The sequence below is a fragment of the Clostridium sp. genome, assembly GCF_022482905.1.
Lineage (GTDB): Bacteria > Bacillota > Clostridia > Clostridiales > Clostridiaceae > Clostridium_B.
Window position 1 is genome coordinate 2,191,518 of record NZ_JAKVOI010000001.1, and the last position, 57,671, is coordinate 2,249,188.

A 57,671-nucleotide genomic window follows, 5' to 3' on the forward strand; every position below is an offset into this window, starting at 1 on the left:
AAAGTAAGATGTTATGGTGCAGATGATGTTAGAGAGGGTGTTGCAATAATGCATCATGAGGGTGTGGATGTATCCATAACCGGCAACTCAACCAACCCGACAAGATTTCAGCATCCAGTTGCAGCAACATATAAAAAGGAATGTTTTGCCCTCGGCAAAAAATATTTTTCAGTTGCTTCAGGTGGTGGTACAGGCAGAACTCTTCATCCGGACAATATGGCTGCCGGCCCTGCTTCCTATGGAATGACAGATACTATGGGAAGAATGCATTCCGATGCCCAATTTGCGGGATCATCATCGGTTCCAGCCCATGTTGAAATGATGGGACTCATAGGAATGGGCAACAATCCTATGGTTGGAGCTTCCGTTGCAGTAGCTGTTGCTGTCGAAGAAGCCATGTCAAAATAATATTATATAAAAAAGTTCTGCATTATGTACCCTGCAGAACTTTTTCATGAAATTTAAACACCAAGCAATCCTTTAGAATTTACCAGCCTGTTCTTGTACAATCTATAAGAATGACTTTCATAGGATTTCTCCATAATTTCATCATCTATAATTCTTTTCTCATCCAAATAATCTTCAAAATCGTATGTACATATCACAGATGTCCTTGTATTCGAAATAAGTCTTGTAATATCAAAATCAATTTTCAGGAAATCTTCTTTAGATGTATGGGATATCAAATAAGCTACATCTATTATGAAACTCAACCCCTTAAATCCTCTCTTTACAATTTCATTTTCACATTTCAAAAGTTTTTCCTTGATTTCATTTTTACTTAAGGAATTGTAGATATTAATCATCCTACAAACATCTGAAATTTGCAAGCTGTTGTTTTTATTTATTTCAGTAAAGCCCTTAATATTACTATATAATTTATCATCAACAATTAGGTATATAAAATTTCCTTCTTCTATACATAATTTTATATATTGGCACATACTTACATATAGATGTTCCAATCCAAAATAGTAGAATGAAGAGTGACATCCAAAAACGTTTTTATTTCTCATAATCATTATCCTCACAATTAAATTTATTATTTATATTCTACATAATATTTAAATATTCCTCTTAATATTAATTAAATCCAATTAAAAATTTCTTTCATTTATCACTATATTATATTATTTTTATCCTCTTTTAGAGCATATACTGTATATTTAGACATTTCACTGTAACAACATAATACTATATACTAATCAATATATGCATCTAATATAATTATACTACATATTGCCATTAATTTCCATAAAAAATTTTTTTATAGGATATTTGGGATTATCACTTGACGGAAAATGTCATCTATGATATTATACTTTTGTTGCTTGTTAAGATGATTTAAACGATTATGCCGATGTGATGGAATTGGCAGACTTGCTTGACTCAAAATCAAGTGTCTTCGGGCGTGTCGGTTCGAATCCGACCATCGGCACCAAAAGTTAAAAACCCTTGAAGTCATTTATAAATGATTTCAAGGGTTTATTGTTGTTATATATAAAATTAAAACCGCAGGACGGGTTGTTTTCCCATCTTGCAGTTAATGTCTAATCTAATATATCTCCAGAATTGAGGATTCCATTTGGATCAAAGACTTTCTTTATCCCATCCATAATTTCAATTTCCTTATTGCTGAATTGAAGGTTCATATGTTTTTTTCTCGTCTTTCCTGTTCCGTGTTCGGCCGTAACAGTTCCTCCATATTTTATAGCAGTTTCATACATCTTCTCTTTGAGTTCTTCATAATAAGCAGGCAGCTGTCCATTATCACCCATGATAAAATTGTGAATATTTCCGTCTGCTATGTGTCCAAGAGATACTATGGAATTTTCATATTGCTCCGCAAACTCGGCCACATCATCAAGAAAATCAGGCACGGATGACGGCGGAACCGCTATATCAAGTGCATCTGCTATATTGTCCCTATATGGTCCATAGGCATTGCTCCTTATTTCCAATATATGCCTTTGTTCTTTAGGTGTCTCTGCTATAATACTGTCTACAGCACCATTTTTTTCACATATATCCACGATCTTCTCACTATTGGCATAGAGTTCATCTTCATTAGCTGCATCAATTATAAATATCAGATCCACGGAACCTTTTGAAGCGGGCCAGACAGTATCCAGCTGCTCTGCAGATTTATTGGCAATAATTCTGTCCATATACTCTACTGCCAGCGGTGTAATCCCTTCCTGTATTACATCAGGTACTGAATCACAAGCTTCTCTCCTCGTGTTGAATGAAACTATAAGTGTACCTGAATACTGGCTTCTAGCATAAAGCCTCAATGTAACTTCAGTTACAATTCCAAGAGTACCTTCACTTGAAATTATCATATTGAGCAGATCATATCCCATATTGTTCTTAAGAAGCTTTCCACCGGCCTTTATTATTTCTCCCGTAGGAAGAACTACCTCCAGTTCCTTGATATGATTCCTCATGACTCCGTGTTTTACAGCTCTTGTACCTCCGGCATTGGTTACTACCATTCCTCCAACCTGTGCACCTTCATCTCCAGGATGTATAGGAAAGAATAGTTTTCCCTGCTTGTTGAGAACTTCGAGAAGCTGTGCAAGAGTAACCCCTGCCTGGACAGTAATCATCAAATTCTTTTCATCCAGATCAACAACTTTGTTTAATCTCTCCAATGATAAAATTATGGAAGGCTTGGTAGGTATGGCTCCACCGACAACTCCCGTACCTCCACCTCTTACAGTTACAGGTACAAGTGCTTCATTAGCATACTTGAGTATATCCGATATCTGCCCTGCTGATTCAGGCTTGACCACTATACAGTTTTCCGATGCACTCGGTCGGAGAAGTGGTTCAGTCTCATCATAAAGATATCCTTGAATATGAGACAGATCACTTGTAACCCAATCATCTCCCACAATTTTCTTTAGATTATTTTCAACTACATTAATTTCCAACATTTACACTCCAATCTAACAGTTGCTTATTTGTAAACTGCCTTGCTTTATTTTATTTATTAAATCAGGAATAACCTTGTATATATCATCTACTATTCCATAATCAGCTACATTGAATATTGGAGCTGATGGATCCGTATTGATTGCCACTATGAAATCAGATTCTTTCATTCCTGCAATATGCTGCGGAGCTCCAGAAATTCCACAAGCTATATATACTTTTGGTTTAACCCTGTTTCCACTGTATCCGACCTGGAACTCCTTGGATATGAATCCATCATCCACGATTTCCCGGGTAGCACCAACCAACCCGCCCAGCAGATCTGCCAATTCCTTGATCATGCTCATATCTTCAGCCTTTTTCAATCCTTTTCCTGCCGCAACAACTACATTGGCATCGGATATATCCACATCCTGTGCCTTCAGTTCATCCAATACCTCCACAAGCCTGTTTCCCGATTTTATTGGCTCTATAGAAACAACCTCACCCTTGTTTTCATCATTTCTAGGGCTTTCATCGAACTCCTTATACCTCACCGTAGCCATCTGCGGATAGGTGTCTGTCTTTATATGGGCCAGTATATTTTCACTGAAAGCAGGTCTTATCTGAACAAGTTTTCCATCCTCATCTATTTCCAATCCTGTACAATCTGCCGTCAATCCGGTTTTCAGGGCTGCTGCCAGCCTGGGTGCTATAGATCTTCCAAGGGTTGTTGCACCAATAAGACATATTTCAGGTTTGATCTTTTTTATGAGATCTTCCAAATTTGCTTCATAAATCAGCTCTTCCGGCTGGTTAAATGCATCATCAGCTGAATAAAATACCTTGTCGGCACCTCTGTATATCAGCTCCTCGGGTTTCATGCCTTCAGGTCCCAAAAGCACACTGTAAACAGGAGAATTCAATTTATCTGCAAGCTGTCTTGCCTTGCCAATTAATTCATAGCTTACCTTATGGATTTTTCCCTTTTTCTGCTCAGCAAACACGAGTATACCTTTATATTCTTTATTCATGTTAAACCTCCACCTCCAAAATCTTCTTTTTCATAAACAAACTTATAAGTTCTTCCTCTGCCCTTTCAGAGTCCTGCTGCCTGTATATTTTACCCTGTCTCTTTTCTATCTGAGGCACTTCTATTTTCTTGACTTTTGTAGGTGAACCCTTGAATCCAACAGTATCATTATCCAGATATTCCTTTAAATCCTCAAACTTTATAACTTTTATTTCCGCTTTTCTTGCTTTCATTTTATCTTTGAATGAAGGCAGTCTTGGTTGATTTATGTCCTTTGTAACTGTAATCAGCCCGGGCAGTTTTATATTTTTCAAATAGGTTCCTTCCCATATTTCCGAGCAGACCTTTATACTGCCCTCACCTACATCTGTAATTTTGCTTATATAGCTTGCATGCGGTACGTCTAAAAATTCAGCAACTTCTGGTCCAATCTGTCCTGTGTCACCATCTACGGTTTTCTCTCCAGCAATTATCAAACTGCAGTTGCCAATTTTCTTAATGGCGCTTGCCAGTATAAATGACGTAGCTTTTGTATCCGATCCTCCAAATTTTGCATCGCTGACCAATATTCCCTCATCAGCTCCCCTTGCAATACATTCCTTCAAAGCCTGTTCTGCATTTGGTGGTCCCATACTTATGGCTGTAACTTTAGCATCAATTTTTTCACTTATTTGAACTGCAGCTTCAAGTGCATTCAAGTCAAATGGATTGATTTCTGTTCCGGCAGACTTTCTGTCCACCACTCCCTTTTCTCTATCAAATTTTACTCTTTCCATATCTGGAACTTGTTTAATCAAGACCACAATATTCATCAACTATTCACCTATCCCTTTTATGAATTTGAATTGGTATGCTATCATACCTCTCTTCTATATTATAAATACAAGTTCTCATCTTAATTTTATGAATTCATCTCCTAAAATTGGGTATAAAAAAAACAGATTCTTTTCGCTGGGGCGAAAAATCTGCCGCGGTACCACCCAATTTTTTACTTAATTAACATAACGGCTCTCTACAGCCGGCACAGTCTACTTACAATTCAACCTGCAGTTCCAGGATGAGTTTCAATACGCGTACCTACAGGGCTTGCACCATTTTCCTGCTCTCTTCAAAGTATGTCACATATCTACTTGATCCTGTCATAACCTCTATCTTTATTTATTAAAAACAAGTCTACTATAAATTTAAATCAATGTCAATAAATATTCACAAATTTTTCAAAAATTCATCTTTTTTACACTGCCCATCTGGAAATGGCTTCCTATTTTAGTTTCACCGAGACAATATGAGCATATTGAAGAAGGCATGGTAAATCTCAGACGTTTCCCATTAAAATTCTCAATTTCCGGATAATATTTTAAATTCATTCCCAATTCAAAAGAACCCTGGCCTGTTATTCCATTTACGAATATAATCTTAGCTCTCGGATTTGCCTGTTTTACGTGAAAGGAAAACACCTCCCTCTCAGCCTGTGAAACTATATCTCCCTTGGTTATAACTACAATGTCTGCAAATTTAAGCATGGGTCCTATTTTCTTCGGTGTATTTATTCCGGATAGGCAGTCTATGACACAAACCGAAGGAATCTCTTTGATATGTGGCGAACATCTATTGCACAGACCGGCACTTTCAGTTATGAGATAATCAAATTTTTTGTCAAATCCCCATTTTACACAGTCTTCTATATTACTTACATAAAAGTGATCCGGACATAATCCACCGGAAATTCCGACTTTAACGTCAACTTCGGCCTTTCTGTACAGGTCATCATCATAGGTAGAAAGGCAGTCGAATTTTACTACGCCTACATTGAATTTCATATGTTTCAAATTGTCTATAGTTTTTAAAATAACCGATGTTTTTCCAGAAGAAGGCGGTCCCGCAACTGTTATCAATTTCAACTGTATCTCTTCCCTTCTAATTTTTATATTTAAAATACTTTCCTATATCAAAGTCTATTATTTCTCCATCCCTCAGCCTATTCCTTATTTCCAGTAATTTATTGTCAATGTATTCAAGCGGCACTAAATTTTTTTTCTCATCTTTTCCTATTTTTATAACCTTGTATATACCTCCATTTTTTATTACGATTCTAGTATTTCCCATAAGTGCCAGAATAGGATCATGAGTGGACATGAAAATAATTTTATCCTTTTTTAGGAGCGTTTCAATTGCCTTTTTGCGATCAATTCCCGCATTTTCTATCTCATCAATCAATATTATTGGTGACCTGCTTAGCAGTGCCGTATCGGCAATCATAAGAGCTCTCGACTGACCACCGCTCAGCTGTGTTACCGCAGCATCCTTTGAAAACTTCTCTCCTGCAAGGTCATTTGCACACTCTATTATGGATTCTACAGTCTCACCGGCATTGTATATCATCCGGCTTTCTGCATGCATTTTAATAAATTCTTCCACAGTAACATCCATTATGAAATTCATATTCTGAGATAGCTGTGCAACTATTTTATTGTCCATGCAGAACCTGTCCTTCTCTTCAGGTACTTTCCCGTTTACAAGTATTTGTCTTCCTGTAGGTGTATCCCTTTGTGCAAGGCACTCTATGTCTTCCAACAATCTGCTCTTTCCAGATCCCGTACGTCCAACTATACAAACTACCTGCCCACATTCAAATGTCAACTCCAGTTCTTCTCTTTTCCCCGATTTGTCGTGTCCTCCTATTACGGTTAGAGATCTGATATTGAAGTTGTTCATGTATTTTATTTCATTCATTTTTTGGACAAAATCAGTAAAGTAGTATAAGATCTGACTTCTGCTGTAACCCATGTTTTCCAGATATATTTCATTCAAACCTTCCGATATCTCCCTGGCTGTCATTGAAATATCAATATTGTCAACCCCTATGGATGTAAAAAAATCTTTTATATTGGGATACTCACCCAGAAGATCTTCTATTTTGACATCGATTATATAATTTTTATCAATTAGATCCTTCATGAAATCTCCACCTTGGAATCAATAATTTATACATTATTATACTATTAAATTGTACTAATTGAAAGTATGTATGAGAAACATTCGTAAAATATCCTATATTTTTTTGATAAAGTTTCATTTTATACATAACATCAATACTGTACACATAAAAATATATGGTATAAAATTAATTTTCGAATTTGGAGATGATATTATTGGAATCAACTACAATTCTTGTCATAATATTGGCAATTTCAGTTCTGGGAAAGGCAAATTCCGTAGCCATTGCAAGCTGCATACTCCTGATTTTAAAACTTCTTAATATAGATAAGTATGTATTTCCCACCCTTCAACAGAATGGATTGACATTTGGATTGATACTATTGCTCATGTCTATCTTGATACCTATAGCAAACGGAGATATAAGGTATACGGCCATAAGAAGTGTATTCACTTCATGGCTTGGAATATTTGCCCTCTTGATTTCGCTCTTCACAACTTACCTGAGTGGATTGGGGATGCAGTATCTCACCCTTCAAGGGCACAGTGAAATCATGCCCTCCCTCATACTCGGCGCAGTAGCTGCTGCAGCTTTTCTCGGAGGTGTCCCTGTAGGCCCCATGATAACTTCCGGTATGATAGCTCTCGGTATAAAAATCTTTCATAAAATGGGACTTTAAATATAAGTTGCAAATTTATCTATTTGTAGTAGAATTAATAATAACATAATAAATAGTGTATTGCTTCTTCAGCAGTACACTTTTTATTTTAAATTTATTATGAAAGACCGAGGTGATTGAAATGAAAAAAGTATTGACTATTGCCGGCTCTGATAGTTCAGGGGGTGCCGGAATACAGGCTGATTTAAAAACAATGAGTGCCCTGGGTGTATTTGGCATGAGTGTTGTTACAGCCATAACGGCTCAGAATACAGTCGGTGTACAGAATGTAATGGAAGCATCTCCTGAAATCGTTGAATCCCAGATTAGATCAATATTCGATGACATAGAAGTTGATGCTGTAAAAATAGGCATGGTATCAAACAGCAAGAACATATCGGTAATAGACAGACTGTTAAAAGAATATAGAGTTAAAAATATAGTACTTGACCCAGTAATGATATCAAAAAGCGGTTATTTTCTATTAAAAGAAGAAGCACAGGAGCAATTAAAACACCTGATAGGTACAGCAGACCTGGTAACTCCAAATATACCTGAAGCGGAAGTCATATCCGGAATAAAAATATCTGACAAAGAGGACATGATAAAAGCTGCTTTCAAAATAAAAGAGCTTGGTTGTAAAAACGTGCTTGTAAAAGGAGGCCACAGAGAGAAGGATGCAAATGATGTATTATTATTCAACAACAATATATCTTATATGGAATGCAGCAGAATAAACACCAACAATACCCATGGAACCGGATGCACCTTATCTTCTGCCATAGCCTCATACATAGCCAGGGGACTTGATTTGGAACAGGCAGTCCTGAATTCAAAAAAATATATAACAAAAGCCATAGAAAATTCCTTTTCCATAGGGCATGGAGTAGGTCCTGTAGGCCACTTTGTAGAGCTATACAAACAGGCAGGAATTTCTTACAATTAAAATATAAAATTTTTGATCTATACAAACAGGAGGGAAATATAATGAATGGTTCAAATTTGGACAGAGTCTTAAACGTATTGCCCCGAGTAAGGGAGAAAGTTCCACTTGTTCACTGCATTACAAATCATGTTACAATCAATGACTGCGCAAACATACTTCTCTCGTATGGTGCCTCTCCTGCCATGTGCGAAGCATATGACGAAGTATTTGATTTTGTAAAAATATCTCAGGCTCTTTACATAAATCTTGGCACCTTGAACAAAGAGCAGGAAGCTTCTGTAGTTCTTGCAGCCCAATCTGCAAAGATAAACAACATTCCAGTAATTCTTGATCCCGTGGCATGTGCTGCGATTCCCAAAAAAGTTCAGGTAATAAACAGAATTTTTGAAGTCGGCAAAGTGGATATTATAAAGGGGAATATAGGAGAAATAAATTTTCTTGCAGGAAAATCTTCAAAGGTAAAAGGCGTGGATTCCCTGGATAGTTCAGAAGGAGCACTGGAAAGCTGTATAACATTGTCCAAAAAGTATAATTGCACTGTAGCTGCAACAGGCAAAGAGGACTTTATAACAAATGGCAGAGAAAGTGCAATAGTACAAAACGGCACGGATATGCTGACCAAAATAACAGGTGCAGGATGTATGCTCGGCGCACTCTGCGGCGCAGCAGCAGGGGCGTGTGATGACAATTTTATAGCTGCAACTGCCGCTATACTGTCAATGAATATAGCTGCCGAAGAAGCTTTTAAACAGGCAAAGGCTCCTGGAAGCTTCAGGGTGAAATTGATCGATTCAATATATGAGTTGAATTATGACAAATTAAAGGAAGGTGAAAAAATAATATGGAAGTAGATTATAGTTTGTATCTTGTAACAGACAGGAGATTTATTGGATCAAAACCTTTGAAAAAAGCAGTTGAAGAGGCAATATTAGGTGGGGTTACCCTAGTTCAGATAAGGGAAAAGAATGCATCTTCAAGAGAATTTTACAGCACGGCACTTGAAGTCAAGGAAATTACCCAATATTATAAAATTCCCATCATAATAGATGACAGGATAGATATAGCCCAGGCCGTTGAAGCTGATGGAGTACATTTAGGTCAAACCGATATTCCACTTGTCACAGCAAGAAAAATACTCGGAGACAACAAAATAATAGGCATATCCGTTGGAAACATTAAAGAAGCCATTGAAGCTGAAAAGGGCGGTGCAGATTATCTCGGCATAGGTACAATATTCAATACCGGAACGAAGAAAGACATAAATAAACTTATAGGAATAGATGGCCTTCGTAAGATTTATGACAGCATAAACATACCCGCAGTTGCCATAGGAGGAATAGGTCCGGATAATTTCAAGGAAGTACTTTCCACGGGTGTAGATGGCATAGCTGTTGTATCTGCAATACTTGGAAGTAAAGACATAACTTCCGCAGCAAAGCAGTTAACAGCTATACATTAAATATTCTAATAAATGGACATCTTTAACGGACTCTGTTATTTCCTACCAGCAGAGTCCGATTTTTCTTCCCTGTTTTCCTCACTGTCTTCCATACACTCTTTAAGACATTCTTCTATTACATCTTCTGTTATTATAAAATTACTTTTCAATTCATGTTCCCCCTTTTGTAGTGCTCATATGAATATTAAGTCTAACTTTAATATTATATGTAGTTCATACAAAAATTATTCCATGAATTTTTGTAAATTATAATTTTGCCGTCAATTTTATTATATTTACTATAACCTCAATGGCCTTTTCCATTGCAAATACAGGAATATACTCATATCTTCCATGAAAATTATGTCCTCCTGTAAATATATTTGGAGTTGGAAGTCCTTCAAAAGAAAGTCTTGCTCCATCGGTACCGCCTCTGATTGCAGATATTTTTGGTTCTACATCTGCCATATTCATAGCCTCAGCTGCAATATCTACTATATACTTAACAGGTTCTATCTTCTCTCTCATATTGCTGTACTGATCTTCTACATTAATTTTCACTATGTTCCTTCCATACTTTTTACAGATAATCTCCCCACAATTTTGAATAAATTTTTTCCTTTTTTCAAAATTATCTCTGTCAAAGTCCCTTATTATATAAGATAAACGCGTTTGCTCTACTCCACCTTTTATAGAAACAATATGGTAAAAGCCCTGATATCCTTCCGTAGTTTCCGGAGTTTCATCTGCAGGAAGCATATCCATGAATTCACTGGCAACAAGCATGGAATTTATCATCTTTCCCTTTGCAGATCCCGGATGCACATTTCTTCCCCCGATCTTTATTTCTGCGGAAGCCGCATTGAAGTTTTCAAATTCCAGTTCCCCAATTTCGCCTCCATCTACCGTGTAGGCAAATTGAGCATTGAATTTTTTAATATCAAAATGATCAGCTCCCTGCCCAACCTCTTCATCAGGAGTGAAAGCTATTTTGATATCTCCATGCTGTATTTCAGGATGCCTTATAATATATTCTGCGGCAGCCATTATTTCTGCTATACCAGCTTTGTCATCCGCCCCAAGTAATGTATTTCCATCTGTAGTTATCAGGGTTTTCCCTTTATATCTTTCAATTTCCGGAAAATCTTCAGTCTTCAATACTATATTGTCTTTTTCATTGAGGACTATATCCTTTCCATCATAATTCTCAATTATTTTGGGATTTACATTGCTCCCCGAGATTTCAGGACTTGTATCCATATGGGAAATAAGCCCTAGGCATGGCACTTTTCCATCTATATTGCCTTCTATTGAAGCCATTACATATCCGTTTTTATCCAGAGACACATCTGTGAGTCCTATATCATTCAATTCTTCTGAAAGTTGTTCTGCAAGCTTCAGCTGCTTTTCAGTAGTGGGAATTCTGTCAGATTCTTCACTTGATCTTGTATCAAATCCGACGTATCTTAAAAATTTATCAACAACTCTTTCCATTTGAACTTCCTCCCCAAAATTAAATCTCAAGCTGAGTATTTTTGTGGAACAAGTACAAGTACCTTTCTTTGACTTTCATACCTGTCATCTTTTCAATGGCTCTCGAATAATAGTCAATCTGTATTTTATACCTGTTTCTCACAGCTTCAAGGTCTTCTACATAATCAGTCTTGTAGTCCAAAAGTACAATTCCGTCTTTCTCTTTAAAATAACAGTCAATTATACCCTGTATAAGTACTTTTTCGTTTTTGCCTATATATTCAGGTAAATTCCCATATATATCCCCGCTGTCTATTTGCATATAAAATGGAATCTCCCTGTATACATTGCGGACTTTTCTCATTCTCATTCCCAGATCGGAACTAAAAAACCTGAATATTTTATGTGGAAAAATTACTCTGCTTTCCTTTTCCGTAATAAATTTTCTAGATACAAGCTCCTGTACCTGCTCCCTTATATCATTTTCCGAGTCGACCTTGCTGATATCCATATGCTGCATTACGAGATGAACAAGCGTCCCCCTTTGAGATGGTGATATTCTGCTTTTTTCATCGATGAAATGAGGCTTTTTGAGATTTACATTTTCCACGAACTCACTACTTTCTTCCCTGTCAATAATATCAAATTTCCTCTTCAATTCCGATACTGAAAATTTGGCTGGGATTTCAGAAGCCTCATAATATCTGTACTTCCAGTCAAGCCTTCTCGCTATTTCTTCATAATACCTGCTCTTCTCCTGATTTGAAGCTGTTTGCCTTATATAATCTATAATATCATATTCAGAGTTATCCTTCCGCTCCCTGAAAAGACTTTCTCTCTTCCATAAATTAATGGTCCATTTTGAACAATCATCAGATAAAATATTATCATCCGTCTCGTAAGATCCTGCTTTCCTGAGAGTTTCACCATCTCTATGCCTTACCAGTGCCTCTCCTATCCAGTCAAGATAATTTTTAGCACCGGCAAGTGCATATTCAGGTACCTTGTGTTCATCTACAATTGATTCTTCACACCATCTTCTGCAGTTTTTTTCAACGTTGCTTATCATTCCCGTTATGATGAGTTTTTCCTTTGCCCTTGTAAATGCTACGTAAAGTATCCTCATCTCCTCTGAAATAGTTTCAATTTTAATCCTTCTCTTCAATATCTGTTTTATTATAGTAGGATACCGTATTCTTCTCTCAGAATCCACATAATCAGGTCCAAGGCCCAGTTGTTCATTGAAAAGCACGGGCTTACCCATATCCATCATATTGAAATTCTTGCCTGCTCCCGCAAAAATAACTACGGGAAACTCCAGTCCTTTGCTCTTGTGTACACTCATTATTCTGACTACATTTTCATCTTCACCTAATATTCTGGCACTTCCCATGTCCCCACTGCTGCTTCTAAGTTTACCTATGAAATTTATAAAATTAAACAATCCTTTATAGCTGCTGTTTTCATACTGTTCGGCCTTTTGAAACAGCATTCTCAAGTTTGCCTGTCTCTGGACACCGCCAGGCATTGCCCCTACAAATCCATAGTATCCCGTATCCATGTATAAATACCACAGGAACTCGTCTATGGGCATATAGATAACTTTTTTTCTCCAGTTGTTCAATTGAATTATAAAATTATTCACTTTGCTTCTCAAATTGTCATCTATGTTATCTACAGAATAACCATCAGAAGACTTCAGCGTGCAATTCTTGAGTGCCTCATAAAATGGAACATCTTTATTTACCATTCTTATATCTATAAGTTCCTCCGGTGAAAATGACTCTATTGGTGAACGAAGTACCGATATGAGAGGTATGTCCTGGATAGGATTATCTATTATCTGAAGCAGACTCATAATTGTCCTTATCTCGATAGTTTCAAAATAGCCTGTTGATGCGTCTGCAAAAACTGGTATTCTCAGATTATTTAACTCTTCTACCACTGCAGGTGACCAATTTTTTGTAGCACGCATTAGAATAACTATGTCCTTATACATTATCGGCCTGTAGGCATTTATATTTCTGTCATATACCTTTTTTCTAAAACCATCCTGTGTATTTACAAGTGCATTTATTTTATTCGCTATGAGCCTTGCTTCAATTCGGATATCATCATCTAAATCCTCTTCACTTTCTTCTCCGGCAACCTTGTCTATAATATGGAGTTCTATGCTCTCACCTTCAAAAATGTCCCTGTCATCTGAAAACTGCGGGTATACTGCCCCACTTTTAAGCTCTTCCTCCGTGTCATATTCAAGCTCACCTACTTCCCTGCACATTATCTGCTTGAATATAAAATTTACTCCATCTATTATTTCAGGCCTGCTTCTAAAGTTTTTAAACAATTTTATTCTTCTATTCATTTCATCTTCATCGTCAGAGTAACTATTGTATTTTTCCATAAACAGCTCCGGTTTTGCCTGTCTGAACCTGTATATGCTCTGCTTTACATCCCCGACCATAAATAGATTTGAAGCTTCATCCTTCCTGCCTATCATGTTTATTATAGTCTCCTGAACCAAATTACTGTCCTGATATTCGTCTATAAATATTTCCTCGAAAAAGTTTCTATAATAAATTGCAGTATCGGAAGTCACAACTTTTCCACCACTATCTTTGTTATGTGTCAATATATCCAAGCATAAATGTTCTATGTCACTAAAGTCTACTATGTCTCTCTCTTTCTTTTTGGATGAATACTTATTATCAAAATCATTTACCAGATCAACCAGAGATCTCATAAGAGGATACATATCTTTGATGCTTTTCCCGATATCCTCTGTATATCCAAATATATTATCCTGTATTTGCTTTATCGACTTTTTTACATCATTTCGCATTTTGACTACTCTTTGTTTTATTTCATCATTGGAGTTTTTATTTTTGACTGGAGCAAGCTTGCCGAACTTGAAGCTGTTGATTTCCCTCATCAACTCTCTCCATTGCTCCAGGCCAAGCAGCTCTTCAAAATTGTGAATATCTTCATAAAAGGTATTTTCATATGCCTGAAGTCCTGTATCACTATGTATCAGTTCCACTGCACTTTTAAGCTTATATATCAATCCCCTGATCTCCTGTTTCAAGTTCGCAATAATTGTATATGCCCACTTTGAAACTTCAAAATTAAAATTACTGTCAAGATTAAAATTCTCAGCAGCCCAATCAAGCCATTTTTCAGGCCACGGAACACTCCGGGAAAATTCATATAGATCCAAAACCATCTTTTTTACTTTGGAATCATCTTTATCACCATAGGAATCCACAAGAAGAATAAAATTCTTATCATTGCAGTCGTACTTTTCTTCAAAAAGCTCCAGAACTGAATCCTGCTTCAAAAGTATAATCTCTTCATTATTTGCCACCCTGAAATTAGGATCGATATCCACAAGATGAAAATTATCCCTTATGACTTTAAGGCAGAAAGAATGCATAGTCATAATGTTCGACTGATTCAAAAGTGTAAGCTGTCTTTGAAGCTTTTTTGACTGGAAATTTTCTTCCAGGCTCTTTTGGATCTCTTCACCTATTCTCTCCTTCATCTCGGAAGCCGCTGCATTTGTATAAGTTACAACTAGTAATCTGTCTATATCAATATCTGAATTTTCACCTATTATCTTTTGTATTATCCTGTTTACAAGAACTGCAGTTTTACCAGCTCCCGCCCCTGCAGCTACCAGAATATTAGCCTTTTCAGAAAATATTGCCCTTTTCTGTTCATCTGTCCATTTTGTACTCACAACTATCACCTTTTTACATAATCACTCTGTTTTTACCAGAATTCTTTGCCCTATATAGATTTACATCCGCTTCCCTTATCATCTTTTCTACATCGTCACTGCTGTTATGTGATACACTGATACCTATTGAAACAGTTACATGAGAAGAAATCTCTCCATAATCTATAGATGTATTCATTATTTTCATCTTTATGCTGCACATTCTATGGTATACATCCTCTTCTCTCTTTACATCATACATATACACTATAATTTCTTCTCCACCATACCTGGCAACTATATCTTCATTTCTGAGATTGCTCTTGATTATACTGCTTACCTGTCTCAGCACCTTGTCTCCATACTGATGTCCAAAAGTATCATTGCATTTCTTGAAATCATCTATATCTATCATTATAATTGCAAAACCATTTTCACAATTTTTCACCTTGTCATTTATTACGGAGAAAAAATAATTTCTGTTGAAAAGTCCTGTTAAAAAATCCCTTTGCGAATTTTCCTTTATTTGATTATAAAGGCGGTTGTTTTCTATGCACATGGCAATTTGATTGCTGACAGCATTTAATAGTTTTATGTGCTCCATATTTAGGTAATTGTATATATTATGTTCAACTACAATGGCACCTAAAAGGTCATCCTGCAGATATATGGGAATAAATATGGCTGAATGAATTTCCACATCTTCCCTTCCAAGGTATATATTGCTTTTGGAATTTGTCAGACTTATTTTGGGTTTGGAAACATTTCCTAGATTGAATTTATATACGCTGGAATGATGCCGTGTATTTTCCAGATTTGATACTTTCAGCTTCAATTTTCTATTTTCAACCAGGTATATACTTGAATAAGTTACTCCCAAAATTCCAATCATTATATCATTTACAGTAGAAACTATCTCCTCATCTTCAAGATACTTGTTAACATATTGGCTTATTTCAACTATCAACGACATCATATCCAATTTCTTGTCCAGTTCCATAATTTTTCTGCTCTGTTTTTGCATAATATCTTCAGCCATTTTCTGATAGTCTTCATACTCTTTTTTCAATTGATTATACTTTTCCAATAATGACATAAACATAAAACTTCTTCTCCTCTATTATAAAAACACTATCCATATTTCATGAAAAATACATCCATAAAAGATATAACATAAACTTAAGAAGAGACAACCAGACCATTTATCAACAAGTTAAGAGGAACTTTATAATTTCATCCTTCATATTCTGTTTTTTACATATACTTTTGTGTACAATACTGCCTTTTTTTAAATCTTTTAAAACAGCAGGAACCTGCAGACCTGAAACTTTGCTCATAATATCAACAAGTTCCATATCATCAAAGCTGCTGTATTTATCATCCAGTGCAGTCATAACTGATCTTGTAAATTTATATGGACTTGCAGTTGAAACTATTATCGTCTTGGTCTCATCACCAGTATCATTAACATATTTCTCATATACCGAATGGGCCACAGCAGTATGTGTATCAATTAAGTATTTGTAATTTTCGAAATTATATTTTATAGAATCCATTGTATCCTTTTCGCTTGCAAATCCTCCATAAAATAATTTTAGTTGATCTTTCATATCATCGGTAATGGTATATTTCCCTTCACTATTTAAATCACCCATCAATTTCCTGATTAAATTGGTATTTTTGGAACTTATGTCATATATAAGTCTTTCAAGATTACTCGATACGAGTATATCCATGGATGGTGATATTGTAACAATAAAATCCCTCATCTTATCATATGTACCTGTAGATAAAAAGTCGAATAAAACCTTATTGTCATTTGATGCACATATTAATCTATTTACAGGCAATCCCATCTTTTTTGCATAGTAGGCAGCTAGTATATTACCAAAATTTCCCGTAGGAACATCGAAATTTATTTTGTCACCAAGTTCTATCTCGCCTCTCCTAACCAGTTCCAAGTATCCATAAAAGTAATAGACTACCTGTGGAATAAGCCTGCCTATATTTATGGAATTTGCAGAAGAAAACATATATCCGTTTTCATTCAGTTTGTTTCTCAACTCATCTTCATTAAAAATTTTCTTCACTTCACCCTGGGCATCATCAAAATTCCCATCTATACCAATTACCTTGGTATTTTCGCCTTTCTGGGTTATCATCTGCATTCTCTGTATTTCACTTACCCCGTCTTTAGGGAAGAATACAATTATCTTTGTACCTTCAACATCAGCAAATCCCTGAAGAGCAGCTTTACCTGTATCTCCGGAAGTGGCAGTAAGTATAACTATTTCTTTTTCCAGTTTCTGTATTTTTGCTGAAACCTTCATTAAATATGGGAGAAGGCAAAGTGCCATATCCTTGAATGCCAAAGTGGGGCCATGATATAATTCCATGTAAAAAGCTTCTTTGGTCTTTTTCAGTGGAACTATTTCATCAAATTCGAATTTATTGTCATATGCTTTATCTATACAACTGGAAAGTTCTTTTTCATCTATATCTGTAAAGAATTTACTTATAATGAACAAGGCCAGTTCTTTATAACCCATATGTATACATTTATCCAATTTATTTCCTACAAACGGTATCTGATCCGGTACGAAAAGGCCCCCGTCTTTCGAAATTCCATTTAATATGGCCTGCGATGCAGATAAATTTTGTTGCAGCCCCCTTGTACTATTATAACAAATTTTTGCCAATTATATCACTCCCTATATAATAATCGTAAAGTCTTATTTAAATATATAATAACATAGTAATATGCAACTTGAAAATAGAAGATGTTACATAAAAAGTTTTTCACCTTGAGATTTAATAGTATAATAAATAGCAAAGGAGTGAATGATTTGGGAATATATTTAGACAATGCAGCCACATCATATCCAAAACCAGATGCAGTTATAGATAGAATGTATGATTTTATGAAAAATATAGGTGCAACTGCGGGGAGAGGAGCATATAAATCCGAAATAGCGGCTGACAGATTAGTACATGACTGCAGGAACAACCTTTGCAGACTTTTTAACTTTGATAAACCATCCAATGTAATTTTTACATGCAATATCACCGAGGCATTGAATCTTGCCATAAATGGAATTCTGAAACATGGAGATCATGTGATCACAAGCAGTATTGAACACAACTCCGTTACAAGACCTTTAAAAATACTTGAAAAAAATAAACACATACATATATCCACAATTTCCTGCAGCAGTACTGGAATACCAAACATAAGCGAAATAGAATCATCAATAAGGCCAAATACAAAATTAATTATTTTCAGTCATGCATCCAATGTACTTGGTACAGTACAGCCAATATCACAGATTGGAGCACTGGCAAGAAGGCATGGAATACCGTTTCTAGTTGACAGTGCACAGACAGCCGGTGCCTATCCCATAGATATAAAAAATGACAATATAGATTTACTGGCCTTTACAGGACATAAAAGTCTTTTAGGCCCAACGGGCACCGGAGGACTTATCATAAATTGCGATAAAAATATTGCTCCATTAAAAGCCGGTGGTACGGGAATTGACTCTAAATATCCATACCAGCCTGATTATCTTCCAAATAAATTTGAAGCTGGTACCCTGAACGTAGTAGGCATAGCCGGTCTTTTGGAAGGAGTCAAGTACATAAACAAGATAGGTTTATCATCAATCAGAGAGAAGGAAACTGACCTCATAAAATATTCACTGGATAAATTGTCCGGCATACCCGATATAAAAATATATGGTCCAAAAGATCCTGAAAAGATAGTTGGTGTAATTTCCTTCAATATAAAAGATGTTCCATGTGATGAAATAGGCTTTGAGCTGGATAAAAAATATAATATCATGGTACGGGTTGGATTTCACTGTGCACCTACAGCACACAAAATCATGGGTACTTACAATACCGGGGCAGTTAGAATAGGCCTGGGGTTCTTCAATGAAAAAAAGGACATCGACATATTAACCGATGCTTTAAGATCATTCCATAAAAACTGAGGAGGAGATACACATGTGCACCTCCCCCTTGGCTTTTCAAGAATTATTGTTTTCTTTTCTCGATGAAGACAATAACTTAACCAATATGAGTATAATTGCCACCCCACCTACAGCCGATATAATGTATCCTGCAATATCATTTATTCCAGATATGGCATAATCTGATGCCAGTGCATTATAATTGAATCCATTTTTGAATGCTTCAGGAATATATCCTACAATTCCCTTTATTTCTTCTGACCCCCATTCACCCCATGCTGTTCCTTGCGCAAGCAGCCCAATTGGACATAACAATATAAGAAGGATTAAAAGCCCGTATAAAGGTTTTCTAGCTGAAGGCTTATTTTCATATACTGCTCCAGGTGATACTTTCCTGACATAAGCAAGTACCGCCGCTGTAATACCTCCTTCTATAAGTCCAATTAGAAGATGCGGCAGCACCATGGCCGGTATTGATACGTTCAATCCATAGGGACAGTAAAGCGCTGCACCGTTTACATCCCTGAAGAGCATTGGCTGTATGCCAAATTCTATGGATGCTATTAAAGCCGCTGTTACAATTCCCACATAAGCACCTATAAAAGCCGGTATGTAATCTCCTTTAGCACTTTTCATTCTTGACTTTATAAAGCTGTAAACTGTATATCCCACAAATGGCATTACAAATGCCATATTGAAGGTATTGGCACCAAATGCAAGTATACCTCCATCACCAAAGAAAAGAGCCTGAATTAACAATGCTATTGTTACACAGATCACCGCCGCATAAGGCCCAAGCAATATAGCCGCCAGTGTGGCTCCTACTGCATGACCGGTTGTACCTCCAGGCAGCGGTACATTAAACATCATTATCAAAAATGAAAAAGCCGAGCATACGCCGAGTACGGGCAGTTTTTTCTTGGTTATCTCCTTTTTTACTTTTTTTGAAGCCCTCATCCATACCGGAACCATAACTGCAAACATGACAGCACAGGTAGACGGGCTCAAATAATTATCTGGAATATGCATAATAATTCCCCCTCCATTAAATTATATTATAAAAAAGATTAAAGCAAAACTCATACCAAACATCGAGATCCCATTTTATCTGAACTTATAAAAAGAATATTATCAAAATGATATAATTCGGTATCATTTTGATAATATTCCAGATTTATAGTTTCACATTAAGACTACATGGTATTTCAATTGTCCTGTTGAATCTTCTGCACTATTCCTTTTGCTATACCACTTGCAACCTTGTTTTGAAAATCATCACTGTTTAAAAGCCTCTCCTCCTGGGGATTGCTTATAAAGCCTACTTCTACAAGCACCGCCGGTGCAGCAGTGTTTTTTATAACATAGTAGTTGGCTGTCTTTATCCCCCTGTCTACAGAAGCTATAGCTTGTACAAGAGAGGACTGTATATACTGTGCCAGTTCCCTTCCCTCTTTGCTGGAACTGTAGTAATAGGTCTCCGTTCCCCTCGCTTCGGCTCCAGCACTGTTCATGTGTATGGATACAAAATAATCCGAACCGGCAGCATCAGATATTTCGCATCTTTTCTGCAGATCTTCGCTTACATTTGATGGCCAGGATACTCTGTCACTTGTTCTGGTGTATACTACATTTATTCCACTTTGCTGAATAATTTTTCCGATTTTCAACGCTACAGGCAAGGTTATATTTTTTTCCATGGTTCCTCCATAACCTACAGCTCCAGGATCATATCCACCATGTCCCGGGTCCAGTGTTACCACTATATTAGTTCCATTTATGAGTCTTTGTACTGCGGCATCACTTACTGCACCTTTACCGCCAATTATTTTTATTGAAGTGACTGAGGATATATTCGATTTTACTATGTTCTGCTGATTTATGCTGTTATTGTTAACAATAACAATCGGGGAGCTCGTCTGGGCTGCCGCTGCAGAACCGGAAAGGGCATCCGGAAACCCGGAACCGCTTGCCACATAGACTGTATCCATATTTATATATCCCTTGTTCAAAAATGCTTTTATAACTGCTGTATTTGTCTCATATCTGTTGATTCCGGCAAATCTTTCACAGTCTCCTATATAACCTTCAATCGAGCTCGATACTGCTCCTTCCCCTCCAATGATATATAATCTCTTTCCTCTGTTTTGATCTATAAATTGCTTTGCAGAGTCCGACAGTGTTTTTGAACTTGTAAGAATTATAGGTATCTGTCTTGCCCCTGCAACAGGTGCCATTGAAAGTGCATCTGCGAAATTTTCACCGGAAGCTATTGCTATACCATTACTGATTCCTATACTTTTTGCTACCTGGACACTAGTATCATACCTGTCATGTCCTCCAATTCTTGTAACAAGTACATTGATTTTTTCCAGTTGGTTCCTTACTGCATTGGATATTGCTCCTTCACCACCTACTATTATCGCATTTTTGGCTCCCAGTCTCTCTATTTCTGAAATAACATCATCATCCAGTCGGTTCTTTTGCGACAAAAGTATGGGAGCCTTGTTTTTTCCTGCAAGTGCCGTTGAAGAAAGTGCATCTGCAAAATCTTCTCCTGAAACTACTATTACACAATCGGCATGGGTAAAATTTTCCCTGGATACATTTACAGCTGTATCATACCTGTCTTTCCCCTCATACCTTGCTGTATCAGCTTGTGCAGCATATGCCCTGAAGCTGAATATGAAAACCAGGCACACAATTCCAAGCAATGCAAATATAATCTTTTTCCCTGTATTCATTCCTTCCTCCTTATATAACTAAAATATAACGCTGAATAATATATATTCATATTATAATTTTCCTTACACAATAAAAGACGTTATAAAACTGAATATCGCTCTCAAAACAATATTTAATAATTTTACCAGTCAATTAAAATTGTATATATGCTATAATATGTTATAATGTAATGAGTTTCTATTTAACAAGGGGGAATTTTTATATGGACAGTGGTCCGAGTAGCATTCTAATTGATCTTTTTTTAATCTTTATACTCATAATGCTGAACGCTTTTTTTTCAGCTGCGGAGATTGCAATAGTTTCAGTAAACAAATCAAGAATAAGAATACTTGCAGATAAAGGTAACAAAAAGGCTCAATTGCTGCTTGATCTCATGAAAGAACCGAACAGATTTTTAGCAACTATACAGGATATAATAACCCTGGCAGGCTTCCTTGCCAGCGCACTTTCTGCTACATCGCTTTCTAAACCTTTAGCTGTAATATTAAACAAATTCAATGTACCTTCAAGCAATGAAATTGCAATAGTACTTGGTACTATAATTTTATCTTATTTCACTCTGGTTTTCGGAGAACTTTTTCCAAAGCAGCTGGCTCTCCAAAACTCTGAAAAAATGGCACTGTTCGTGGTAAAGCCACTTTTATGGACATCAAAGATAACTTTTCCTTTTGATAAGATATTGACTCTATCACTTAATATACTTTCAAAAGTGACAAAGATTAAAAGCACAAATATAAAAAATAATGTTTCCATAGAAGAAATACAGCTTATGATAGATGCAGGAGAGGAAACAGGCATAATAAATGAAACAGAAAAAGAAATGATAAATGGCGTATTCAAATTCGATGATACACTGGCAAAAAATATAATGACGCCAAAGGTAAATGTTTTTGCCCTAGATGTAAATACTCCTCTTAAGGAAATCTTAAGTGAGGTGGCCAGGCATCAGTATTCTCGAATTCCGGTATATGAAGATGCAATTGACAATATAATCGGTATTTTGTACATGAAAGATTTGTTTATAGAGTTTCACAGCGGAACATTGGATCATAAATCCATAAAGGATCTCATAAGAGATGCTTATTTTGTTCCTGAGACTAAAAATATAGATGAATTATTTGAAGAAATGCAGCTTACCAACAATCATATGTCAATTTTAATAGATGAATATGGTGACTTTACAGGTATTGTAACTATAGATGACTTAATAGAAGAAGTAATGGGTAACATTCCAGATGAACACGACAAATATGATACAAGTGATGAATCTATAAAAAAAATAAGTCCAAATACCTATATAGTAGATGGTCTTGTTCCAATAGATGATATAAATGAAGAATTAAATATAGATCTTCCCTGCGATATTTTTGATACCGTTGGTGGTTTTGTAATAGACCTTCTAGGCCATATTCCAAAACATAATGAACATATCCCTTTAAAATACAACAACTTGATCTTTAAAATAAAAAATGTGAAAGAGAAGAGAATAGATAAAGTTGAAATAATTATAGAAGACAACCTCCAGATAAATCAAGCTGAAAATGGCATTGAGTAGGGACAATTTCTATGATTTAATAAAAACTGGTATAGTTATAAAAAACTATATCAGTTTTTTATAACCAGTTTTCATTTTCATAATAAAAACTAATAGGTAGTTATATGAAGTGTATTTTTTCTTTTGATCTCTGCATGGGACAGCATTTCATGCACTATATCCAAATATTTCTGGGATACTTTTGGACATTTTCTTAATATACTGTCAATTATAAAATCAATATTGTCATCAGTAACCTCTTTTGCATTTATATTACTTTCTGTATTTTCATTTTCACTTACTGCAATTTCATTTGTGTCGAGAGAGTCATATATATAATCCACTATTTCACATTTCATATCATCCTTTGTATCCTGAAAGTCTTTGGAAAAATATAACTTTCCATCTACGACTGCAAATTTTCCATAAATATATTCTCTTTTTACACCGGAAAATTCACTTGTTTCAGATGAGTCGTATTTCAAATGTTCCACATGCTTTACATCTACTATATAATTGCTATCTCTCCTTGTTAAAACACATCTTATATCAATATCCATCATTCTCTTTTTTATGTGTTCTGAAAAATTTTCTCCCAATTCCGAAATAAACATTTTTACAGATATGGTTTTTTTCATTTTATAATTTTTCTTCACAATAAATCCACTCCTTAATTTTACTTGAAATCACCTTGTAATAAAAAACCACCTTCTTAAAAGGTGGTAAAACACTTGATTGATGCTTATATCAACGTTCAATTCAATAATGTAAAATTATTAAAGTTTTATAACATTAGCAGCTTGAAGTCCCTTTGGTCCTTCTTCTACATCAAATTGAACTTTTTGGCCTTCTTCAAGATTTCTTCTTGGTTCATCACTCTGTATTGCAGTGAAGTGTACGAAAACATCGTTTTCCCCTGGAACTTCAATGAACCCAAATCCTTTCTCTGAGTTAAACCATTTTACTGTACCTGTTTTCATTTATTATCCTCCTAAAGATAAAACACTTATAATTGATATATCTTGATTTTGTATATCGGTGTTTATTAAATTATAATAACACAAACATATAAAATTAACAAATAGAGTTTTGTCAATTAAATATTTGTTGTTTAATTCATTATACAATAATTTTTCAAGATAATCAAATTGTATTGACATTATATCAATATTTAATTAACATACGAATTATAAAGACCAAAGGAGGCTACCATATGTATAAAAATACCATTTCGCCCAATAAAATAAGTCATGGACTTCTAGTCATAATGTCCTTAATCTGCTGTATTACAGTTGCCAATTTATACTATAATCAACCACTCCTCGGAGATATTGCAAGAAGCTTTAATGCATCAAGCAGGGACATAGGACTTGTATCCACATTAACCCAGATCGGCTACGGAACAGGAATGCTATTTATAATTCCTCTCGGAGATATAAAAGAAAGGCGTAATCTGATTTTAAAATTACTGATAATCTTATCAGTGTTTCTCGCACTATTCTCACTATCCCCAAATATAACATGTCTTATCATCACAAGCTTTATGATAGGATTTACAACAGTAATACCACAGCTTATAATACCTTTTGCCGCTGAACTCTCCAATCCTGAAGAAAGGGGAAAAATACTGGGCAGTGTATTCAGCGGACTATTTGCAGGTATACTTCTGGCACGCACTATAAGTGGTTTTATAGGTTCTCTTTGGGGATGGAAAGCCATGTACTACATAGCCTCAATATGCACAATTATATTATTTTTGATAGTTGCCAGATTTCTTCCAAGAAGCTACCCAAAATCAGAAAAATCCTATACACAGACAATGTTTTCACTGATAAACTTAATAAAGAATCAACCTGTATTGAGAGAAGCTTCTCTAAACGGTGCCATGATGTTCGGCACCTTCAGCATATTCTGGACTACTCTTATATTTTTTTTGGAGTCACCCGCTTACCACTTAGGCAGCAAATCCGTAGGATTGTTTGCTCTTCTTGGAATATCAAGCATCATAGCCTCACCTATTGTCGGCCGTATAAGTGATAAAAAGGGGGCAAAATTTATCGTTGGAATTTCCACCATGTTATCAATTCTTGCATTTATAATATTACTGATATTGGGCTACAAACTCTGGGGAATTGCATTAGGATTGATACTTTTAGACCTTGGAACCCAATCAGCTCAGGTTGGAAATCAAACTCGTGTACAAAGTCTTTCACCAGAATTCCGGAACAGATTAAATACAATTTTTATGGTATCGTATTTTCTTGGAGGTGCTCTTGGTTCTTTTATAGGCACATACAGCTGGACTGTTTTTAAATGGAACGGTGTCTGTATATCAGGGCTTGTATTTTTGACGATAGCTATTTTACATCACATATTTACAATAAGGAAAATTTAATTTTCCTTATTGTAAATTCCATCCCATCAGTCCGAACATCCTGTGCAGGATGAACACGGATAATTAATATTAAGTGATAAAGTCTTTATATTAAAATCATATTCGTCAATTGTATATTCAGATAAAAACTTGTGCATGAATCCATTGCTGAATTTAACTTTATTTTTTTGAAATTCAATGTTAAGAGGTATTACTTCCATACTGTTCTCATTGATTATACTCTGTTTCAACATTGGTCTGTATACCTGTTTCTCACCAGTCTTTTTATTGGTGACTTCTATTCTGTCCGTAGAAGTTATAAGTGACTCCACTTCACCTTCTCTGGAAAATGACAATGAATTCAAATCACCATGAATTCCCAAAGCAGCTGTATTATAAGCTTTTATAGTACCTATTTTTGTCTTTACAGCTATATTCGTACCAGGCTCAGCGGATTTTATCTTCCCATCCTCATAAAATGCCACACCTATTCTGGATGGCACGTCGCCTACCGGTGTGTGTATCTTTATATTGTTTCCACGCCAAAAAGTTATACTCTTTACGGAACCCCCCTCATAAAAATATATTCCTATAACTTTTTGCTTCAATTTACCTATAGAAAGATCGAATTCCAATTCCTCTGCCAGATTATACTCATCTTGTTCCGTCCAATAAGCAGTTATTTTACCATTCAACGGGAATATCCTCTTTATATCTCCATTTTCGTAAAATGTCATGAATTCAGCAGGTACAATCCCAATAGAAGTATTGACATGAATTTGCTTTTGCAGATAAATGCTCTTCAAGCCGCCATTTTTATAAAATGACAGCGACTCAATATGCTTTCTTCTAATTCCTCCATCTTCATACTGAGGCACAAGAGTTCCATAAGAACTATTTAACCTGTTTAAAGAATTTAAGGTACACTCCTTTATGCTTCCATCTTCATAATAATCTATTCTTGATATTCCATTGAGTATTCCATATCTGGTATTCAATTCTTCCATACTATTCACTCCTGGATTATTTATTTTACATTAATATATCATAATACTAAAAAAATATCTACAAAAATATGCCTTTCTATTAATTTAGAAAGGCATATTTTTGTAATTTGACAATTTCTATAATTTAAACCATAATCATTACATTTGAAGCTTTGATTACTGCTGTAGCCTCGGATCCAACTTTCAATCCCAAGCTCTTGAGTGAATCCATTGTAATAATAGAACATACTGATTTGCCTTCACCTAAATCTATTATCACTTCTGCATTTACAGCCCCTTCTTTTATGTCGGTAATTTTCCCCTTCAACTGATTTCTTGCACTAATTTTCATAATTGACTACCGTGCTAAACGGTTCTCAACTCCTTTTTCATATATTTGACCATAAAGAGTAAATTTATACTATTTACTTGTAATTTAACATATTATAGTGGATTATGCAATATTTTTTTGCACTTAATATGTCCAAATATATAAAAATCACTTAATTAAAAAAACTTTTTCCGGATTGATATACACGTTCCACGGCTGTTCTACATTCTTTAAATTATTCCATATTTCCTTTTCAATTTCACACTCCAGATACTTTGTTCTCCTATATGGTTTGTCATCAATAATATTCAAATGAATCATAACAGTAAAAGGACTCTCTACAATACTGTCAACACGACATTTAAAAACATTGTCATCACTATCGTCATCTACTATATCCACATAATGTGCCCTTATACCTATATATTGCGGAGTGCCTTCAATTTTATTCTTCAATTTAATAGTGCATCCCCACTCTAAAGCTTCAACAGTCTTTTCGTTTAATATGTCAATTTTTGATATATTTTTGCATCCGGTAAGCTGTGCAGCTGCCATAGTCGGCGGTTTTGAAAATATATAATTTCTGTCTCCATAGGCATCAATATTTCCATTGTCGATTACCGCGATACTGTTGCAGATACGATATATTTCATCTCTGTTATGGGATACAAACACAGCAGTTCCTCTATATCTGGACAATATATCTACAATCTCCCGTTCCATCCTGTTTCTAAGATGACTATCCAAGGCGGAAAAAGGTTCATCCAAAAGCAATACCTCCGGATCAATAGCCAATGCCCTTGCTATTGCAACCCTCTGCTGCTGACCACCTGAAAGCTGGCTTGGGAATCTTTTTTCCAAGCCTTCAAGATTCATCATCTTTATTTTTTCCTCAACTATTTTCTGTCGATCCTCTTTTGGAATATTTTCCAGTGCAAAGCCTATATTTTGAATTACTGTCATATTCGGAAACAAGGCGTAGTTTTGGAATAAAAATCCCACCCTTCTTTTCCTAATTGGAACATTTATTCTTCTCTCTGAGTCAAATAAGACTTTTTTATTGAGAACTATACTTCCCTGATCCGGTGTAACAAGTCCTGAAATACACTTTAATGTCATACTTTTTCCTGATCCTGATGCCCCCAGAAGACCCATTATATTATTTTCCGTTTCAAATTTAATTTTCAGATCAAATCCTCTGAAGTGTTTTTTTATATCAACATAAAGTCCCATCCTACTTTCTCCTTATTCCATAAATGTTTCCCTGCTGATGTTCATTCCAGTAATTCATTAAAAAAATTACTACAGTTGAAATTACAACAATCAGTATAACCCATATAAGAGCTATATCCATTTCTCCATTTTCAGCTGCAAAATAAATTGCCATAGGAATAGTCTGAGTTTTATGTGGTATATTCCCCGCCACCATAAGAGTTGCCCCGAATTCTCCAAGAGCTCTCGCAAAGGAAAGCACTGTAGCCGCCGCAATTCCAGGCCATGCCATTGGAATCATCACCCTCCAGAAAATTTTTCTATTGGATACACCAAGAGTCCTTGCGGCATTCACAACATTCCCATCTATCTGTTCAAATGCACCTTTAGTTGTACGATACATCAATGGAAATGCAACAATGGTAGCCGCCACAACTGTAGCCGACCATGAAAAAATCAGGGTTTTTCCAATTTTTAAGAGTAGTATTCCAAGAGGTCCATTTTTTCCGAAAAACAGCAGTATGAAAAAACCAACCACTGTAGGAGGAAGCACAAGGGGCAGTGTAAATACAGTATCCAGAATATTTCTCAATTTTCCATTGTAGTTTGTCATCCAGTAAGCAGTGCCTATTCCAGCAAAGAACGTTATTACAGTAGCCAGAAAAACAGTCTTTATTGAAATCAATCCTGGTGAAATATCAAATCCCAAACTACATCCCCTCCTGCATCAATAAGATATCAAATAAATTAACTATCTATTTTCCAACTTTGAATCCATATTTTTCAAATACCTTCTGTGCCTCATCACCTGATAGATACTCAAGAAATTTTTTGGCTGCATCCTGATTTTTGCTTGCTTTTACTACAGCCGCAGGATATATTACATCCTTATGGGAATCTGCCGGTGCAGCAGCTATAACTTTAACTTTATCCGATACCAGTGCATCTGTCTTGTATACAATTCCTGCATCGACATTTCCTGTTTCAACCCACGTCAGAACTTCCTTAACATCTTTTCCATAAACAGCCTTGGGACTTACTTTATCCATGAGTTTTAGATTTTTAAGTATCTCCTGTGAATATTGTCCTACCGGCACGCTTTTGATTTCACCAAGTGCTATCTTTTTAACCTTGTCACTTGCAAGATCCTGAAAACTTGTTACATTGGATGATGCCTTTGGAGCTATAAGTACCACATCATTTTTCAGCAAATCCTTGATAGTGTCATTTACAAGCAGATTCTTGCTTTTGAGGGCATCCATCTGTTTAGTTGCTGCAGACATGAATATATCTGCAGGCGCGCCCTGTTCTATTTGCTGCTGAAGGGAACCTGATGATCCGAAATTATATGTGATAGTTACATTTGGATGTTCTTTAGTATACAATTGTTTTATTTCATTCATAGAATCCTTCAGACTTGCAGCTGCAGATACCGTCAATGTTACAGCCTCGTCCTTTTTGGAAGCTGAATCAGATTGCTGATTACTTGAATCTTTGCTTGTAGTACCGCACCCAACCGATAAAATTGTAATAAGCAGAAACAACACAACCGATAAAATTCTTTTCGACTTTTTCATTATAATACCTCCCCAAGATTTTAAATTTATATTTGAAATTATCATAGAAAACGTTATATAAAGTTACATCAAGTTACATAACTTCTTGTAATATTAATATATATTATATTCTTGAAATGTTATATTATACATTATATATAAAACGTGCTAATTAATCAATATTCTTTTAATAATTTCTTAATTTTTAGCAGATTTAATTATATAATTATCAAATAATGTAATGTTTAGGTACTAAACTTCATGTTATGTATATTTTTAACCACTTTTTAATATTCTTTTACTTATAGAGAGAAATTTTAATTTATGTATATTTACATTACATGATGTAAATAATAATATCATAGATCAAATTGAAGGAAGGATATGCAATAGATGAATATCAGTGCAAGAAATCAATTAAAAGGAAAAATAGTAGATATTAAAAGAGGATCTGTAAATGGTGAAGTCATACTGGATGTAGGTGACGGGAAACAGATATGTTCCATTATAACACTGGATGCAATAAACAGTCTCGGTTTAAAAGTCGGCTCAGAGGCTACTGCAGTAATTAAAGCATCCAATGTTATGGTCATGGCTTAATTTACAGATCAATAGACAATAAAAAAAGAACTGTCAATTGAACTGACCCCAATAAGTTAGGCCTAAAAATCTAACTTATTGGGGTCACATCATAAATTAAAACAGTTCTTTTTTATATCTATTTTTTTAAAGACTTACAGCAGTTATTACAATTACAATAAATAGTATCATTCCTATATAAACAGCCATTCCAACAGGTCTTCCCGCGTTTATGGTCCACCCTATTCCAAATCTTTTTTCAATAAATACAGATGGATCATCTGTATTATAATATATGGTATTCCCGAATTTCCAGTAAATATCATCATCTCTGTTTTCTTTTGAAAATTTATTTTTGTTCTTTTCGTCAGCAAGTATTATATTGGCTCCACCTTGGCCTAATTTTATAGACAGTATAATAACGCTGCCGAAGATTAAAATGAGAAATACAACAATTACAATTATGAGAAATCCATTCCCTATGTCAAATACCCTAAATATCTGAATAGTTCCCATTGTAAGCAGGAGATTGATAAGGATACAATATACAATCATGTATATTGACCATACTCTCCTAAATATCCTGTTTTTTTCTGCAGAAGCCATTGGATTGGAGGAATTTATTTGCTGTTTTGACCAGCCTATCCCTTTATAAACTATAAAAAATATAACAGTACAAACAATTTGTCCCAGAGGGATTTCCCATATCAACAGCTTTGATTTACTCTGATATCCATTGATGTTTCCCGAAAAGTCCCAGTGGGTTGCCACCTTGTCAGACAATAAGTCATAATATGAATACCCTAAAATTATATTAATTGCAATTATTATTATAGGAATTATAAATAACCACGGTGATACAATAGACTTTATTCTATTTTTTGAAAAATCCGTATCAATAATTACAGACTGTTTCCTGCCCTTGAACCATTTTTCCCTTTCTTTTAACCTTTTTACTTCCCTGTTCGACATTAAATATACAAGGAAACCTATAAATATAAAACCAAATGTAGTAAACAGTATCACGCCGATACCGGATAAAATATAATTCATAAGACTGAATAAAATTATAAATGGAATTCCTATAAGCAAATTATTTCTTATATACTTTTTCTTTATATCTACAATTTTCTCTGAGTCTACTTTATCATAAGGCACCCTTACACCAAATACAATTTCCTTTCTAGTAAATCTCGGGGTGAGTATTTCCATAATTAATACTATTAAAAATATAAAAAGCATGTATAAAGACATATACAAATTTTCTCTCATGATCTTTGCCTCCCTATGATTTTAAATTTTTAAACATTTCACGGCAATACCCGGAAAATTCTTCCTGGTTTATACCCCTAAGATACGCTTCTGACACCAGGTAAACAAGTTCATTTTTAAGTCTATCCCTGAATTCTTGCGTAACATCAGGGAGTTTGAGGCTTACCACCGCACCTTTTCTTCTATCTATATTTAAATATCCTTCCGACTTCAACTCATTATAGGCCTTATTCACAGTATGAAGATTTATGCCTATATCCTCCGCCATATGTCTTACTGAGGGCAGACTTTCCCCTTTCTTCAAATTTCCCAATGCTATAGCCTGTATTATCTGCCTCTTTATTTGCTCGTAAATCGGTTTTTCAGATTCAAAATCAATCTCTATCAGCATCCATTAGCCCCCTATGCTATTTGTTATATATATAATATAACAGTTGCGTGCATATGTCAATACAAACAGATTTCTAGACAGACAGCCCCGCTGATAATAAAAATATCATGACAACCGGGATACCAGCACATAAAATCCACATTAACACAAGCAAAAACATATTTAATTTTCCAAATCCATTATAAATATATAAAATTACATTGTATATAAAAAACAAATTTGTAATTATAAAAAGCAGCAGTATAGGAACAGGGTTAGTCATTCCATATGCAAGCAATATATGCAATATAACAACCATAATCAAAACTGTGGCTAAAAATGAAAATATTTTTAATCCATCTCTATTTTTAATGTACTTAAATATCTTAAGTCCGGCATATATACACATGATCACAGGCACAACAGCTATATATTCCAGCCAGTCGATAAAAAAATATGCTGATATTATAAACGCAGTAAAACACACTATTTCCAATACAAAGTTTAAACTTTTATTTTTTACATTCATCTATATTGTCTCCTTAAAATATATATTCAATTATATATTACCATATAGTTGCTGAATTTTTTCATAAAAAAATTTGATATTGAAATCAATACTCTCAATATCAAATCTTCTTTTATATGGGTAGCGTGCTGGCACCATATGGCATAAGTACAACGTCCGGATTGTCACTGCTCAATGTGTATGCAGTCTCAACTGCTTCATCAAGTGACTTCACTGGAATGAAGCCAAATTTACGTACAACCTCATCTTCAAGAGATGACAAGAAAAGAACCTTTCTATTTTTTGCAGTATACAAGGTTTTATAAGCTGCATAACCAGGAACTGTAAAATTTCTCTTCAAAGCTTTCTCCATATCTTCAAGAGTCTCATATTGGAACCATTTCATAAATTCATCTGCACCCAGTCCTTCTATACACTGTGCAGCTATAACCAACACGCTGTCCTGCTTTCCTGCATACAGGGCATTATCAATTGTTTTAACCGTCTGGTACAGATTTATGTCTTTGGGGTATCCACCTGAAGATACAACAGTAATATCCGCCTTGTTCTTAATTTTCACTCCATAAAGCTGTCTGGTTATGTTACATCCTTCAAGCCAGGCCTTTTCGAAATCTCCGGCTACAAATTTGACGAATTTTCCATCGGTATCAAGTACTGCATTGACTAAAAAATCCGTTGAAATCTTTCTGCATATTTCTGTAATGTCTTCACGCATAGGATTCCCCTTAATCTTATTTGGCCCTGCACTGAGGTTGAGTCCGGAATTTTCTCCGCTGTTAAAAACCAGTCTATGATTACTTTGAATGGTTTGGAAACCTGCAACACCCGGAACAACACTTTTAGCCCCACCGCCAAAGCCTGCAAAAAGATGAAATGTGATGCCTCCTGTAAGTATAACCCTGTCTGCCTCAATCACTTTTCTGTTTAAGTATACAGGAGTACCAAAGCTCGATACTCCCATGTACCTAAGTTCATCTTCATTTTTGCTGTCATGGTTGTATACTTTTATTCTGCGGTACAATTTCTCCCCCACAATATCTCTCTTTTCGTCTTCTGAGGCAGCCCTGTGAGTACCCGTTGCAACTATGGCCGAAATATCCTCATCCTTTATTCCAAAAGAATTCAGATAATTAACTATATAGATAAGGAACTCTGCAGTTTTTATCCATGACCTGGTTATGTCCGAAACTACAAATATGACCTTTTCCCCCGGTATTACTATCTGCCTCAACGGCTTTGAATTTATTGGATTTTCAAGAGATGCAACAATTTCTGCCTCTACATCCTGAACATGTCCGGCCTTGCCTGGAAGTACATTGTCTATTTTCCCTTCCATATTTATTTCAAGTATATCATTTCCATATTTAAAATTATACAAACTCATCTGCATCACCTCTAAAATGCTGCTATAACAGAGCCCTTGAAATGCTCATCTATGTATTTCTTAACTTCGTCTGACTGATAGATTTTGATCAATTTCTTTACATTTTCCGCATCTTTGTTGTCAGGTCTTGCAGCTATAATATTAATCCAGGGAGAATCCTTCGGCTCCTTGAATATGGCATCCTTATTTGGATCGAGTTTGGCCTGTATTGCATAATTGGTATTTATCGCCGCAACCGCCACATCACTTAACGAACGCGGAACCATCGGAGCTTCAAGCTCAAGAAACTGGATATGTTTAGGGTTTTCAGCTATGTCCTTTATGGTAGCCTTTAAGCTTACGCCACTTTTCAACTTTATAACCTTCCCTTTTTCAAGAAGCATAAGTGCTCTTGCTTCATTAGTAGGATCATTCGGCAGTGAAATCTTATCCCCATCCTTCAGTTGAGCCAGAGATTTCAGTTTACTGGAATATATGCCCATAGGAAAAGTTACTGCATTGGCAACCTTTACTAGATTCATATTGTGATCCTTGTTGAACTGCTTCAAGTATGGTTCATGCTGATATATATTTACATCCAGCTGTTTTTCATTTAACTGCGTATTAGGCTGAACATAATCATTAAAACTAGTATACTCCACATTCATCCCTTGCTTTTTTGCAACTTCTTTAACCTTTTGTATTATTTCCTCGTGAGGTCCTGCTGTAACTCCTACTTTTATGGTATTGGCTTCAGAATCTGATTTCTGTGATGTACTTCCACAACCTGAAAATACAACTGTTGTTAATAATACCGACAATAAAATACTTCCAATTTTTTTCATAATAGTCTCCTTTTAACATAAATTTATTCACTATAAAATTCAGCTTTTTCTTTAAGTGTTTTCAACTTTTCAATGGCTTCCAGAAGAGTATCGTCCTTTTTTGCATAATGAAGCCTTATAAAATTATTCACATTTTTCTTAAAAAAACTTGAACCTGGTACTGCACCTATTTTAACTTCTTTAGCCAGCCATTCACAAAATTTCAAGTCATTTTTTACATTGAACTCCGATACATCTATCATTACATAATAAGCTCCATTGGGTTTTACATACTTTAGGCCAGCTTCATCCAATCCAGCTAGGAAAAGATCCCTTTTTTTCATATACATGTTTTTCAGCCAGTCATAATATTCATCAGGCATTTTAAGTCCTGCAATTGCTGCTTCCTGAAGAGGTGCAGCCGCTCCAACCGTCAAAAAATCATGCACCTTTCTAACATTTTCTATTATCCTTTCATCTGCTATAACATATCCCAACCTCCATCCTGTTATGGAATATGTCTTGGAAAGAGAACTGCAACTCAAAGTCCTGTTAAACATTCCTGGAAGTGAAGCAAAATAAACATGTTTATATGGATCCATAACAATATGCTCGTACACTTCATCCGTTATTACAAATGTGTCATATTTTTCAGCCAGACTCGCAATATACTGGAGCTCTTCCAAAGTAAAAACCTTACCTGTAGGATTTGATGGATTGCACAGTATAAGAGCTTTAGGTTTCTGCCTGAATGCATCCTCCAATTCTTTTCTATCAAACGAAAACTCCGGCGGATAAAGAGATACATGTATTGGATCTGCCCCACTCAATATTGCATCTGCAGCATAGTTTTCATAAAACGGAGAGAATACTATAACCTTGTCACCTGGATCACACACCGTCATGACAGATGCCATCATGGCCTCGGTACTACCGCAGGTAACAGCAATTTGTGTTTCAGGATCTATATCAATCCCCATAAATTTCTTCTGCTTTTCTGCAAGTGCCTCTCTAAAGTTTTGTGCACCCCAGGTAATTGCATATTGATGAGGTCCTTTGTCCGCAGCAGCTTTAAGTGCCTCTTTTATTTCTTTTGGAGGATCAAAATCAGGAAAACCCTGTGATAAATTAATAGCCCTATATTTATTTGATATCCTTGTCATTCTTCTTATAACAGAATCTGTAAAATTAACCAACTTACTGCTTAGTTCGGGCAAGAAAAACACATCCTTTCAAAATTTTATTGATATATAAAATCTATTCTTTAAACTAAAAAAACCTCTTTACGATAAAAGAGGTATCTTCCTCTTATCTTTCAGTTAAAACTGCAGGAATTAGCACCTGGCAATAATTGCTGGCTGCTGGGTTTCATTGGGCCTTTCCCTCCGCCTCTCTAGATAAGATAAACCTATTAAATTACAGGTATGATTATATTATTTACATAGAACAAAGTCAAGCCCTTTCTATATCTGAAATCACATTTAAAAAGTTTCTGGAAGCGGCAGACATATACCTGTCCTTTACACATATTGCAGCTATACTCGTTTCTAAGCTTGACTCATGAATTACTCTATAAGTTAAACCGGATGCCTTTACTATATCCAGAGCAGTCATTGGAACCAAGGCAATCCCAATACCGGATTCCGCCCATAGCAGTGTAGTTCTTGCATCATCACTCTTGCATATTATCTCGGGCATAAAATCCATATTATGGCATGCCTCAAATATGATTTTTTCAAACCTTCTATATATGATAAGCGGTTTACCCATAAGCTCCTTTAGAGTTATTGATTTTCTATCCGGGAAATAGTCCAGATCATCTCTAAAAACTGATATCATAGGCTCTCTGGAAAGAATTTTTATGCTTAGTCCTTCCTTGTTAAACGGTGTTCTGACTATCCCTATATCTATCACTCCACTGTTCAATATTTCAAGTATTCTATATGTATTTCCCTCCCATACCTCAAAGTTTACTTTTGGATATATACTATGAAATCTTTCTATTATATTTGGAAACAGTGTAGCTCCTGAAGATGAAACAGTTCCAATTGACAATGTTCCTTTGATGCCTTCGTTGAAATCTTTCAATTCTTTTATGGTGGAATCCACCAATTCCAATATCTGTTCAGCCCTGTTCTTTAATATTTCCCCTGCATCCGTCAGATGAATTTTTTTATTTCCCCTATCCATGAGTTTAGTTCCCAGCTCCTCTTCCAAAAGCTTCAAGTGATAACTGAGAGGCGGCTGTGCTATATTCAGTTTTTTAGCCGCTCCTGTTATCTTCCCTTCTTCTGCAATTGTAAGAAAATACCTAAGCTGCTTAATATCCATGAAGAATATCACCTCGATAATTAAATAATAAAAGTAATTATACAATTTTTATATACACATAATAGATAATAAATATTTTTAATATAAGCTTATCATTGATATAATAATACTTGAAAATCAAATTTTGTTCAATACAGGGAGATGATATTTTGTCACTGATAGTACTGGAAATCTTGTTGATATCTGTTGTGGCAGGCATAGCCGGATCTATTCTTGGCCTGGGCGGGGGAACAGTAATTACTCCAGCATTGACACTTATATTTGGAATTGATATAAGATATGCCATAGGAGCAAGCATAATTTCAGTAATAGCAACCTCAAGCGGTGCTGCTATAGCTTATGTGCGGGATGAAATGACCAACATAAGAGTTGCCATGTTTCTTGAAATAGCAACAACAGTCGGAGCTATAACCGGTGCCTTTCTAGGTGGAATCATAAATGCCAACTACCTCTATGTGTTATTCGGACTACTTCTTCTATATTCCGCTTTTGCAATGTTCAAAAATGGCAAGACTGAATTGCCTGATAACGTTATAGAGCATCCACTTGCACAAAAACTTAAATTAAACGGCCAATATTATGACGATGTTTTAAAACAACCCGTTGATTATAAAGTTGCAAACGTGCCGAGTGGATTCGGTGTAATGTATGGTGCAGGAATTATATCAGGGCTTCTTGGTATAGGAAGTGGGAGCTTCAAGGTTATGGCCATGGATCTGTTTATGAAACTTCCAATGAAGATATCAAGTGCCACAAGTAATTTTATGATGGGAGTCACCGGTGCCGCCAGTGCCGGAGTGTTTTTCCTGAGGGGTGATATAGATCCCAAAATTGCAGGTCCGGTAGCACTTGGTGTACTTGCAGGTGCTACCATTGGGGCACGTATTATGAAGCGAATGAAAAACAAGACTATAAGAAAGATATTCATACCCTTTCTCGTATATATAGCACTTCAAATGATGTATAAAGGAGTGATTGCATTATAATGAATGATAAAAAATTGAAAGAAAATACAAGAGAGATGGAAAAGATAATAAGCACGTTTTTATTTGTAGGAGTCCTGACAAGCTCTGCCGTTATAATAATAGGACTTATAATGTTTCTAATCTCTGGAAGCAGCGGGTATCCCGGCAACTTTTATCCGACTTATCCCTTTGAGATACTCCATGGATGCATGGCCTTGAAACCTTACTCCATAATACTCTTAGGACTTATGCTGTTGATAGCCATACCAATATTCAGAGTTGGTATTTCCATATTAGTATTTTTTAAGGAAAAGGATTTTCTGTATGTAAAGATCACAGCTGTTGTATTCATAATATTGATAATAAGTTTGTTCATGGGCAAAAATTGAAGGTTGTGCCTTTAAGGCACAACCTTCATAAAGGGGAACTTCCACTAATCCGGATTTTGTGCATTCAAAATCTTCAAGGCATCATCGGCAGTAAGATCATAGTTCAGAAATTCTTTATAGAACTTCTGAGTTTCTTTCACCATGTCAAGATTTTTAAATTCATCAGGATGAAGAAGCTTTGCCAGCCACTGAAATTGTAGTGCCGACTCCATACCATATCTATCCCACAGAAAAACTCCCATTGGATTTACATACACCTTTTTGTTTTTAACCGCATTTACCTGACTCCACTGTGGATTGCTGTACAATTGATCAAGTGTTTTTATAGGGCTGTTTTTATCATTCAATACACTTTTTCCCATAATTATTATATCAGGATTCCATTTGAGCACCTGCTCCATGGAAGCAGGTTTCTTGTTTCCTTCTATCTCGGCGGCATCTTTACCACCGGCAGCCTGTATCCAGTCATCTACTATTGTTTTTTGTCCATCAATTGTAAGGGGCTTAAAAGATTCAATATGCAGTATTTTGGGTTTTTGAGAGTCGGGTATTTTGGAAGTTACCTCTTTTACTGCTTTAAGTCTTTCGTCCAGATAGGAATTGTACTTATCTGCTTTATCCTTGGCATCTCCACCTAAAACCTGTGCAGTTGTATTGACAACCTTTTTCAAATCGTCATAATTCTGAAATATCAGCTGTACAGTAGGAATTCCGAGTTCCTTTGTCTTTGCAAGTAATTTTGATTCAGTAGGCATGAACAATACATCCGGTTTTAATTGTGCAAGAGTTTCTGTATTGACCGTTGTATTTGTGAATATAGTCTTAGCTTTGTCCATGTCTGGAAATACTTTATACAGCCAGGGGTATGCTTTTTTCGAATCAATAGTTGCAACTATTTTATCAGATCCGCCAAGCATAGCCACTATTTCATTGTGTGCCGGCCATGCATCTGCTATTTTGTTGATCTTCTCGGGAACAGTTACCTTTGCACCAGTTGAATCTGTAATCACATTTCCCTTGCTCTCCTGAGCAGTATTTCCAGAATTCGTACTGGTCTTACCACATCCGGCAAACAAAAACACTGCAGAGAAGATAATAATAAGCAAATTCCTTACATTGTTGAATTTTTTTCTCATAAGTTTCACATCCTTAATTTAAAATAATTATTGACTAAATTAGTGGAACACAGGATTTAATCTTATTTCCACCTTCAATGGCTGTATCTATAATTTTCACATTTATTCCATAGGCATTCTTCAGGTTTTCTTCAGTAACAATATCATCTGGAGCTCCAACCATAAATTTATTATTTTTGTCCAGAAGGGCTACCTTGGTAGAACATAGAAAAGCATGATCAGGAAAATGTGATGTCATTACAATAGCCAGTCCTTCTTTAGAAAGTTTTAAAATCTGCCTCAGAACTCTTATCTGATTTCCAAAATCCAGATTGGAAGTAGGTTCATCCATAATAAGTATATCCGGCTCCTGAGTAAGAGCTCTTGCAATAAGCACCATCTGCCTCTCTCCACCACTTATTTCCGTATAGATTTTGCCTTTTAGGTAACTTATCCCAATTGTCTTCATATTGTTTTGTGCAATTTTCATATCCATGCGGCCTGGAGAACTCATTGTACCAAGATGGGATGTTCTTCCCATAACAACTACATCTTCCACTGTAAATGGAAACGGGGTATTATGTGTTTGCGGTACATATCCCATAGTCCTTGCCATTCTCTTTCTATCCCATTTGCTTATATCCTCATCGTCTATATATATTTCACCTGATTTCAATTTCAGAAATCCCAGTATAGTTTTGAACAAAGTCGTTTTTCCTGCCCCATTTGGACCAAGAATACATAGTATTTCCCCTGACTTTACAGTTAAAGATATATTTCTCAATATAATTTTTCTGCCATAGCCACAGCATATATTTTTTATATCCATGATCAAATCCATCCCCTCCTCCCTTTCAAAAGCAAATATATAAAGAATGGAGCACCAATCAATGAAGTCAATATTCCAAGGGGAATTTCAACTGTAAATATACCCCTGGCTATATCATCTACCAAAAGCAAATATATACTTCCGATGAGCATTGATGCAGGAAGTGCAGTTTTATAGTTGGGACCTACAATCATTCTTGCAAGATGCGGTATGATAAGACCCACCCAGCCAATTATGCCTCCTATTGATACTGATGCTGCTGTAATCAAAGTTGAACAAACTATCACAACAGCCTTCATCCTGTAGGTATTAACACCAAGTGACCTTGCCTCCTCGTCTCCAAAAGACAGTACATTTAAATTCCACCTTAAGACAAAAAGTGGAATTGTCCCAATAAGTACGGGAAAAATCATAATTATAATATCTCTGGTCGTCACAGTTGAAAGCCCTCCCATAAGCCAGAAAGTTATTTCAGGAAGCTTGTCCTCTGGATCACCTACATATTTGATTACAGATATAAAAGACTGCATTAGACTTGATATAACCATTCCTGTAAGTATGAGACTGAGTACAGACCCCTCCCTTCCGTGATTTATTGCTGAATTGATTCCAAACGTCAAAAGCACCGCTGCAAGTCCGAATATAAATGACATGATTTGAACTTCCAGGGAACCTAGAGAAAGTAAAAGCCCCATAGCTGCTCCCAGGCCGGCCCCTCCAGATGCTCCAAGTATATCAGGTGCCACCATTGGATTTCTAAATAATCCCTGATAGGCAGAACCGGCTCCTGAAAGAGAGCAACCTATAATCAACGCCGCAAAAATTCGCGGCATCCTAACTTTGAATATTACATTTTCCACATTCGTGCCATAATAAGAAGCTGTTCCTGCTATCTTAGAATGAAATACATTTATAATTTCAGAAAGTGGCAAATGGTAACTTCCCACAGTAAAAGAAAATAAAAATACACATAAAAGTATAACTGAAAATATCCAATTGGCATAAAATCTTTTATTTTTATCCAATCCACCAATAGTCTCTGATGGAATATCAAGATTTGCTCTCACTTGTATCATCACCACCTTTTTGCTGCATTATATATTATTACGACGTATTATAAATGTACATACTGAAAATTATCTTTCATATTTTGTTATGTTTTATCATATTTATTGTGGTATTATTAATATAGTAATACCTATAGCATAAAATTGCAATATCAATAATTAATTAATATCATATTTGCCATAATTCTAAAGATTAATCAATCTTTAACACATTTATTACGTTTACTTTGATAAATATAAATAATTTATCAAAATATTCAAAAGAAAAAGGTAAATTCATTTTAGAATTTACCAAATAAAATTAAATAATATTATTCACATGTCATCCCAGTGAATTTTTTCCTGGTTTTCATCTACCACAGCAGATTTGTCGAATATTTTTATGAATATCACTGCAAGAGCAAATGCAACTATCCCTCCAATAATCTGTCCCGTTTTAATTGATGATCCTGCAGATCTTCCAATATATCCTCCGGCAAAGACTCCTATAAAGACTGTGACTATTGGAAAAATAAAGAGCATAAAAGCAGCTGCTACCATATTCGTAGTTTTTACATCTTTATCATTTTCATTCACTTTACACATCACCATCCATTTTTATTATAACGTGTCGAATACATATTATAAAGGATTTTTTATATAAAAATTGAAATATGCATACACAACAAATAAAATATAATTATATGAATCCATCAGGAGGCTTTACGATGATTAAAATAGGTAAAAAGATGATACTAATAAAAAAGGGCAATATAACGAAGGAAACCAGTGATGCCATAGTCAATCCTGCAAATAGCTCAATGCAGCACGGTGGCGGTGCTGCCCTTGCCATATCAAGGGCAGGTGGACCACAAATACAAGCTGACAGCAACATACTCATAGGGGAAATAGGCCCCTTACCTGTAGGGAAGGCTGTAATAGCATACGGCCACAATTTACCTTCCAAATTTGTCATTCATACTGTAGGTCCAATAATGGGAGAAGGCAGCGAGGAAAGAAAATTAAAAAAGGCTGTCATGAGTGTATTGAATCTTGCAGAATCCTATAATCTGAAGTCCATATCAATACCGGCCATAAGTTCAGGTATTTTTGGATTTCCAAAAGGTAGATGTGCTGAAATACTTCTTGAAACCTCCGCGAAATTTTTCAAAATAGATGATATTGATTTGGAAACTATTGTAATGTGCAATTACGATGATGAAACCTATAACATATTCTTGGATAAGGAAAAGAAGTACAATTAAAATTGGACTAAAAAACCGTATCAGAGACATCTCCAATACGGTTTTCTCTTTTCTATTGATTAAAAATATTTCCTGCTACAATTACATTTTCTTTAAGCATCTGAACATACAAGTATTCATTTTCCACATAGAATCCATATAACTCTGTTTTTTCACTAACTTCACCGCATTCACCTATGAACTTATCAAAGGAATATCTCCCAAATTTCACAGGTAACTTTACAGAGCTGCTCTCATTGTTTATACCTATAATGTCCCCTTCAAAAATTTCCTTTCCACTTCTATCCTTCAATCCGGTAAATTCAGTTACCACAAATCTTTCCTTTTCTTCCAGCAAGTACTCAGGATAAGGATTTCTACTTATATAAAAGTCTCCATTTTTTTTATCCCAAATTCTAAATTTAAATTGTCTCATATCATTTCTCCGACCTCATTATAAAATTATCAACAGCATATGCAATTCCTGAATCGTTATTTGACGTGGTTATATATTTTGCAATTTTCTTTACATCATCCACTGAATTTCCCATTGCTATCGGCATGCCGACACTTTTAAGCATATCAATATCATTATAGTTGTCCCCAAAAGCAATAAAGTTCCTCAAATCTACATTTAATTTTTCAGATAAAATTTTAAGTGCACCACCCTTGGAAACATTAGCTGCCATAATATCAAGAACACATCTCAATGGACATACCACAGTAAGTGAATCAATCTTTGAAAAACATTTCTCCAGCAAATTGACATCATCTTCATTATCACAAGCCAACAAAAATTTCAAAATATCCATGGTATCTATTTTCCCTGTAATTCCGTTGTCCGTAAATTTAATGGGAAATCTTAATTCCTGTGGAAGATTCTCACAAAATTTATAGTACTCTTTTCCTCTGGGATTTTCTTTGGTGGAATATATCATATTACTTGTATAAAAAGGTAAACATCCAAAATAATGTTTACCCCCATAATTCCATATAAAATTATTTTCCCAAATTAGCCAATTCAATTGTCTTTTTGATACTCCCTGCACTCTTTCTGAGCTTTTCTATTTCTTCATCCAGAAGAGGCACTTCAATTCTTCTCTCGACACCTTCTGAAGTTATTATTGAAGGAAGACTCAGAGCAACCTCTGTCAATCCATATTCTCCTTCAAGAGTAGTGGATACAGGCTGAACCGTATGCTCGTTCAAAACAACAGCTCTTGCCAACCTGCAGGCAGCCATAGCTATTCCATCATTTGTCCATCTTTTTAGGTTAAGTACATCAAAGGCAACCTGTACCACTTCCTTTGCAACTTTATCCCTGTCAAGAGGTTCTTTCGGAAGAAAGTATTTATCAAGCTTGTCATACGAAATTCCTGCAATATTCAAACGGCTCCATGCAGGAAATGCAGAATTCCCATGTTCACCAAGCATATATCCCTGAACACTTTTTGGATCCACGTTGTACTTGTTTGCAATAATTCTTCTAAATCGTGCAGAGTCAAGGCTTGTTCCTGTTCCAAATACCTTATTTTTAGGATATCCAAAGAAATTCTGTGCATAGTAAACCATGACATCAAGTGGATTGGTTATTATTATGATAACTGCATCTTTAGTATATTTAGCTATGGAACTCATTACATCTTTTATTACAGGGACATTCTTTTCCACAAGGATAAGTCTGTCGGCTTTGTCTTCAGGCATTATACTCGGACCTGCAGCTATTATAATTACGTCAGCATCCCTGCATTCCTCATAGCCCCCCGAATAGACCTTCGTGTTGACATTGTATTCAAAAGGTGTGCTGTGGCTTGCATCCAATGCTTCACCTTCAGCCTTGTTCTTATTTTTGTCTATAGTAACGATTTCAGAAAAAAGGTTGAGGGCCAATCCTGCATTTATCACTGTAGAGCCAACATGTCCAGTCCCTACTACTACAAGTTTGTTTTTCATTATATGTACCTCCTATTATTATGTATTTTAAACAGTAGATTGCTTTAAGCAATCTACTGTTTTTTGAATATTTATTAATAATTATATCACTTAATTACAAAAGATTCATATTTTTTTCATTCTTGAAATTTCAAACTTGTCTAGCAACTCCCAACATTATCCTTTACATCTTTTTTTTCTTCCCTTGTAAAAATACTTACATCCAGATTTTTCTTATTTCCAAGTAATATCAATAAGCTCAGTACTATACCAACAGCAAGTCCCCAAGCAGCACCTCTTGCAACTATTACAGCCGCCATTATACCTGCAATTCCAAGATCATTCATGGTACGTGACTTTAGTATACCTATCCTTACAGAAACGTATCCCTGTATCAACATGGTAAGAGCCAGTGCTATATTTAAAACAGGAGTAACCAAAGTAACTATAGGCATGAGAAAATATCCTGTCAAAGTTCCGAATCTGAATGATCCTGCACCGCCGTTCACTGAATCCATTGCCTTTCTCCCATGTTTATATCTATCGCATACAACAACCTGCATAGCAGCCCATAACGGTCCGCACATGGTTATATCCGGTCCTATAATAGACATAAGGCAATTACGAAGTCCAAATATCAAATGTGTTCTATTAGGATTATAGTCTATCAATTCATCTGGACGGGATTTTGCTGCATCTTCGAGAAGTGCCTGTGCCTGTATCATTTCACCAAACAATATTACATAAGCTGAAAATACCATAGGTATAGCTTGAACAAACATCTTGGCCGGTGGAAAACCTATGGACCAGAACGTCCAATTACTCCATAATTCTCCGAATGAAGGATTTGAAAATCCCCATTTAATAGTCGGCCATACAGTCTCTCCAACAAGTGGGCCCACCAAAACTGCCAATAAAACACATGGTAAAACTCCTAAATTTGAAATAACCTGAAAAACTTTATTCTTGTTCCTCAAACTTTTAAAATGGTTTGAGAACAGAAGATAAAATGCAAGACCTATACAAATTATAATTGCCCAGGGATACTTTTCGAAATGTCCCCCCTTGCCAAATACTGTATTTACAGCAGCAAGACCTGCTCCCATGATTATACCCGCCTGCATGCAATTAGGTATCAGTGTAATAACTTTTTTACCTAATCCTGTAATTCCAAGAACTGCTGCAAAAACACCAAGACTTAATTCAAATGCAATAAGTGCCTGTACTCTTTGAGGCCCCAAGGGGAATTCGCTGACATACAACATTAAAAGCGGTATGGCAGGAGTAACCCATCCAGGTACAACTGGGTCACCAAGCAAAACATGAGTACAATAGAGTACTCCATTGAGGGTAACAATAGCCAATGCAACTTCAAATGGCATTCCCAAGTACTGCTGGAGCATGGGAATTGCTCCAAGACAGACGGCACACATTAGAAGTCCCTGAATATAATCTGGAAGTTCAAATCTGTAATGAACTCCTGGAATACGTATTTTGAAAGGGCCTGCCGGTATATATGGTTGTTCTTTTCCATATTCTCTTTTATAAGCCATATAAATTTTCTCCTTTTTTGAATTTTAATTAAATTTTACAATTAAATCTTTTTTCAAATTCTTCTTCTAACGATTCTCTAAAATCGGGATATGCAATATTTATCAATGCTCTGGCTCTATCCTTCAAGGTCTTCCCTCTGAGATGTGCGATACCATATTCTGTAATTATATAATCCACTTCATTTCTGGAAGTTGTAACAGCTGCACCTGTATCGAGCAGTGGAACTATCCTTGAAACCTTTCCATGTGATGCAGTGGAAGGTATTGCTATAATGGATTTTCCATCTTCGGCCATATCAGTTCCCCTTACAAAATCGACCTGACCTCCAACACCACTTATCTGCTTTAATCCTATACTTTCGGAACATACCTGTCCCATTAAATCAACCTGAACACAGGAATTTATTGAAACCATCTTGCTGTTTTTCATAATTACAAGCGGATTGTTAACATAATCTACAGGATAAGTTTCAACCATGGGATTATTGTCTACAAAATCATACAGCTTCCTTGTACCCATGAGGAATGTTACAATTATCTTTCCAGGATGAAGAGTCTTCCTGCTGTTGTTGATAACACCTGCTTCCACCAGTTCAACTACACCATCCGATATCATCTCGGAATGTATGCCGAGATCTTTTTTGTCCTTTAAAAACATCAGTACTGCATCTGGAATGGCGCCTATACCAAGCTGAAGTGTAGAACCATCTTCAATAAGCGATGCACAGTATCTCCCTATGGATTTCTCAACTTCTCCAAGCTTGGCCGGTTTTAATTCTATAAGTGGATGTGAAACTTCCACCATATAATCAATATTTGATACATGTATGAAAGAATCGCCAAGTGTCCTTGGCATATTTTTGTTGACTTCCGCAATTACCAGCTTTGCACTCTCTGCAGCAGGTTTTGTGTAATCGTTTGAAACTCCAAAACTGCAGTAGCCGTGTTCATCCGGCTCACTTACCTGGATAAGTGCTACATCGACAGGCAGATACCCCTTCTTGAACAACCTTGGAACTTCATAGAAGAAGCATGGTGTATAATCCCCTCTTCCTGAACTTACCGCATCTCTCGTACTTGCACCTACAAAAAGTGAATTGTGTCTAAAATATTTTTCCATTCCGGGCTTGGCATATTCTCCTTTACCCATGGCAACCATGTGTACTATTTCTAAATTTTCGTAGTTTTCTTTATTTTTAACCAATGCATCTATTAATTCTGAAGGTTCTCCAACTGCGTGTGAAAAAACCACCCTGCTGTTTGATTTTATTTTTGAGACAGCCTCTTCTGCATCAACCAATCTACTTTTATATATATCTTCCCAACTCATAAAAAATTATTTCCCCCTTACATATTTAAATACTTTTTTAATAAATTACGGACTTCATCAAAATCATCTTTAGAATTTACAAGTATTTTCTGAAATTTGAATTTAAGTTCACTCTGATCCGCACAGCAGCTGCTGCACCCGCATAAAACTATAACCACATCATAAACTTCACCCGGTCTGGCTATTTGAAAATTAAAATTGAATTTCTCCTTTAAGCTATATAGAAATTCTTTCCTGTCATATTTTGAATTACATCCGCCGCAGTATTTAATTCCTATATTCAAAATCAATCACCCTATGCATGTTTGCTTAATATTTTTCTCGCCATATTCAAGGTATCTTCACTTATATAATCTATGAGTTCAACCCCTTTTATCCCGGAAATTTCTTTCTTTATGGCAGATTCAATTATGTCATGTACAGTATATTTAGCAGAGATACAATTGCCGCACTGTCCCAAAAGTCTTATCTTGACCACGCCATCCTTTATATCGAGAATCTGTACATCACCATTATGGCTGTTCAAATATGGCCTTACCTTTTCATCAATAACCTTGAGCACTTTCTCATTCATAAACGAAACACCTCATTTTCAAGAAGAGGTGAAAACACCTCTCCTCCTAATCTTCTATTCTGGCTATAGCCTTTGCAAGCTTTTTCTTCTGTGCTAAATTGCCCTGTCTTGATATCATTATTCTCTGTGCCTGTGGCGAACCTGCACCATGCATTGATTCAGTTCTATATCCCACTGCAGCAGTACCAAGGCTCAAATTCTCTATAAGTCTGAGTATTTTCATTCTGTTTTCCAACGGAACAGATGCAACACCTACAAGATATTTCTTTACATATTTTCCTACCTCTGCACTCTTATAATCCTTTTCAGAAGGCATCGTAACCATCAATCCACCTGCTATATCTTCTGCAAGTCTTACAATCTCATAAGGGAATCTTGTAACATTCTGCTTACATACATTGGCAAGCAAGAGATCTATCTGATAATTTCCTGCTTTTGTAGGATATCCCTCAGCTGAGCATGCAATTCCACATGCATAAAGTGTTTCATTCAAGTGCATCATTTCTATCAGTTTATCCTTTATATGTGATGCCTTTGCTGCCCCATTATACTCGGCAGCTAATGCAGCAGCTCCTATAAGTACATCTCCGACTCCTACTTTACATCCACCATAACTCTGTCTATGATATCCTGCAAATCTTTCTACCAGCATTCCTGCATATTCAGTTTCACCATTCAAGAATATCCTGTCATTTGGAACGAAAACATCATCGAATACCGTCAGAGCTTCTACTCCACCAAAATTCTTGTTACCTACATCTATATCCGCATCTTTTTCAAGTTTTCTCGTATCACAGGACTGCCTTCCAACTATCATGGTTATTCCCTTTGTATCTGTAGGTATTGCAAAGGATATTGCATAATCCTTGTCTTCAGGTCTCATTGCAATAGTAGGCATTACAAGTACTTCATGAGAATTGCATATACCTGTCTGGTGAGCTTTTGCTCCTCTTACAACTACTCCATCCGGTCTTCTTTCTACAACTCTTAAATATAAATCAGGATCAACCTGTTTGCTTGGTGACAATCCTCTGTCTCCCTTTGGATCTGTCATTGCACCGTCAACTGTCAAATCATTTTCCTGAACATATGCCAAAAATTTTTTAAAGTTTTCAAAATAATTTGTATTATACTGTTTGTCTACTTCAAAAGTAGTACTATATACGGCATTGAAGGAATCCATACCTACACATCTCTGAAAACACGCAGCAGTCTTTTGTCCACACAATCTCTGCATTTTAACTTTCTTTACTAGATCTTCAGCACTTTGGTGCAAATTAGTAAATCTATTTATTTTCTTGCCTGTTATATTTGATTTTACAGTCATAAGATCTTCATATTGAGGATCCTGGGCTAAATCATAAGTCATTTTAACAGAATTAAGAGATGGACGAAGCACCGGATTATCAACAGGGTTGTCTATCTTTTCTCCTAAATAATAAACATTCAATTTCAACTTACGCAAACTCTCTACATACTCTTCTCCAGTCATTAAAGACATTAAAATCATTCCTTTCACATAGTATAATTTTTATTACACCAATTTATATAAGCAACTTCAATGCCAATACTCCAACTATAAATAAAAAGCCGGTACAATCCCATTATTATACCGGCTTTACCCTATATACGGCAACAGTTTATTATATTTTAAATCGTTGCCTTGATGCAATAATGCAATATAAAACGTTTACCATTGCATTATATTCTCTACTTTCAGTCCATACTGCCTTGCAATTGTCATATATGCATAATTGCAACAAATTTTACTTTTGCAACATAAATCCATCATATATTATCTTATTGGATTCATATGACTCCTGAAGCATGTCAATGGATATTGATGCCATTGTACCATCATGCGCGGTAATCTCCGGAAATGTTCCTTGTTGAATACAATTTGCAAAATTTTGCATTTCCAATAAAAATGCCTGCTCCCATCTTTCAAAAAAAGTAGTTAGTGATTCATCAATGACGCTGAAATTTTTATATATCTGCATTCTGGTCCTATTAGGATTTGTACCGATACGAATTGTACCTTCTGTACCTACTATTTCAGATTCCACATCACATTGAGGAGCTGTACGTCCACAATAAATGAAGGCACACCTGCCATTTTTAAAATTCACCATGGACCATCCGTTGTCGACATCCCTGTATTTTTCAAATTCCTTGTAGACATAGCCGCCTCCCCTTACATATACTGATTCAAAATCCCCACCTAGATACCACCTGGACAAGTCCACATCATGAACCGACATTTCCTTGAAAAAGGATGCTGCATTCCCCTCTCTCTGCCTCTGAAGATGAAAAGGAACAACGGTTATAGGGTCCAAACTGTATCCCCTGAAAAATATTGGTTCACCAATTACACCTTCCCTGATTTTCTGCATTGCTGCCGCATAGGAAGGATCAAACCTTCTCATAAATCCAACAGTAAATATCTTTCCGCCGTTTTTCTTAACAGCTTTCTCAATTTCCAAGCATTCTCCTGTTGTTTTCCCAACTGGCTTTTCACAAAATACATGTATCTGCTTCTCACATGCTCTAATTGCCTGATACTTATGAGCAGCAACAGAAGTTGCAATAACAAGTGCATCTATTTCATCATTTTTCATCATTTCATCGAAATCTGTATAGGCATATTTTATATTGAGTTCTTTTTTCACTTTTTCAGCACGGTCTTTGCCATCACAAATTGCAACTACCTCTGCATTTGCAATTTTATTTTGAATATTGGCAGCATGCATCTCTCCTAAAGCACCTACTCCTACAACGGCAATTTTTACCTTATCCACATGAAACCCCCCTTTAAAGATCTTTAACAGTTACTCGCACTCTGAAACCTTGACCCATCTATGCTCACGGTCTGATTTCAGCATGGCATCTATTAAAACGTTTATTTTATATGCATCTTCAACATCAGGTCTTATTTTTTTATTTTCTGAAACTGCTTTTAGCATTTTATGAGCTTGAATTGTCATTAAATCGATATAACTGATACCTAGTCCAGCCTGTGTACAAAATATTCCATACTCTCCATGCAGCGGCATTGCACGAATCAACTTAAATCCCTGATTTTCAGGTGGAGCACTGTGATCATACACTTCCAGCTCATTCATTCTTTCCTGATCAAAACGAATAGCGCCTTTCGTCAGCTGCACCTCAAAACGTTCACCCACTTTATTTCCAGGTGCCACACGGCTGGAAACAAGTGTGCCAAGGCAACCATTTTTAAAAGTATAAATTGCATTTACTTCGTCATCATTTTCTACTGGCAACATTTCATTTGAATCTTTCGACTTTTTCCTCTGTTTATAAACAATTTGCGTTTTTGCACATACTTCATCGATTTCTCCTACTAAAAAATTAGAAATACTCAACATGTGCGCCCCAATATCACCAAGAGCACCAGAAACAGCATCGTACTGTCTCCATGTGTGAGGAATATCTTTCCCTGCACAGTAATCCATGTCATATTCTCCTCTGAAAGATATCACCTTCCCTAATTTTCCAGACTCCATAAGCTCTCTGGCATAAACAACCATTGGATTATTAATGTAAATGAATCCACACATAGTAATGTTATTATATCTGTTAACAGCATCCAGTGCTTTTTTTGCTTCTCCGGCATTCATACCCATTGGTTTCTCACAAAATATCGCCTTGCCAGTTTTAGCTGCTTCAATCAATAAAGGTACATGATATTTATTAGGTGTTGTAATTACAATCAAATCAATAGATGGATCATTGAATATATCTTTAACTTCCGTGCTCCATCTGTTAAATCCATATTGTCTGCAAACTCTTTCTGCCTGTTCTTCACAAGTATCTACAATTAACTCCAATATCGGAACAACATCCAGGCCATAATGCTGTCTAACATTGTTATACGCCCGCGCATGTGTTGTTCCCATCCATCCACCGCCGATAATACCAATTTTAATTTGCTTCATCTTTTCATTGCTCCTCTCATATTCAAGTTAAATCAAAAGGATAAAGAACTACTTCCATTGCTTTTCCTTTTCTCATAGCTTCCATTCCAGCGCCAAATTGTGTAAGGGATAATTTATGGGTAATTAGATTTTGAATGTCAATCAAACCACTTTCAAGCAATTTTGCAGTGGACAACAAAGTAAAGTTTCCAACAAAATTACCATATATTTGAATGGATTTTGCAGCTATATCATATTCACTTACAGTTTGTCTCATACTGTTATTCAAACCAAAGATCATTACCTTACCGGCTGGCCTTACACAATTTATTGCATCATTAACCAGCGTGCCTACAGCATCAACAACAACATCGGCTCCAATATTACAAGTCTCCCTCAACACCTCTTTATACAAATTTTCCTTTGATGGATTAATAACCCTGTCTGCTCCTATTTGTGAGGCAAATTTTGAACGATATTCTGAAACCTCAGAAACAATTACCTTTGCTGCACCATTAATTTTTAACAGTTTTGCAAAGTAAAGCCCAATTGGTCCTCCACCCAATACCAATACATTTTCACCAGGAAGCATTCTTATTTTATCAATTGCTCCCATAACACAATTCAGTGGTTCTGCAAATATTGCAGTTTCCAGGGGAATATCGTCAGATATTCCAACACACATTTTTTCAGGAACCACTGCATATTGTGAAAATATTCCGTCAACATGTACTCCCATGGAGTGCATATTCATACATAAATTCCTATTGCCTGAAAGACACATAGGACATACATCACATGGGATGTTGTTATCGCAGATAAGCCTATCTCCAACCTTGAATGCTGTAACATCTGAACCTGTCTCCAAAACTTCACCTACAAACTCATGTCCTAATATAATTCCCTTCTCTGCAGGAATTTTAGGCGGATTATCCAAAATATGGACATCTGTTCCACAAATACTTGCAATCAAAACTTTTACCAATAAATCTTTAGGCTTTATTATCCTAGGTATTGGTTTTTTCACAATTTGATATTCACCTATATCTTTAAAAATTACGGCTGTCATATCATCAGCATTTTTCATAACTAACTTTGCCGCTCCTTTCTATTGTAATACCCATATACATAATTTTTATTTCATACCGATATCAGCAAGAAATTTACGTGTCCTCTTTGCAATTGGAAAAGGTTTATCAAAAGAACACGGATACATATCCTGTTCCACAACAGCCCATCCATCATAGTCAACCTCCTGAAGTGCTTTATACATATCGGCAAAATCTACAGCACCTGCACCAGGTTCACACATCAATCCAAGTCCTACTGCTTCGACAAAGGAAAGTCCTTCGCTCTTGATTCTGTCACGAAGTTTCTGATTGCAATCCTTTAAATGCAGATATGGAATACGTTTGTAATGTTTACGGAAAAAAGAAACAGGATCGCCTCCACCATAAACATGATGTCCAGTATCAAAACACAGCATGACATCAGTATCGTTCAACAAATGCTCAATCTCATCTTCACTTTCACAATAGGTCTGGGCATGAGGATGATAAACCACCATTAATCCATACTTGTCACGTGCATAGTCACTAACCTCCTGAATATTGGCACAGAACTGCTTCCATTCCTCATTACCAATAGTTGCAGGATGAATCAGTTTTCCAGTATTCAAATCCGTATATACGTCAGTAAACAATACCATGTATTTTGCTGTAGAGAATTTTATTTGAATCGGTCCAAGCAAATCAATCGTATCTTTTACAATACTAACCCCTTGATTAGAGCACATATCACCGCTTAGTGTCGCACCAATCAAATCAAGTCCTCTTTTGTCAAGAGCTTTTTTCAATTCATCGTAGCTAGTCGGCAGATAACCAGTAGGGCCAAGTTCAGTACCTTCATATCCAGCAGCAGCCATTTCATCCAAACATCGTGTCCATGGGATCTGCTTCTCATTTTTTGGAAACCAAACTCCCCATGAATCCGGACAACTCCCAACTCTAATTTTCATAACTATCTCCCTCCGAATCAGATACTTTAACCCATTTGCCTGTCCTGGCTGACTCAGACATAGCAGCCATAACACGATCTACATAATAACCATAAGGAATGTCAATGTCGATATTTTTATCATTTACAATTGCCTCCAGCATATCATGGGCCTGAATGCCCATAACGTCTGCATAGGAAATTCCCAATTCATCAGTTTCACAGAATGATTTATAATCACCATGATCAACATTGCCTTTTAGAATTTTAAATCCACTGTCACCTGCTTCTGATTTATTTCCATCATACAATTTAATTTCATTAATACGAGTCAGATCAAATTTTATAGTACCTTTTGTACCCTGTATCTCATAAGCCAGTGCACAAGGCTTACCTGCCGAAATACGGCTCGAAGACATCTGCCCAATATGTCCATCGCTATACTTGATCAAAGCATAAACCTGATCATCGGTATCTACAACAACCCTTTTACTTGAATTTATCGATTCCGGACGAGTTGGATAAACTGTTTCCCACATTGCACAAACTGCTTCTACTTCTTTTCCAACCAGCATATCAGACAAACTTATAACATGTGCAGTTAAATCACCAAGTACACCGGTACCTGCTATAGAAGCATACTGTCTCCAGGTGGATGGAACCAGTGGATCCACACAATATGAGCAGTCAAATTCACCTCTATAAGTTATAATTTCCCCTAATTTCCCAGCACGAATTATATCTCTAGCATATACATTAGCTGGACATTTGCGGTAAATAAAATCTACCAGGCTCTTTACACCAGCTTTCTTGACTGCTTCAGCCATTGCCTTGCTGTCTTGAAGAGTATTGGCCATGGGCTTTTCACATATAATATGTTTGCCTGCCTTAGCAGCAGCAATAACTATAGGTGCATGTAAATTATTTGGAGTTGCAATAATCACCAGTTCAATCTCTGGATTTTCAATTACTTTCTTCCAGTCGGTGGTAAAATTTTTAAATCCAAAACGCGAACATGCTTTCTTAGCAGTTTTCTCATTGGAATCAGCCACCATCTCAAATACCGGGCAGATACTATCACCATATGCACGGCGAATATTGGTAAATCCAATCGCATGATAACTTCCCATCCAGCCTGCACCAATTAATCCAATTTTAATCTCTCTCATTTTATAATCTCCCCTTACTTGTTTATTTATAGAATTCAGGAATTTGTCCTGTTATTATCGGCTCGATTTTACCTGAAGTTTGTGAAGCAATCAATGCATCTGCCGTTATTGAAGCAATATAGCCATCCCATACATTAGGACCATTTACATGACCCTCCAGTGTAGAATTTACCCATTCCTGTAATTCAACATCATAAGCTTCAATAAAGCGAGTTTTCCAATCGGTTTCAATCGGTGTTGTACGAGTACCATTTACACGAACCATTGGGAAAGAAGGTTCCGGCATTTTAACAGCACCTTCTTCACAAACAACTTCACATTCAATATCATAGCCGAATCTGAAATTTACAAATACTTCAACATCAATACAAATACCGGTCTTTGTGCGTAACATCATAATTTGAGGATCTTTAAGATTAGCATGAGTATTTTTCGTAGATTTTGGAATAACAACTTGAGCAGATTCATATTCATCATTAATCAGCCAATGAAGTACATCAATTTCATGAATCATAGTCTCTGTAACTGCTTGCGGTGTATCATAGCTCTCATCTACAGCTGGATTTCTGTGTGTACAATGCAGTATCAAAGGATCGCCATAGGTGCGAGCATCAATTATTTTTTTAATCTGGCGATATCCTTTATCGTAGCGTCTCATGAAACCTACCTGTACTAATTTTCTTCCGGCTTTCATTTCAGCTTTCATAATTTTTCTGCAGTCATCTGCCGAAGTAGCCAGCGGCTTTTCAGTAAACACCGGTTTTCCTGAAGCAATTGCCTTCAGCACAGATTCCTTGTGTGCAAGACCCGGAGAAGTGACTACAACTGCATCAACATCAGTATCATCAATTAGTTGTCTATCATTTTCATATACCTTAGCACCAATTGTTTTTCCAACCTTTTTGGCACTCTCCATAACTGTATCACAGACTGAAACAACTTCACTATTCTGAAGTTGTTCACTTAAACGCACAATATGTTCCTTTCCAATTCTCCCACAGCCAATTACTCCAATTTTTAATTTCATAAATAACTCTCCTTCCAATTCCCCGAATTTCTTAAAAATATTCTCAAGGACAGCTTCTTTTCCCATCAGCTACCTTCCAGTTGAAAAAACAAAATGGAATACTTTATCCTTGATTTAATTATAATATAATCCCTTTGGCTGTGTTATCGTTTTCTTGTCTGGATTTTTCTCTTACTCCCTCCGTTTTCATTCCCCTGCACAATTATTTTTCATATTCTTGCTTTGACTATCTGTATCTTTGTACCATGCTGAATAGAATCCTTCTAAACTGTTTTATTTTCACTATATGCAAAATATGCGAAGAAATCACGGTAGTGACTAGGTGTCATCCCTACATATTTTTTAAAAATTACATCAAAATGACTTGGGTTATAATAGCTGAAATGACTTGCAATCCTTGTAACTGAAAACTTCGTGTTCATAAGTAGACTTTGTGCTTCACCAATACGGCGGTACCTTACATACTGTATAGGTGAATAGCCCGTAAATTTCTTGAAAAGATGTGCCAAATAATATCGGTTTATATTCATAGATTTGCTAATGTTATTCAGATTAATTTCTTCATTGTAATTTACATCCAAATATTTTTTAATACGATTTACTAATGTATTACATTGTTTTTCTTTTAATACTTCCTTGTCATTGGTATTTTTCTGAACTATAAAATATACAAGCATTAGAAGAGAACTGGCAAAACTGGAGCATATATCTCTTTCACTTTTAGAATTTGTAAATAAGTAATAAATTATTTTCATGATACATTTGATATCATCACCAAATTTTCCACAATGAACAATCGGCCATATATCTGATTCAATCAAGTGATTTGGTTTAAATCCTCTTAAATATACACTGGTTAATGCACAACAGTAGGAACATAGTGTTCTATATCGGAACGGATCCTCTCCATGTAAAACACCAGCATTGAAAATAACAAGATCTCCCTGCTTAATTACATAACGTTCATCGCCTATGATGTACTCTCCTTCACCCTTATATGCATATAAAAGTTCCAGATGATTGGGGTGATTGTGTACCATACGCGGATAATTTCCACTATGAAATTCATCAGTCAAATAAACTGCAGATAAATATGGTTTACGTTTACAGCTCAAAAAAGAACAATAGTCATTCTTCATAAAATATTCGTCCAAATTCATAACCTCCTCATCTAATTTTCATACCTTCCCACGTATATTCAAAATAGTGAAGAACCCAATGACTAGTGCAAAAATCATTATACCTGCTGAAACCAAACAAGTATTGCTCATTCCTTCACTAATATTTACCGGATTAAATCCTGCCGCCGATTTTGTTCCTGTAAAAGAATAAAATATTGCACCCAAAAGTGCAGATCCAGTTGTCTGCCCAATACTTCGGGACAAATTTAAAAGTCCAGAGGACAGTCCTCTTTTTTCGGGTCTGGACAGTGAAATTATGGATGAATTATTTGGAGTCTGAAAAAAAGCAATAC

At 35.8% G+C, this 57,671-nt stretch carries 58 protein-coding genes, 1 tRNA gene, 1 riboswitch and 1 other annotated feature (2 of these 61 cut by a window edge); of the genes, 13 read left to right on the top strand and 46 right to left on the bottom strand.

Annotated features, from left to right (window positions below):
• Positions 1-408, top strand: the 3' end of a protein-coding gene (locus tag LKE46_RS10830; protein WP_291721853.1) for a GGGtGRT protein. It extends 594 nt beyond the left edge of the window; the window shows 408 of its 1,002 coding nt (coding positions 595-1,002); its start codon lies off the left edge, out of view; it ends in the stop codon at positions 406-408.
• A 53-nt stretch (positions 409-461) separates the two neighbouring features.
• Here LKE46_RS10830 and LKE46_RS10835 read toward each other — a convergent pair whose 3' ends face one another.
• Positions 462-1,016 (bottom strand): MEDS domain-containing protein, encoded by a 555-nt coding sequence (locus LKE46_RS10835; protein ID WP_291721856.1) that lies wholly within the window; start codon positions 1,014-1,016, stop codon positions 462-464.
• A 340-nt stretch (positions 1,017-1,356) separates the two neighbouring features.
• Between LKE46_RS10835 and LKE46_RS10840 the strand changes: the two genes are divergently transcribed.
• A tRNA-Leu gene (locus tag LKE46_RS10840) sits at positions 1,357-1,441 on the top strand.
• A 109-nt stretch (positions 1,442-1,550) separates the two neighbouring features.
• Here the strand turns inward: LKE46_RS10840 and LKE46_RS10845 are convergent.
• From LKE46_RS10845 to LKE46_RS10865, 5 genes are all read right to left on the bottom strand, one after another.
• A complete protein-coding gene (locus tag LKE46_RS10845; protein ID WP_434735192.1) occupies positions 1,551-2,939 on the bottom strand; it encodes an FAD-binding oxidoreductase in 1,389 nt (462 codons plus the stop codon).
• A gap of 12 nt (positions 2,940-2,951) precedes the next feature.
• Positions 2,952-3,950: an electron transfer flavoprotein subunit alpha/FixB family protein gene (locus LKE46_RS10850; protein ID WP_291721860.1), complete on the bottom strand. Its 999-nt coding sequence runs from the start codon at positions 3,948-3,950 to the stop codon at positions 2,952-2,954.
• A 1-nt stretch (position 3,951) separates the two neighbouring features.
• The gene (locus LKE46_RS10855; RefSeq protein ID WP_291721862.1) at positions 3,952-4,761 is read right to left on the bottom strand and encodes an electron transfer flavoprotein subunit beta/FixA family protein; all 810 of its coding nucleotides are present in this window, start codon (positions 4,759-4,761) and stop codon (positions 3,952-3,954) included.
• 137 nt (positions 4,762-4,898) lie between these two features.
• Positions 4,899-5,101, bottom strand: a binding site (T-box leader).
• Positions 5,102-5,166: 65 nt separating this feature from the next.
• Complete coding sequence (locus LKE46_RS10860; RefSeq protein WP_291721865.1) at positions 5,167-5,850, bottom strand: GTP-binding protein; 684 nt, start codon at positions 5,848-5,850, stop codon at positions 5,167-5,169.
• Positions 5,851-5,866: 16 nt separating this feature from the next.
• Positions 5,867-6,907, bottom strand: a complete 1,041-nt coding sequence (locus tag LKE46_RS10865) for an ATP-binding cassette domain-containing protein (RefSeq protein WP_291721869.1) — start codon at positions 6,905-6,907, stop codon at positions 5,867-5,869.
• Between the two features lie 194 nt (positions 6,908-7,101).
• On the opposite strand from LKE46_RS10865, the gene LKE46_RS10870 reads away from it, so the two are divergent.
• The 4 genes from LKE46_RS10870 (at position 7,102) to thiE (ending at position 9,950) form a co-directional block, all read left to right on the top strand.
• Positions 7,102-7,566, top strand: coding sequence for a DUF441 family protein (locus tag LKE46_RS10870; RefSeq protein ID WP_291721872.1), 465 nt, complete (start codon positions 7,102-7,104; stop codon positions 7,564-7,566).
• 121 nt (positions 7,567-7,687) lie between these two features.
• Positions 7,688-8,491: a bifunctional hydroxymethylpyrimidine kinase/phosphomethylpyrimidine kinase gene (gene thiD, locus LKE46_RS10875; RefSeq protein ID WP_291721875.1), complete on the top strand. Its 804-nt coding sequence runs from the start codon at positions 7,688-7,690 to the stop codon at positions 8,489-8,491.
• Between the two features lie 41 nt (positions 8,492-8,532).
• Positions 8,533-9,342 (top strand): hydroxyethylthiazole kinase, encoded by an 810-nt coding sequence (thiM, locus tag LKE46_RS10880; protein ID WP_291721878.1) that lies wholly within the window; start codon positions 8,533-8,535, stop codon positions 9,340-9,342.
• Entirely contained in the window at positions 9,333-9,950 is a 618-nt protein-coding gene (thiE, locus tag LKE46_RS10885) for a thiamine phosphate synthase (protein ID WP_291721881.1), read from the top strand. Before thiM ends, thiE begins: the two co-directional genes overlap by 10 nt.
• Before the next feature lie 246 nt (positions 9,951-10,196).
• Here thiE and pepT read toward each other — a convergent pair whose 3' ends face one another.
• From pepT to thrC, 4 genes are all read right to left on the bottom strand, one after another.
• Positions 10,197-11,423, bottom strand: coding sequence for a peptidase T (pepT, locus tag LKE46_RS10890; protein WP_291721884.1), 1,227 nt, complete (start codon positions 11,421-11,423; stop codon positions 10,197-10,199).
• A gap of 19 nt (positions 11,424-11,442) precedes the next feature.
• A complete protein-coding gene (gene addA, locus LKE46_RS10895; RefSeq protein WP_291721887.1) occupies positions 11,443-15,141 on the bottom strand; it encodes a helicase-exonuclease AddAB subunit AddA in 3,699 nt (1,232 codons plus the stop codon).
• Positions 15,142-15,154: 13 nt separating this feature from the next.
• The gene (locus tag LKE46_RS10900; RefSeq protein ID WP_291721891.1) at positions 15,155-16,222 is read right to left on the bottom strand and encodes a sensor domain-containing diguanylate cyclase; all 1,068 of its coding nucleotides are present in this window, start codon (positions 16,220-16,222) and stop codon (positions 15,155-15,157) included.
• Between the two features lie 103 nt (positions 16,223-16,325).
• On the bottom strand, positions 16,326-17,819 hold the full coding sequence (gene thrC, locus LKE46_RS10905) for a threonine synthase (RefSeq protein ID WP_291721894.1): 1,494 nt from the start codon (positions 17,817-17,819) through the stop codon (positions 16,326-16,328).
• Positions 17,820-17,966: 147 nt separating this feature from the next.
• Here thrC and LKE46_RS10910 point away from each other — a divergent pair, with 147 nt between their 5' ends.
• Positions 17,967-19,112, top strand: a complete 1,146-nt coding sequence (locus tag LKE46_RS10910) for an aminotransferase class V-fold PLP-dependent enzyme (RefSeq protein ID WP_291721897.1) — start codon at positions 17,967-17,969, stop codon at positions 19,110-19,112.
• 36 nt (positions 19,113-19,148) lie between these two features.
• On the opposite strand, the gene cbiM is transcribed toward LKE46_RS10910, so the two are convergent.
• Positions 19,149-20,120: a cobalt transporter CbiM gene (cbiM, locus tag LKE46_RS10915; protein ID WP_291721900.1), complete on the bottom strand. Its 972-nt coding sequence runs from the start codon at positions 20,118-20,120 to the stop codon at positions 19,149-19,151.
• 176 nt (positions 20,121-20,296) lie between these two features.
• Positions 20,297-21,832 carry a cell wall-binding repeat-containing protein gene (locus LKE46_RS10920; protein WP_291721903.1) on the bottom strand — a complete coding sequence of 512 codons (1,536 nt, stop codon included), beginning with the start codon at positions 21,830-21,832 and terminating at the stop codon, positions 20,297-20,299.
• A gap of 203 nt (positions 21,833-22,035) precedes the next feature.
• Between LKE46_RS10920 and LKE46_RS10925 the strand changes: the two genes are divergently transcribed.
• Complete coding sequence (locus LKE46_RS10925) at positions 22,036-23,388, top strand: hemolysin family protein (protein WP_291721906.1); 1,353 nt, start codon at positions 22,036-22,038, stop codon at positions 23,386-23,388.
• 89 nt (positions 23,389-23,477) lie between these two features.
• Here the strand turns inward: LKE46_RS10925 and LKE46_RS10930 are convergent, their stop codons facing one another.
• Together LKE46_RS10930 and LKE46_RS10935 are read right to left on the bottom strand one after the other, a co-directional pair.
• The gene (locus LKE46_RS10930; protein ID WP_291721908.1) at positions 23,478-24,023 is read right to left on the bottom strand and encodes a hypothetical protein; all 546 of its coding nucleotides are present in this window, start codon (positions 24,021-24,023) and stop codon (positions 23,478-23,480) included.
• Between the two features lie 120 nt (positions 24,024-24,143).
• Positions 24,144-24,347 carry a cold-shock protein gene (locus LKE46_RS10935; protein WP_291721911.1) on the bottom strand — a complete coding sequence of 68 codons (204 nt, stop codon included), beginning with the start codon at positions 24,345-24,347 and terminating at the stop codon, positions 24,144-24,146.
• A 233-nt stretch (positions 24,348-24,580) separates the two neighbouring features.
• Here LKE46_RS10935 and LKE46_RS10940 point away from each other — a divergent pair, with 233 nt between their 5' ends.
• The gene (locus LKE46_RS10940) at positions 24,581-25,762 is read left to right on the top strand and encodes an MFS transporter (RefSeq protein ID WP_291721915.1); all 1,182 of its coding nucleotides are present in this window, start codon (positions 24,581-24,583) and stop codon (positions 25,760-25,762) included.
• Positions 25,763-25,788: 26 nt separating this feature from the next.
• Here the strand turns inward: LKE46_RS10940 and LKE46_RS10945 are convergent, their stop codons facing one another.
• The 5 genes from LKE46_RS10945 to modA all read right to left on the bottom strand — a co-directional run bounded on the left by LKE46_RS10945 (position 25,789) and on the right by modA (position 29,847).
• Positions 25,789-26,748, bottom strand: a complete 960-nt coding sequence (locus LKE46_RS10945; RefSeq protein ID WP_291721918.1) for a hypothetical protein — start codon at positions 26,746-26,748, stop codon at positions 25,789-25,791.
• 124 nt (positions 26,749-26,872) lie between these two features.
• Complete coding sequence (locus tag LKE46_RS10950; RefSeq protein ID WP_291721921.1) at positions 26,873-27,079, bottom strand: TOBE domain-containing protein; 207 nt, start codon at positions 27,077-27,079, stop codon at positions 26,873-26,875.
• A gap of 147 nt (positions 27,080-27,226) precedes the next feature.
• The gene (locus LKE46_RS17745; protein ID WP_363316043.1) at positions 27,227-28,291 is read right to left on the bottom strand and encodes a sulfate/molybdate ABC transporter ATP-binding protein; all 1,065 of its coding nucleotides are present in this window, start codon (positions 28,289-28,291) and stop codon (positions 27,227-27,229) included.
• 1 nt (position 28,292) lies between these two features.
• The gene (modB, locus tag LKE46_RS10960; protein WP_291721924.1) at positions 28,293-28,979 is read right to left on the bottom strand and encodes a molybdate ABC transporter permease subunit; all 687 of its coding nucleotides are present in this window, start codon (positions 28,977-28,979) and stop codon (positions 28,293-28,295) included.
• 46 nt (positions 28,980-29,025) lie between these two features.
• On the bottom strand, positions 29,026-29,847 hold the full coding sequence (modA, locus tag LKE46_RS10965; RefSeq protein WP_291721927.1) for a molybdate ABC transporter substrate-binding protein: 822 nt from the start codon (positions 29,845-29,847) through the stop codon (positions 29,026-29,028).
• Positions 29,848-30,219: 372 nt separating this feature from the next.
• Here modA and LKE46_RS10970 point away from each other — a divergent pair, with 372 nt between their 5' ends.
• Positions 30,220-30,426, top strand: a complete 207-nt coding sequence (locus LKE46_RS10970) for a TOBE domain-containing protein (protein ID WP_291721929.1) — start codon at positions 30,220-30,222, stop codon at positions 30,424-30,426.
• 126 nt (positions 30,427-30,552) lie between these two features.
• On the opposite strand, the gene LKE46_RS10975 is transcribed toward LKE46_RS10970, so the two are convergent.
• The 7 genes from LKE46_RS10975 to LKE46_RS11005 all read right to left on the bottom strand — a co-directional run bounded on the left by LKE46_RS10975 (position 30,553) and on the right by LKE46_RS11005 (position 37,094).
• The gene (locus LKE46_RS10975; RefSeq protein ID WP_291721932.1) at positions 30,553-31,677 is read right to left on the bottom strand and encodes a DUF1648 domain-containing protein; all 1,125 of its coding nucleotides are present in this window, start codon (positions 31,675-31,677) and stop codon (positions 30,553-30,555) included.
• A 13-nt stretch (positions 31,678-31,690) separates the two neighbouring features.
• Positions 31,691-32,068 (bottom strand): GntR family transcriptional regulator, encoded by a 378-nt coding sequence (locus tag LKE46_RS10980; protein WP_291721935.1) that lies wholly within the window; start codon positions 32,066-32,068, stop codon positions 31,691-31,693.
• Positions 32,069-32,141: 73 nt separating this feature from the next.
• The gene (locus LKE46_RS10985; RefSeq protein ID WP_291721938.1) at positions 32,142-32,576 is read right to left on the bottom strand and encodes a hypothetical protein; all 435 of its coding nucleotides are present in this window, start codon (positions 32,574-32,576) and stop codon (positions 32,142-32,144) included.
• A gap of 112 nt (positions 32,577-32,688) precedes the next feature.
• A complete protein-coding gene (gene larA / locus LKE46_RS10990) occupies positions 32,689-33,960 on the bottom strand; it encodes a nickel-dependent lactate racemase (RefSeq protein WP_291721941.1) in 1,272 nt (423 codons plus the stop codon).
• A gap of 11 nt (positions 33,961-33,971) precedes the next feature.
• A complete protein-coding gene (locus tag LKE46_RS10995) occupies positions 33,972-34,784 on the bottom strand; it encodes a MetQ/NlpA family ABC transporter substrate-binding protein (RefSeq protein ID WP_291721944.1) in 813 nt (270 codons plus the stop codon).
• Between the two features lie 23 nt (positions 34,785-34,807).
• Entirely contained in the window at positions 34,808-35,980 is a 1,173-nt protein-coding gene (locus tag LKE46_RS11000; RefSeq protein WP_291721947.1) for a pyridoxal phosphate-dependent aminotransferase, read from the bottom strand.
• 88 nt (positions 35,981-36,068) lie between these two features.
• Positions 36,069-36,167: riboswitch (SAM riboswitch) on the bottom strand.
• A 48-nt stretch (positions 36,168-36,215) separates the two neighbouring features.
• A complete protein-coding gene (locus LKE46_RS11005; RefSeq protein ID WP_291721950.1) occupies positions 36,216-37,094 on the bottom strand; it encodes a LysR family transcriptional regulator in 879 nt (292 codons plus the stop codon).
• A gap of 149 nt (positions 37,095-37,243) precedes the next feature.
• Between LKE46_RS11005 and LKE46_RS11010 the strand changes: the two genes are divergently transcribed.
• Together LKE46_RS11010 and LKE46_RS11015 are read left to right on the top strand one after the other, a co-directional pair.
• Entirely contained in the window at positions 37,244-38,080 is an 837-nt protein-coding gene (locus LKE46_RS11010; RefSeq protein ID WP_434735193.1) for a sulfite exporter TauE/SafE family protein, read from the top strand.
• The gene (locus LKE46_RS11015; protein ID WP_291721953.1) at positions 38,080-38,448 is read left to right on the top strand and encodes a DUF1634 domain-containing protein; all 369 of its coding nucleotides are present in this window, start codon (positions 38,080-38,082) and stop codon (positions 38,446-38,448) included. The genes LKE46_RS11010 and LKE46_RS11015 overlap by 1 nt, the downstream gene beginning before the upstream one ends.
• A 44-nt stretch (positions 38,449-38,492) precedes the next feature.
• Here the strand turns inward: LKE46_RS11015 and LKE46_RS11020 are convergent, their stop codons facing one another.
• The 4 genes from LKE46_RS11020 to LKE46_RS11035 form a co-directional block, all read right to left on the bottom strand.
• Positions 38,493-39,584: an ABC transporter substrate-binding protein gene (locus LKE46_RS11020; RefSeq protein ID WP_291721957.1), complete on the bottom strand. Its 1,092-nt coding sequence runs from the start codon at positions 39,582-39,584 to the stop codon at positions 38,493-38,495.
• Between the two features lie 34 nt (positions 39,585-39,618).
• A complete protein-coding gene (locus tag LKE46_RS11025; RefSeq protein ID WP_291725665.1) occupies positions 39,619-40,398 on the bottom strand; it encodes an ABC transporter ATP-binding protein in 780 nt (259 codons plus the stop codon).
• The gene (locus tag LKE46_RS11030) at positions 40,395-41,459 is read right to left on the bottom strand and encodes a FecCD family ABC transporter permease (RefSeq protein WP_363316191.1); all 1,065 of its coding nucleotides are present in this window, start codon (positions 41,457-41,459) and stop codon (positions 40,395-40,397) included. Before LKE46_RS11030 ends, LKE46_RS11025 begins: the two co-directional genes overlap by 4 nt.
• Positions 41,460-41,774: 315 nt before the next feature.
• The gene (locus tag LKE46_RS11035; RefSeq protein ID WP_291721963.1) at positions 41,775-42,035 is read right to left on the bottom strand and encodes a SoxR reducing system RseC family protein; all 261 of its coding nucleotides are present in this window, start codon (positions 42,033-42,035) and stop codon (positions 41,775-41,777) included.
• Between the two features lie 131 nt (positions 42,036-42,166).
• On the opposite strand from LKE46_RS11035, the gene LKE46_RS11040 reads away from it, so the two are divergent.
• Positions 42,167-42,703: a macro domain-containing protein gene (locus LKE46_RS11040; protein ID WP_291721965.1), complete on the top strand. Its 537-nt coding sequence runs from the start codon at positions 42,167-42,169 to the stop codon at positions 42,701-42,703.
• A 52-nt stretch (positions 42,704-42,755) separates the two neighbouring features.
• Here the strand turns inward: LKE46_RS11040 and LKE46_RS11045 are convergent, their stop codons facing one another.
• The 16 genes from LKE46_RS11045 to LKE46_RS11120 all read right to left on the bottom strand — a co-directional run.
• Entirely contained in the window at positions 42,756-43,118 is a 363-nt protein-coding gene (locus LKE46_RS11045) for a YopX family protein (protein ID WP_291721966.1), read from the bottom strand.
• Position 43,119: 1 nt separating this feature from the next.
• A complete protein-coding gene (locus LKE46_RS11050) occupies positions 43,120-43,731 on the bottom strand; it encodes an HAD hydrolase family protein (RefSeq protein WP_291721967.1) in 612 nt (203 codons plus the stop codon).
• Positions 43,682-44,635 carry an L-lactate dehydrogenase gene (locus tag LKE46_RS11055; RefSeq protein WP_291721968.1) on the bottom strand — a complete coding sequence of 318 codons (954 nt, stop codon included), beginning with the start codon at positions 44,633-44,635 and terminating at the stop codon, positions 43,682-43,684. The genes LKE46_RS11050 and LKE46_RS11055 overlap by 50 nt, the downstream gene beginning before the upstream one ends.
• A 140-nt stretch (positions 44,636-44,775) precedes the next feature.
• Entirely contained in the window at positions 44,776-46,167 is a 1,392-nt protein-coding gene (locus LKE46_RS11060; RefSeq protein WP_291721969.1) for a hypothetical protein, read from the bottom strand.
• A gap of 28 nt (positions 46,168-46,195) precedes the next feature.
• Positions 46,196-47,497: an acetyl-CoA hydrolase/transferase family protein gene (locus LKE46_RS11065; protein WP_291721970.1), complete on the bottom strand. Its 1,302-nt coding sequence runs from the start codon at positions 47,495-47,497 to the stop codon at positions 46,196-46,198.
• A gap of 17 nt (positions 47,498-47,514) precedes the next feature.
• Positions 47,515-47,781 carry a hypothetical protein gene (locus LKE46_RS11070; RefSeq protein ID WP_291721971.1) on the bottom strand — a complete coding sequence of 89 codons (267 nt, stop codon included), beginning with the start codon at positions 47,779-47,781 and terminating at the stop codon, positions 47,515-47,517.
• Between the two features lie 11 nt (positions 47,782-47,792).
• On the bottom strand, positions 47,793-48,071 hold the full coding sequence (locus tag LKE46_RS11075; protein ID WP_291721972.1) for a NifU family protein: 279 nt from the start codon (positions 48,069-48,071) through the stop codon (positions 47,793-47,795).
• A 46-nt stretch (positions 48,072-48,117) separates the two neighbouring features.
• The gene (locus LKE46_RS11080; RefSeq protein ID WP_291721973.1) at positions 48,118-49,572 is read right to left on the bottom strand and encodes a 4-hydroxyphenylacetate 3-hydroxylase family protein; all 1,455 of its coding nucleotides are present in this window, start codon (positions 49,570-49,572) and stop codon (positions 48,118-48,120) included.
• Positions 49,573-49,837: 265 nt separating this feature from the next.
• Complete coding sequence (locus LKE46_RS11085; RefSeq protein WP_291721974.1) at positions 49,838-50,869, bottom strand: Gfo/Idh/MocA family oxidoreductase; 1,032 nt, start codon at positions 50,867-50,869, stop codon at positions 49,838-49,840.
• A 30-nt stretch (positions 50,870-50,899) separates the two neighbouring features.
• Positions 50,900-52,027, bottom strand: a complete 1,128-nt coding sequence (locus LKE46_RS11090) for a Gfo/Idh/MocA family protein (protein ID WP_291721975.1) — start codon at positions 52,025-52,027, stop codon at positions 50,900-50,902.
• A gap of 22 nt (positions 52,028-52,049) precedes the next feature.
• On the bottom strand, positions 52,050-53,093 hold the full coding sequence (locus LKE46_RS11095) for an alcohol dehydrogenase catalytic domain-containing protein (RefSeq protein ID WP_291721976.1): 1,044 nt from the start codon (positions 53,091-53,093) through the stop codon (positions 52,050-52,052).
• A 48-nt stretch (positions 53,094-53,141) separates the two neighbouring features.
• Entirely contained in the window at positions 53,142-54,023 is an 882-nt protein-coding gene (locus tag LKE46_RS11100; RefSeq protein WP_291721978.1) for a sugar phosphate isomerase/epimerase family protein, read from the bottom strand.
• Complete coding sequence (locus LKE46_RS11105) at positions 54,013-55,170, bottom strand: Gfo/Idh/MocA family protein (RefSeq protein ID WP_291721980.1); 1,158 nt, start codon at positions 55,168-55,170, stop codon at positions 54,013-54,015. The genes LKE46_RS11100 and LKE46_RS11105 overlap by 11 nt, the downstream gene beginning before the upstream one ends.
• Positions 55,171-55,192: 22 nt before the next feature.
• The gene (locus LKE46_RS11110; protein WP_291721982.1) at positions 55,193-56,263 is read right to left on the bottom strand and encodes a Gfo/Idh/MocA family protein; all 1,071 of its coding nucleotides are present in this window, start codon (positions 56,261-56,263) and stop codon (positions 55,193-55,195) included.
• A 197-nt stretch (positions 56,264-56,460) separates the two neighbouring features.
• Positions 56,461-57,351, bottom strand: a complete 891-nt coding sequence (locus LKE46_RS11115; protein ID WP_291721984.1) for an AraC family transcriptional regulator — start codon at positions 57,349-57,351, stop codon at positions 56,461-56,463.
• 24 nt (positions 57,352-57,375) lie between these two features.
• Positions 57,376-57,671, bottom strand: partial view of an MFS transporter gene (locus LKE46_RS11120; RefSeq protein ID WP_291721986.1) — the 3' end only. It continues 1,108 nt past the right edge of the window; 296 of the gene's 1,404 nt are visible here — the last part of the coding sequence; the start codon falls outside the window, past its right edge — the gene reads right to left on this strand; it ends in the stop codon at positions 57,376-57,378.

What these genes read in the sequence shown, in the direction of transcription:
- modA (WP_291721927.1), bottom strand. Translation starts at nt 29,847, where the DNA reads ATGAAAAAGTCGAAAAGAATTTTATCGGTTGTGTTGTTTCTGCTTATT.
- LKE46_RS11015 (WP_291721953.1), top strand. Translation starts at nt 38,080, where the DNA reads ATGAATGATAAAAAATTGAAAGAAAATACAAGAGAGATGGAAAAGATA.
- LKE46_RS11005 (WP_291721950.1), bottom strand. Translation starts at nt 37,094, where the DNA reads ATGGATATTAAGCAGCTTAGGTATTTTCTTACAATTGCAGAAGAAGGG.
- LKE46_RS11065 (WP_291721970.1), bottom strand. Translation starts at nt 47,497, where the DNA reads ATGAGTTGGGAAGATATATATAAAAGTAGATTGGTTGATGCAGAAGAG.
- LKE46_RS11055 (WP_291721968.1), bottom strand. Translation starts at nt 44,635, where the DNA reads ATGAAAAACAAACTTGTAGTAGTAGGGACTGGACATGTTGGCTCTACA.
- LKE46_RS10935 (WP_291721911.1), bottom strand. Translation starts at nt 24,347, where the DNA reads ATGAAAACAGGTACAGTAAAATGGTTTAACTCAGAGAAAGGATTTGGG.
- thiM (WP_291721878.1), top strand. Translation starts at nt 8,533, where the DNA reads ATGAATGGTTCAAATTTGGACAGAGTCTTAAACGTATTGCCCCGAGTA.
- LKE46_RS10950 (WP_291721921.1), bottom strand. Translation starts at nt 27,079, where the DNA reads ATGAAAATTAGTGCAAGAAATCAGTTGAAGGGGAAAATTACCGACATA.
- LKE46_RS10985 (WP_291721938.1), bottom strand. Translation starts at nt 32,576, where the DNA reads ATGAATGTAAAAAATAAAAGTTTAAACTTTGTATTGGAAATAGTGTGT.
- LKE46_RS10980 (WP_291721935.1), bottom strand. Translation starts at nt 32,068, where the DNA reads ATGCTGATAGAGATTGATTTTGAATCTGAAAAACCGATTTACGAGCAA.
- LKE46_RS11045 (WP_291721966.1), bottom strand. Translation starts at nt 43,118, where the DNA reads ATGAGACAATTTAAATTTAGAATTTGGGATAAAAAAAATGGAGACTTT.
- LKE46_RS10855 (WP_291721862.1), bottom strand. Translation starts at nt 4,761, where the DNA reads ATGAATATTGTGGTCTTGATTAAACAAGTTCCAGATATGGAAAGAGTA.
- LKE46_RS10835 (WP_291721856.1), bottom strand. Translation starts at nt 1,016, where the DNA reads ATGAGAAATAAAAACGTTTTTGGATGTCACTCTTCATTCTACTATTTT.
- LKE46_RS10850 (WP_291721860.1), bottom strand. Translation starts at nt 3,950, where the DNA reads ATGAATAAAGAATATAAAGGTATACTCGTGTTTGCTGAGCAGAAAAAG.
- LKE46_RS10940 (WP_291721915.1), top strand. Translation starts at nt 24,581, where the DNA reads ATGTATAAAAATACCATTTCGCCCAATAAAATAAGTCATGGACTTCTA.
- thiD (WP_291721875.1), top strand. Translation starts at nt 7,688, where the DNA reads ATGAAAAAAGTATTGACTATTGCCGGCTCTGATAGTTCAGGGGGTGCC.
- LKE46_RS11080 (WP_291721973.1), bottom strand. Translation starts at nt 49,572, where the DNA reads ATGTCTTTAATGACTGGAGAAGAGTATGTAGAGAGTTTGCGTAAGTTG.
- LKE46_RS10975 (WP_291721932.1), bottom strand. Translation starts at nt 31,677, where the DNA reads ATGAGAGAAAATTTGTATATGTCTTTATACATGCTTTTTATATTTTTA.
- LKE46_RS10920 (WP_291721903.1), bottom strand. Translation starts at nt 21,832, where the DNA reads ATGAATACAGGGAAAAAGATTATATTTGCATTGCTTGGAATTGTGTGC.
- LKE46_RS11105 (WP_291721980.1), bottom strand. Translation starts at nt 55,170, where the DNA reads ATGAGAGAGATTAAAATTGGATTAATTGGTGCAGGCTGGATGGGAAGT.
- pepT (WP_291721884.1), bottom strand. Translation starts at nt 11,423, where the DNA reads ATGGAAAGAGTTGTTGATAAATTTTTAAGATACGTCGGATTTGATACA.
- thiE (WP_291721881.1), top strand. Translation starts at nt 9,333, where the DNA reads ATGGAAGTAGATTATAGTTTGTATCTTGTAACAGACAGGAGATTTATT.
- LKE46_RS11100 (WP_291721978.1), bottom strand. Translation starts at nt 54,023, where the DNA reads ATGAAAATTAGAGTTGGGAGTTGTCCGGATTCATGGGGAGTTTGGTTT.
- LKE46_RS10865 (WP_291721869.1), bottom strand. Translation starts at nt 6,907, where the DNA reads ATGAAGGATCTAATTGATAAAAATTATATAATCGATGTCAAAATAGAA.
- LKE46_RS11075 (WP_291721972.1), bottom strand. Translation starts at nt 48,071, where the DNA reads ATGAATGAGAAAGTGCTCAAGGTTATTGATGAAAAGGTAAGGCCATAT.
- cbiM (WP_291721900.1), bottom strand. Translation starts at nt 20,120, where the DNA reads ATGCATATTCCAGATAATTATTTGAGCCCGTCTACCTGTGCTGTCATG.
- LKE46_RS10995 (WP_291721944.1), bottom strand. Translation starts at nt 34,784, where the DNA reads ATGAAAAAAATTGGAAGTATTTTATTGTCGGTATTATTAACAACAGTT.
- larA (WP_291721941.1), bottom strand. Translation starts at nt 33,960, where the DNA reads ATGAGTTTGTATAATTTTAAATATGGAAATGATATACTTGAAATAAAT.
- LKE46_RS11060 (WP_291721969.1), bottom strand. Translation starts at nt 46,167, where the DNA reads ATGGCTTATAAAAGAGAATATGGAAAAGAACAACCATATATACCGGCA.
- LKE46_RS10925 (WP_291721906.1), top strand. Translation starts at nt 22,036, where the DNA reads ATGGACAGTGGTCCGAGTAGCATTCTAATTGATCTTTTTTTAATCTTT.
- LKE46_RS10900 (WP_291721891.1), bottom strand. Translation starts at nt 16,222, where the DNA reads ATGTTTATGTCATTATTGGAAAAGTATAATCAATTGAAAAAAGAGTAT.
- LKE46_RS10845 (WP_434735192.1), bottom strand. Translation starts at nt 2,939, where the DNA reads ATGTTGGAAATTAATGTAGTTGAAAATAATCTAAAGAAAATTGTGGGA.
- LKE46_RS10970 (WP_291721929.1), top strand. Translation starts at nt 30,220, where the DNA reads ATGAATATCAGTGCAAGAAATCAATTAAAAGGAAAAATAGTAGATATT.
- LKE46_RS10945 (WP_291721918.1), bottom strand. Translation starts at nt 26,748, where the DNA reads ATGGAAGAATTGAATACCAGATATGGAATACTCAATGGAATATCAAGA.
- LKE46_RS17745 (WP_363316043.1), bottom strand. Translation starts at nt 28,291, where the DNA reads ATGGGACTTTATGTTGATATAAAAAAACACTTCAGAGGATTTGATCTG.
- LKE46_RS11020 (WP_291721957.1), bottom strand. Translation starts at nt 39,584, where the DNA reads ATGAGAAAAAAATTCAACAATGTAAGGAATTTGCTTATTATTATCTTC.
- LKE46_RS11040 (WP_291721965.1), top strand. Translation starts at nt 42,167, where the DNA reads ATGATTAAAATAGGTAAAAAGATGATACTAATAAAAAAGGGCAATATA.
- LKE46_RS11095 (WP_291721976.1), bottom strand. Translation starts at nt 53,093, where the DNA reads ATGAAAAATGCTGATGATATGACAGCCGTAATTTTTAAAGATATAGGT.
- LKE46_RS11090 (WP_291721975.1), bottom strand. Translation starts at nt 52,027, where the DNA reads ATGAAGCAAATTAAAATTGGTATTATCGGCGGTGGATGGATGGGAACA.
- LKE46_RS11110 (WP_291721982.1), bottom strand. Translation starts at nt 56,263, where the DNA reads ATGGGAAAAGAAGCTGTCCTTGAGAATATTTTTAAGAAATTCGGGGAA.